The following is a 40,424-nucleotide window of genomic DNA, read 5'->3' as shown; positions in this document are numbered from 1 at the left end:
GAGCTGCTCGGGGCGCTGGAGGAGATGTTCTACGAGGTGCGGCGCATCGCGCTCGACGCGGGGGCGGTGGCGGATGACGACACGGACGGGCGCTTCCACGTGCTGAATGTGGTGGAGGGGGAGGGCGTGGTGATCGAGACGGCGGCGGGGGACCGGCACGCGCTTTCTTACGCGGAGACTTTGACGGTGCCGGCGGCCGTGGGGGCGTATACGCTGCGGGCGGTCGGTGGCGGGCCGGTCAAGGTCGTGAAGGCGCTGGTCCGCTGAGACCGGTGCGCGGGGAAGCGCACCCGGACCGTTCCGGGAAGGGACAGCGCATGCCGGACAACCGGGGGACCAGGCCGGCGCAGCCGACACTCCGCGACGTCGCCGAGCGTGCAGCCGTCAGCGCCATGACGGTGAGCCGCGCCCTCCGCGACGACCCCCGCGTCCTCCCCGCCACGCGCGACCGGGTACGGGCAGCCGCCACCGAACTCGGCTACCGCCCCAACGAGGTCGCCCGCAGCCTCCGGCTGGGCAAGGGCTCCGGCCTGGTCGGCCTCATCGTCACCAACCTCGCCAACCCCTTCTACTCCCGCCTGGCCCTCGGCGTGGACTCCGTCCTCAGGACCCAGGGCCTGAAGACCGTCATCGGCAACACCGCCCAGGACCCGGCCGCCGAGCGCAGCCTCGTCGAAGATCTCGTCGCCCGCCGCGTGGACGGCATCATCGCCGTCCCCGCGGGTCCCGACCAGCGCCACCTCGCCACCGCTGCAGCCGAGGGCGTCCCCGTCGTCCTCGCCAGCCGCCCGCCCGAGGGCTTCGACGCCGACTGCGTCCTCGTCGACGACTTCGGCGGCGCCAAGGACGCCACCGAAAAGCTCATCGCCCGCGGCCACCACCGCATCGGCTTTCTCGGCTCCCCGACCGCCGTCTACACCGGCACCGAGCGGCTGCGCGGCTACCGCGCCGCGCTCACCGGCGCCGGGATCACCCCCGACGACGCATACGTCCGCCAGGGCCAGCAGCAGACCGCAGAAGCCGCCCGCGCCGCCGCCGGACTCCTCAGCCTCCCCGCCCCGCCCACCGCCCTGTTCTGCTCCAACAACCGCAACACCATCGGCGCCTTCCGCGCCATCAGCGCCGCGGGCACCCGCACCGCCCTCGCCGGATTCGACGACTTCGAGCTCGCCGACGCGCTCGGCCTGCCGCTCACCCTCGTCGACTACGACATCGACGAACTGGGGCGGCAGGCCGGCCGGATGCTGGTCGACCGCACGCGCGAGCGCGGGGGAGCGCCCCGGCGCACGGTCGTGCCCACGCATCTCGTGGAGTACGGGACGACGACTACGCCGGACTGACGTTGTCCAGCGCCCCGTGCGGGTTCAGCACGTACTTGCGGCTGGCGCCCTGGTCGAACTCGGCGTAGCCGCGGGGCGCGTCCTCGAGGCGGATCGGGGTGGCGTTGACCGCCCTCGCGATCTGGACCTTGTCGTGCAGGATCGCGCGCATCAGGTGGAAGTTGTACTTCATCACCGGGCACTGCCCCGTAACGAACGAGTGGCTCTTCGCCCAGCCGAGGCCGAGGCGCAGCTTCAGCGCTCCGATCTTGGCGTCGGCGTCGATGCCGCCCGGGTCCCCGGTGACGTACAGGCCGGGGATGCCGAGGCCGCCGCCGGCCCGGGCCAGCTCCATCAGGGAGTTGAGGACCGTGGCGGGGGCTTCCTCGGAGTTCTCGCCGTGCGCCCGCGCCTCGAAGCCGACCGCGTCGACGGCGCAGTCCACCTCCGGCTCGCCCAGCAGCTGCTCGATCTGCTCGGCGGGGGAGCCGCGGGTCAGGTCGACCGTCTCGCAGCCGAAGCTGCGTGCCTGGTCGAGCCGGTCGGCGTTGAGGTCACCGACGATCACGACCGCGCACCCCAGCAGCTGCGCACCCGCCGCCGCGGCGAGACCAACCGGCCCGGCGCCCGCGATATAGACGGTCGAGCCGACCTGCGCGCCCGAGCTCACCACACCGTGGAAACCCGTGGGGAAGATGTCCGAGAGCATGGTGAGGTCGAGCAGCTTCTCCTTCGCCTGGTCGGCGTCGGGGAAGCGGAGCAGGTTGAAGTCCGCGTACGGGACCATGACGTACTCGGCCTGGCCACCGACCCAGCCGCCCATGTCGACGTAGCCGTAAGCGGCGCCGGGGCGGGCGGGGTTGACGTTCAGGCAGATACCGGTCTTGCGCTCCTTGCAGTTGCGGCACCGGCCGCAGGCGATGTTGAACGGGACGGAGACGACGTCTCCGACCTTGATGAATTCGACGTCCTGGCCCTTCTCGATCACCTCGCCGGTGATCTCGTGGCCGAGGACCAGATTCTCGGGGGCGGTGGTGCGGCCCCGCACCATGTGCTGGTCGCTGCCGCAGATGTTGCTGGCGAGGACCTTCAGAATGACGCCGTGGGGGCACTTGCGGCCGACGTTCGCCGCCGCGACCCCGGGTCCGTCCTGCAGCTCCAGGCTCGGGAAGTCGATGTCCTGGACTTCCACGGCTCCGGGCTTGAGATAGGCGACTGCCCTGTTAGTGCTCATACTGTGCCGTCCCTCCGGATTCGTCTCACTGGGCTCCGGATGAGTCCGTGCCGCGGAGTCTGCTACCGGGATCGGGATTCGGCCATACGTACGGCGCCGCCTCCCTCTCGACTGGAGGAAGGCGGCGCCGCCGATCACATGACTACTACTGGAAGTCCATCGTGTCCGGGTCCGAGCCGAGCCGGGTGCCGTTGTCGAGCCCGGCGACGGCCGCCATGTCGTCGGCGTCCAGCTCGAAGCCGAAAACGTCGATGTTCTCCTTGATACGGGACGGGGTCACCGACTTCGGGATGACCACGTTCCCGAGCTGGAGGTGCCAGCGGAGGATCGCCTGGGCGGGCGTCACGCCGTGCTTCTCGGCGATCGAGGCGATCACCGGGTCGGTCAGGATGCCCTTGCCCTGGCCCAGCGGGGACCAGGCCTCGGTGGCGATCCGGTGCTCGGCGTCAAAGGCGCGGGTCTCGGCCTGCTGCAGGTTCGGGTGCAGCTCGATCTGGTTCACGGCCGGGACGACGCCGGTCTCGTCGATGACCCGCCGCAGGTGCGGGGGCTTGAAGTTCGAGACGCCGACGGCCTTGGCGCGGCCGCTCGTGTGCAGCTCGCCGAAGGCGCGCAGGATGGTGAGGTAGTCGTCGCGGACCGCGCGCGGCCAGTGGATCAGGTAGAGGTCCACGTAGTCGAGGCCGAGGCGGTCGAGCGACTCGTCGAAGGCGCGGAACACCTCGTCGCGGGTCCACTGGATCTTCTGCGTGTTCCACAGCTTCGTGGTGACGAAGAGCTCCTCGCGGGGGAGGCCGGAGGAGGCCAGCGCCTTGCCGGTGCCCTTCTCGTTCTCGTAGACCGCGGCCGTGTCGATACTGCGGTAGCCGGCCTCCAGGGCATGGCTGACGGCGGCGGTCGCCTCGTCGTCGGGCACCTGCCAGACACCGAAGCCGAGCTGAGGCATGGAGACGCCGTTGTTGAGGGTGATGGACGGAACGTTGCTCACGAGCGATGGTTTCCCTGAGTCTCGTCGGCTGCAAAGTGGTACGTGCTGCTAACCACCATCCAACGATGACGCATTCCCCGCCAGCGACGTGCCCAGGTATGCCGCTTTTACGGCGAAATCGTCCCGTATCTCGGTCGGTGTCCCTTCGGCGAGGACGCGGCCGAGGTCGAGGACCACGACGCGGGAGCACAGCTCCATGACGAAGCCGACGTCGTGCTCTACGACGACGACGGCGCAGTCGCCGCTCTGTGCCGTCTCGCGGACGACGTCGGCGAGCCGGGCCCGCTCGGTCTTCGTCATGCCGGACGCCGGCTCGTCGAGCAGCAGGACGCTGGGTGGGTCGGCGAGGGCGCGGGCGAGCTCGACCATGCGGGCCTGGCCGACCGGGAGGGTGCCGGCGTAGCGCTCGCGGAGTGGCTGCAGGCCGGTGCGGGCGAGGACGTCGTCGGCGCGGGCCGCGCGGCGGGCGCGGGCGGCGGCGAGATGGTTGCCGCGCCACTCCTGGGCGACGAGGAGGTTGTCGGCGACGGTGAGCTGGCCGAAGAGCTGCTGCCGCTGGAAGGTGCGGCGGAGTCCGTTGCGGGCCCGCCAGACGGGGGCGCGGCGGGTGACGTCGGCGCCACCGAGGAGCACGCGGCCCGCGTCGGGGCGGCGGAGGCCGGAGAGGGCGTCGAAGAGCGTGGTCTTGCCCGCGCCATTGGGCCCGATGAGCCCGACGATCTCGCCGGGGGCGGCGGCGACGGACACCCGGTCGAGAGCGGTGACACCGCCGAAGCGGACGACGATGTCGGTGGCGGCGAGGGCGGGCGGCGCCTGGGCCTGGGCCTGGTCGACGGTCATGGCCGGATGACCTCCTCATCCGTACGGTCTTCGCCGCTCCGCTCCTGGCGCGGCAGCGGCGCACCGTCCGGCAGGACCTCGGCGGGCGGGTCCTGGACCGGCTCGCTGTCCCCGTCGGCCGCGAGGCCCAGATACGCGGTCGTCAGCTGGTCCGTGTCCACTTCGGAGCGGGGGCCGTGCCAGGCGACCCGGCCCGCGGCCAGGTAGGCCACCGAGTCGGCGAGGCCGAGGACTTCGACGGCCTTCTCCTCTACGAGCAGGAGCGCCGTCCCCGCGTCGCGGAGGGCGGCGAGCAGTGCGAAGGCCTCGTCTGCTGCCTTCGGGGCGAGGCCGAGGGAGGGCTCGTCCGCGATGAGTACGGCGGGTGGGCGCTCCAGCAGGGCGGCCAGCGCGAGCATCTGCTGTTCGCCGCCGGAGAGCGAGCCGGCGAGGACGCGGCGGCGGGCGGCGAGGGAGGGGAAGCGGTCGAGGACGGCGGTGCGGGCTGCCGGGTCCGGCAGGTGCAGGGCGAGGTTCTCGTCGATGGACAGGGACGGGAAGATGCCGCGTCCCTCGGGTACGAGGACGACGCCGTCGCGGGAGCGCTTGACCGGCCCCTCGCGCGTGGCGTCGCGCCCACCCACGAGCACCTCACCCGTGGTGGGCCGCAGCAGCCCGGCGGCGGCCTTGCAGAGCGTGGACTTCCCTGCCCCATTGGCCCCGAGCAGCGCCAGCACCTCCCCGGCCCGCAGCTCGAGACTGACACCGTGCAGCACGGCGGCACCGTCGTAACCGGCGCTGACCCCGCGCAGCGAGAGCGCGGCGGTGGTGTCGGGCTTCTGCGGAGTGTCCGGCACTGGCTTCGCCTCCGCCGCCGGTGCCGCGTCGGCGGGAGGCCCGGCAGCCGTCGCCCGGCGCCGATGCAGGCGCGTCGGCACCGCCGCGCAGTACCCGTCCGGGTCGTTGGCCAGCGCCAGCCCCGCCAGGCCGAAGAGGATCACCGGCAAGTGCGTCGACTCCGTCGCGTATTCCTCCATCACATGCGGGACCAGCGCGAAGACCAGCCCCGCCACCACCGCGAACTGCGGCCTCCGCAACCCCGCCGCGACCACCACCGCGAGCCAGATCAGGCCCGTCATCGCGGTGAAGTCGGTCGCCGTGATGCGGGTGTTGTACGACGCGTACATCACCCCGCCGAAGCCCGCCAGGCCCGCCGACAGCGCGAAGAGCAGCAGCTTCGTACGGGCCACCGACACCCCCACCGCCGTGGCCGCCGACGGTGCCGAGCGGACCGCGAGCATCGCGCGGCCCAGCGCCGAGCCGCGCAGCCACGCGAGGCCGGCGACGCACAGCGCCGCCAGCACCAGCATCGCCACGCCGAAGGCGCGGTCGTCCGAGAGGTCCACCGGGCCGAAGACCGGGCGCGGGATCTCCCACCCGGTGTCGCCGTTGCGCAGCCAGCCCATCTGGAAGAGCACCTGGTCCGCCAGGAAGGCAAGGGCCAGCGTGGCCAGAGCCAGGCTGCGGCCGCCGATCCGCAGTGCGGGCAGCGCCGTTACGGTGCCGAGCAGCGCCGCGACCGCGGTCCCGGCCAAAGCCGCCGCGAAGAACGGCACGCCGTGGCTCATCAGCAGCCCGGCCGTCAGCGCGGCCGCCGTCACGAAGGCCGCCTGCGCCAGCGACACCATCGCCCCGATCCCGGTGACGATGGTGAAGGACAGGAACACCAGCGAGATCGCCAGCCCTTGGGCCAGCAGCCCGCTCCAGAACGGCGTCGTCACCGTGTAGAAGGCGATCCCGAGCAGCAGCCCCGCTACCGCCCACGGACCCCATCGCCGGCCCCACGACATCCCCGCCAGATAGTCCGGCGGTGGCGCGTCGACCGCCGCCGTGCCCGCGGTCCGCTGCCGCCGCGTGAGCAGCAGCAGCCCCGCGAAGAGCAGCACGAACGGCACCGCGGTACGGAACCCCGTGATGTCGTCCGCGAAGGACGCGTACTCCGCCGCCAGGTTCTGCAGCACGCCGAGGCCGAGCCCGCCCGCGAAGGCCAGCGGGATGGACGCGAAGCGGCCCAGCACCGCCGCCGTCGCCGACACGAACAGGAACAGCGTGTAGTCGTGCGCCGAAAGCCCCAGCAGCGGCGTCGCCAGCACCCCGGCGAGCCCCGCGAGCATCGACGACAGCGCCCACGCCACCGACGACAGCCGGTCCGCGCTGATCCCGCGCAGCTCGGTCAGCTCGCGGTTGTCGACGGCGGCGCGGAGCCGTAGCCCCAGCGCGGTGTGCCGCAGCAGCACCCACAGCGCGACCGCCACCACCGCCGTGGCCACCCACGTGATCAGCTGGTTGGAGTCGATGCCGACGCCCGGCAGCAGCTGCCAGGTCACCGCCGGGTCGGGGCCGACGCCGGGCAGCCCGAACTGGTTCTCCGCCGGCTTCAGCGGCGCGCCCGCGTCCGTCAGCAGCTCCACCATCCACAGCCCGAGCGCGGGCAGCGCGACCAGCAGCCCGATGGTGGCGACGATCTGCGCCGACTGGCCGACCTTGGCCAGCTTTCTGAACATCAGCACGTCCAGGCCCCACCCCAGCGCGGGCGCGACGACGAGCACCAGCAGCAGCGCCGTCGGTACGGCCGGCCAGCCGAGCCCGGAGTGCAGCTCGTAGAAGGTCAGCGCGGTGAGGAACGCAGTCGCGCCGTGTGCGAAGTTGAAGAGCCCGGACGCCGAGTACGAGAGCACCAGCCCGGTCGCCAGCAGCGCGTACAGCGCACCCGAGACCAGGCCGCTCAGGATGAGGTCGAGCACGTGATCAGCCCCCGCCCCGCCGCTACTTGAACGGAACGGTGCCGGAGCAGCGGAACTTGGAGGCGACCTCGTACGTGCCGTCCTTCAGCCGCACCAGCGCGCCGCAGTTGAACGACTCCTCGTGCCCCTTGGGGAACTCCCGCTCCCCGGCCATCGTCCCGGTGTCCTTGAAGCCGTCCGCCGCCTGCTGGAAGCTCTTCGTCGTCAGGTCCTTGCCCGCCTTCTCGGCGATGGCGAGGAAGAGATCGGCGGAGAGATAGCCGGTCATCATGTGCATATTGAGCGGCTTGTCCTCGCCCGCCGCCTTCTTGATGTCGGCCTTGAACTGCTTCATCGCCGGCTTGGTGGACTGGAAGGGCTCGTTCTGGATGAAGACGTAGACCCCGTCCAGCGCCTTGCGGGTGGTCTTCTTGGCGAGCAGCCCGGGGTCGTAGTCCGTCGGGTCGGTCAGCGTGCCCTTGTACCCGGCCCGCTTGAGCGCCGTGAACAGGCCGATGTTGTGCGGCGTCTGCATGACCGAGACGACCGCGTCCGGCGCCTTCCCGCCGTCGCTCTTCATGATCTCGCCGATATAGCCGGACCAGTCGCTGGGCGCGGCCGCCGCGGGCACCGTGGATTTGGCATACGTGACCTTGAAGCCGGCCGCCGCGAAGCCCTGCTTGTAGGTGCGGATGCCGAACTTGCCGGCGTCGCTGTCGTTCGCGACCAGCGCCACCGACTTGCCCTTGGCGCCGCCCATGACGTGCTTCAGGCCGTCCTGCCAGCTGAGCCCGATGTTGTGCCCGGGCCGCGGCACGAGGCAGCCGTTGTAGCCGTAGGCGTACTCCTGGTCGCAGAAGGACGGGATGGTGCCCCAGCCGAAGACCGGCACCTGCTGGTCCTTGAGGAAGCCGGCGGCGGAGAAGGTCACCGAGCTCATCGGCGCGATGGCGAAGACCTTCTCGCGCTGGACGAGGGTGCGGGCGGCGGCGAGGTTCTTGGCCGGGTCCTGGCCGTCGTCCTCGGCGCCCAGATAGTCGATCTTACGGCCGTTGACGCCGCCTTCCGCGTTGGCGCGGTCGAAGCGGGCCTTGGCGCCGAGGTCGGTGTCGGCCTTGCTGTAGCCGCTGGTGGTGGTCTTGGAGACGATTCCGCCGACCTTGATGGAGTCGTCGGTGACCCCGCGCACGGATGCGGCGCCCCCGTCCGAGGAGCCGCTCTTCCCGGCGGTGGAGGCGGAGTTGCAGCTGACGACGAGAGTGAGGGGGATGAGGGTGAGCATGGCGGCGCGGAGCAGGCGAGGCATACGAAGATCCTTCCCACCGATGCAGGTTGCTGCATTCTGCGGGCGGATCTGACGGTCCGTCAATAACTGACGCTCAATCAGGAACAGGTTCTACCGGGCAGCTCAGCCGCCGTACAGCGCCTCGACCTCGTTCGCGTACGCCTTCTCTATCGCCTTGCGCTTCAGCTTCAGCGACGGCGTCAGCAGGCCCTGGTCCTCGGTGAACTGGGTCGCCATGATGCGGAAGGTCCTGATCGACTCCGACTGCGAGACATGCGTGTTCGCCGCCACCACCGCCCGCCGGATCTCCGCCTCCAGCTCTTCGTCGCGGACCAGTTCGGCGCCGGTGAGCTCGGGCTTGTCGCGCATCTTCAGCCAGTGCGAGACGCCTTCCGGCTCCAGCGTGATGAGCGCGGCGATGTACGGGCGGTCGTTGCCGACCACCAGGCACTGCGCGACCAGCGGATGGTTGCGGACGCCGTCCTCCAGGCCGACCGGCGAGACGGTCTTGCCGTTGGAGGTGACCAGCATTTCCTTCTTGCGGCCGGTGATCGTCAGATAGCCGTCGTCGTCCAGCTCGCCGACGTCGCCGGTCGCCAGCCAGCCGTCGCGCAGCACCGCCGTCGTGGCCTGCGGCTCGCCCGTATAGCCGGAGAAGATCTGGCCGCCGCGCAGCCAGATCTCGCCGTCCTGGGCGATGTGCACGGTCATGCCGGGGATCGGGACGCCGACGGTGCCGTAGCGGGGGCGCTCCCACGGGTTGGCGGCGGCCGCGGCGGTGGACTCCGTCAGGCCGTAACCCTCGATCACCGACAGGCCCGCGCCGGCGAAGAAGAGGCCGAGCCGGCGCTGCATGGCGGAGCCGCCGGACATCGCGTACCGGCAGCGGCCGCCGAGCGAGGCGCGGATCTTGGCGTAGACGAGCTTGTCGAAGACCTGGTGCTGCATCCGCAGCGCCGCGGACGGGCCCGGGCCCGTATCGAAGGCGCGCTGCTCCTGCGCCGCCGCGTACCGGATGGCGACGTCGGCGGCCTTGTCGAAGGCGTCGGCCTTCCCCTGCGCCTCGGCCTTGCGGCGGGCGGCGGCGAAGACCTTCTCGAAGATGTGCGGCACCGCGAGGATGAAGCTCGGGCGGAAGGCCGCGAGGTCGGGCAGCAGCGTCTCGGGGCGGACGTCCGGGGTGTGGCCGAGCTTGATTTTGCCGCGGATGGCCGTGACCTCGATCATCCGGCCGAAGACGTGCGAGAGCGGCAGGAACATCAGCGTCGCCGGGCGGTTGCCGGGGCGGTTCTCGAAGAGCGGCGGATAGCGCTCGATGATGTTGTCCGACTGCGACATGAAGTTGGCGTGGGTGATGGTGCAGCCGCGCGGCCGACCGGTGGTACCCGACGTGTAGATGACCGTGGCGACGGAGTCCGGGGTGACCGCGAGGCGGTGCCGCTCCACCACGTCGTCGTCCAAGTGCGCGCCTGCCGCGACGAGGTCGGCGGCGGCGTCGGCGTCCAGCTGCCACAGCCGGGTGAGCTTGGGGAGCTTGTCGATGACGGAGCCGACCGTCATCGCGTGGTCCTCGTGCTCGACGATGCAGGCGACCGCGGCGGAGTCATTGAGGATGTGCAGCACCTGGTCGGCCGACGACGTCGGATAGACCGGCACCGGCTGGGCGCCTATGGACCACAGGGCGAAGTCGAAGAGCGTCCATTCGTAGCGGGTACGGGACATCAGCCCCACCCGGTCGCCGAAACGGACGCCTTGGGCGAGCAGGCCCTTTGCGACCGCCACCACCTCGTCACGGAAGGTGCCGATGGTCACATTCCGCCAGTGCCCGGCGACCTTCCGGCCGAATGCCGGACGATCCGGTTCCGCGGCCGCCTGTTCGAAAACCGCGTCCGCAAGTCCACCGACCTGGGGCGCCGTCGCAAGCGACGGGACGGTGTACTCGCGCAATTCCGGTCTCCTAGCGGCTTGGGGGGTCATACGCCCGCGCAGACGGTACAGCAGACACCGATTGACGTGCGCAAATGTGAAGACCTTGCACTGAATCTCCGCCGTGGAGTCACAAGCAGCCTCCCCCATTAAGGCCCCCGGAAGGAGAGTGCAGCACGGGTCGCCGCGAGCCACCAGACCCCTGAGGGCAGAATGTGAGGCAGCCCTCGAAGACTCGCTGGAGACGGAGCGTAAAAGGAAGTCATGCGCCGCATCGCCCTACCGTCCTGGCTGCCGCTGGACCCCTTCGTGCTCACCCTGCTGGCGGTGGTGGGCCTGGCCGCCCTGCTGCCGGCCAGCGGTACGGCAGAGACGGTGGTCTCCGATGCGTCCAAGGTCGCCATCGGGCTGCTGTTCTTCCTCTACGGCGCGCGGCTGTCCACCCGCGAGGCGCTGGACGGGCTGCGGGCGTGGAGGCTGCACCTCTTCGTGATCGCGTCGACCTTCGTGCTCTTTCCGCTGCTGGGGCTGGCGGCGCGGGGACTGGTGCCGTGGCTGCTGACCGAGCAGCTGTACACCGGCTTCCTCTTCCTGTGCCTGGTCCCGTCGACGATCCAGTCGTCGATCGCCTTCACGTCGATCGCCCGCGGCAACGTCCCGGCGGCGATCTGCGCCGGCACGTACTCCGCGCTGCTCGGGATGGTGCTGACGCCGCTGCTGGTGGCGTGGTTCATCGGCTCGAAGGCGGACTTCTCGACGGACGGTCTGCTGGGCATCGGCACCCAGCTGCTGCTGCCGTTCATCGCCGGGCAGGTGCTGCGCCGGTGGATCGGCGGGTTCGTGAAGCGGAACCGGCGGGTGCTGGGGTATGTGGACCGCTCGTCGATCCTGCTCGTCGTCTATACGGCCTTCAGCGAAGGCATGAACCAGGGCATCTGGAGCCAGGTCACCCCGCTGCGGCTGCTGGCGCTGGCCGGGGTGCTGGGGGTGCTGCTCGCGGTGGTGCTGCTGATCACGTCGACGCTGTCGCGGCGGATGGGGTTCAGCCGGGAGGACCGGGTGGCGATCGTCTTCGCGGGGTCGAAGAAGAGTCTGGCGAATGGGCTGCCGATGGCTGCGGTGCTCTTCGGCTCCGCCGCGAGTATCACGATTTTGCCGTTGATGTTGTTCCATCAGCTGCAGTTGATTGTGTGTGCGGTGATCGCTAAGCGATGGGCGCGGACGGCGCCAGATGTTGGAGCTGTCGCTCGGGGGGATCGCGCTTCGCGCTCGTCCTCAAGCGCCGGACGGGCTTGATTTCGCGTGCTTTGCGCCGATGAGTGACTGTCCGGTATTCGGGCACGTCTGTTCGGGGAGCGGGCTCGGCGGCTAGCCTGTGGATCTTTCCTGCCCCACCGCACCTCCTGGACCGTCCCCCATGAAGACCACCGCTCCCCCCGAGAGCCAAGCGCAGGCGCTTCCGCATCGGCTGAAGCAGCGCCACCTGACCATGCTCGCCCTGGGCGGCGCCCTCGGCTCCGGGCTCTTCCTCGGCTCCGGTGCCGCGCTGCAGGCCGCCGGGCCGGCGATCATCCTCTCCTATCTGCTGGCCGGCGGGCTGGTGCTGCTGGTCATGCGCATGATGGGCGAGATGTCCGCCGCGTACCCGTCCAGCGGCTCCTTCTCCACCCATGCCGAGCGGGCGCTGGGCCGCTGGGCCGGGTTCACCGTCGGGTGGCTGTACTGGATCCTGCTGGTGGTCGTGCTCGCGATCGAGGCCACCGCGGCCGCCGGGTTCGTGCACGCGTGGTTCCCGGACGCCCCGCAGTGGGCGCTGGTGCTGCTGTTCGTCGTCGTCTTCACCGCGCTCAATCTGCGCGGGGTGCGGTTCTTCGGTGAGTCCGAGTTCTGGTTCGCCGCGATCAAGGTCGCGGCCGTGATCGGCTTCCTGATCCTCGGCGTCCTGGCCATCTGCGGCGTGTTCTCGGACGTGCCGGGCGGGCTGTCGAACCTCACCGACAACGGCGGCTTCACCCCCAAGGGCTGGGACGGCGTGTCCGCCGGCCTGCTGATGGTGATCTTCTCCTTCGGCGGCCTGGAGGCGGCCACCATCGCCGCCGGCGAGGCCGAGGACCCGGAGCGGTCGATCGCGAAGGCGGTACGGAGCGCGGTGCTGCGCATCCTGCTCTTCTACGTCGGCTCCATGATCGTCATCGCCGCGCTGCTGCCCTGGGACAAGGTGAACCCGGCGGCCAGCCCGTACGCCACCGTCCTCGACATGATCGGTATCCCGGGTACCGGCCGCCTCATCGAGGTCATCGCCGTCATCGCGCTGCTCTCCGCGCTGAACGCCAACATCTACGGCGCCTCCCGCATGATCTACTCGCTCGCCGACCGCGGCCAGGCCCCGAAGGCCCTGCTGAAGGTATCCGGCGAGGGTGTCCCGCAGGCCGCGGTGCTCGCGTCGGTGGCCTTCTGCTACGTCGCGGTGCTGCTGAACGTGTACTGGCCGGACACCATCTTCAAGTTCCTCGCCAACGCCGTCGGCGCGCTGCTGCTGATCGTCTGGTTCATGGTGGCCGTCTCGCAGCTGCGGCTGCGCCGGAAGCTGGAGCGCGAGGACCCGGCCCGGCTCGCGGTGAAGATGTGGGGCTTCCCGTATCTGACCTGGATCGCGATGGCGGGGATGGTGGCGCTGACGGCGCTGATGCTGACCGATTCGGCGAACCGGAACAACCTGATGTGCGCGGGGATCGTGACGGTCGTGGTGGCGGGCGCGTCGGTGGTCGTGGACAAGCGGCGGGCGGAAGCCGCACGCTGACGCGATCCGGAGGCCGGTGGCGGATCGCGTCCGCCGCGGCCTCCGGCCGATCGCGCTTCGCGCTCGTCCTCAAACGCCGGACGGGCTTGACAGTCAGAGCGCGCCCGCGTCCCTCGCCGTCCATACCGTCGGGTACAGCGGGCGGAAGCCCAGCTCGTCCCGGAGGCGGCGGTTGGACATGACCTGCCACCACGGGTCGGCGAGCCCCCGGTCCGCCATGCCGTCCGGCAGCGCGGTGCCGTTCAGCTCCAGGATCTCCGCCGCGGACAGCGGTGCGTCGTCGACCACGTTGTACGTGCCGCCGGCGGCGTCGGCCGACCGCAGGATCCGCCACAGCGCCCGCGCCACGTCCGCGTGGTGCACGCAGTGCAGGCCCTGGTGGGCCGGCCAGTCCATGGCCTGCCGCGCCGCCTCCGGCAGGTGCGGGTCGCCGTCGCCGTAGACGAAGCCGAGGCGGGCGATGCGCAGGTCGAGGCCGTCGGCGGCGGCCAGCTCCCGCAGCTCCCGCTCCGCGTCCCGCTTCGACTGCGGATACGCGCCGTCCAGCACCCCGCCGGCCCGCGGCTCGTCCGCCTCGGTGGCCGGACGGCCGCGGCCTGGCCCGTAGACCAGCGTGGTGCTCGTGAAGAGGAAGCGGCCGACGCCCTCGGCCACCGCGTCCCGCGCGAGTCCCAGGGTCGCGTCGCGGTTGACCGCGTACGCCTCCTCGTCCGGCACCCCGCGGAACGCCACCGCGGTGTGCACCACCGCGTCCACCCCGGCAAGCGCCTTGCGCCGGGCCTCGGCGTCGCGCAGGTCGCCCACCACCGGGACCGCGCCGAGCGCGGCCGCCGGTTCGCCTTTCTCGGCGGTCCGGACCAGCACCCGAACCTCGTCGTCTGGGCCGTTCGCCCACTGCAGCAGCCGCGGCACCGCGCGGCTGCCCACTCTGCCGGTAGCGCCTGTGACCAGCATCTTCATGGTCGTGCTCCTCATCATTGCGGTTACGGACCCAGGCTGCGGCCGCCGGCGCCGGGGCGGGAGAGACCCGCTTATCCGGGGATCGGCAGTCCCTGGATGCGCCGCGGGATCCGGGTGATGCTGGGGGAGTGGACCGCACCGAGCTCGCCGACTTCCTCCGCCGCTGCCGCACCCGCCTCGCGCCGGCGGCCGTAGGGCTGCCCGAGGGCCCGCGGCGCCGCACGCCCGGACTGCGCCGGGAGGAGGTGGCCCAGCTGGCAGGCATGTCCGTCGACTACTACACCCGGCTCGAGCAGGCCCGCGGCCCGCGCCCCTCGCGGCAGATGCTGGGCGCGCTGGCGCGGGCGCTGCGGCTGACGGACGACGAACGCGACCACCTCTTCCGGCTGGCGGGGGAGGAGCCGCCGCCGCAGCACGAGGCGACCGACCACGTACGCCCCGGGCTGCTGCTGATCCTCGACCGGCTGACGGAGAACCCGGCCATGGTCGTGAGCGACCGCGGCGACGTGCTCGCGCAGAACGCCATGGCGAAGGCGATGCACGGCGACTACGCCTCCCGTCCCGCGGCCGAACGCAACATCCCCTGGCGCTTCTTCACCGACCCCGCCACCATCGCGGGCTTCCCGCCCGAGGACCGCCCGGAGCTGGCCCGCGCCCAGGCCGCCGACCTCCGCGCGACGCTCGCCAAGCGCCCGGACGACGCCCGGCTGGCGGCGCTGGTACGGCGGTTGCGGGAGGTGAGCACGGAGTTCGCGGAGCTGTGGGAGCAACATGAGGTCGGCGTCCGACGCTCCTCCGCGAAGCGATTCGTGCATCCCGTGGTGGGGCTGCTGGAGGTGGACTGCGAGGTACTCCTCAGCCCGGCACACGACCAGCGTCTGGTGCTCTACACGGCCCCTCCGGGCAGCGATACGGCCCAGCGGCTGGAGCTGCTGCGGGTGATCGGGTTGCAGGACATGGGCGTGGACGGCGGCGCTAACCCGATACCAGATCGCTCTGCCTGACCGGCGGCAGATACTCGCCGACCAGTTCGCGGTGCCACCAGTTGCCGGTGGCGCGGAGCTCCTGCCAGTCGGAGTACGTGTAGTGGTACAGCCGGGCCCGGATGTACGTCGGCGGCGGGCCGGTCGCGAAGGGGTTGTGGCGGAGCAGCTTGGTGAGGTGGCGGTCGTTGTCGAGGAGCTTGGCGATCAGCGACGGGAACCAGCGCACCGCGTACGACGGTGACATCGCCGCGAACCACATCAGCCAGTCGAGGCGCAGGTGGTACGGCGCGTACTGGCGCGGGAGGCGGTGGGGGTCGCCGGGCTTGCCCTTGAACTCGTATTCCTGCCAGCGCGTCGACGGTGTCAGGACGGGTTCGTCCGTGCCCTCGATGACGATCTCCTGGCGGACGCGGGTGATGGAGCCGAAGGCGCCGTAAGTGTTCACCAGGTGCAGGGAGTTGAAGGAGGCGTTCATCTTCTGCTGCCGGGAGAGGAGGTTGCGGGCCGGCCGGTAGCTGAGGACGAGCACGAGGGCGGTGGCGGCGCAGACGAGGGTCGTGAACCAGAGCGGGGCGTCGGGGAGGTCGCGGTCCGGGAGCGGCAGTTGGACGGCGGAGAGCGCCAGCAGGATCGTGATCCAGTTCAGCCAGGAGAAGTTGCCGGAGATCACCAGCCACAGCTGGGTGACGGCGATGGCGAGGGCGGCGGCGGTGGCGACCGGCTGCGGGAGGAAGAGGAGGACCGGCAGGCCCAGCTGGGCGACGTGGTTCGCGGCGGTCTCGACCTTGTGCAGCGGCTTCGGCAGATGGTGGAAGAACCAGCTCAGCGGGCCCGGCATCGGCTGCGTCTCGTGGTGGTAGTACAGGCAGGTCAGATCGCGCCAGCAGCGGTCGCCGCGCATCTTGATCAACCCGGCCCCGAACTCCACCCGGAACAGCAGCCAGCGGAGCAGGAAGAGGATGAGGATCGGCGGGGCGGTCTCATCGTTGCCGAGGAAGACGGCGAGGAATCCGGTCTCCAGCAGCAGCGACTCCCACCCGAAGCCGTACCAGGTCTGGCCGACGTTGACGATCGACATGTACAGCGCCCAGAGCACGAGCCAGATCACCATCGCCGCCCACAGCGGTACGGCATCCGCCGCCCCGAGCACGACGGCCGCCGCCAGCGCCGCCCCTGTCCAGGCGACGGCGGCGAACAGCCGGTCGGAGTAGCGGAGCTGGAAGAGGCTGGGCGCGGCCTTGAACGGCACCTGGGCGGTGAAGCGCGGCACCGGCGTGATGCCGCGCTCGCCGATCAGCACCCGGAACTGATTCGCGGCGGCGAGGAACGCCACGCAGTAGAGCGCGGCGAGCCCGCGCTGGAAGACCAGCCGGGCCCAGTAGTAGCCGTCGTCGGTGAACCACTCCACGAGGGCATGGGTACCACCGGGGGCGCGCGGGTAATACCCGGCGCGCCGTCCCCGGTCTCGGGGTTCAGGTCGTACGCACCCGCGCCAGCTGCCGCGACTGGGCGACCAGCCGGTCCGTCGAGTCCCAGATCTCCGCGTCCTCCTCCAGATAACCGTCGGCGAAGTTGCGGGTGGAGTGCACCACACGCAGCCAGCCCGGCGCGGGGTGCGCGCGGACGTGGGCGGTCAGTTCCAGGGTCGGCGCCCAGTCGATGATGCCCAGGTCGAAGGTGACCGGCGGCAGCACGTCCGCGACCAGCAGGAGCAGCAGCGGGTCGGGCTCGCGGCCCTCCGGCAGCCGGAACCAGCCGCGGATCTCGCCACGGTGCGATGGCTCGCCCACCGCCCAGCCGACGGTGTCGGGGTCGAGCCGGACGTCGATGCGCTTCAGCAGCGGCGCGGCGTGGGTGAACTCCTTCGGCGCCTGGTCCGAGGTCACGCACTGCTCCGGCGGCGGCAGCTGCGGCGGCTTGGCGGTGGTGCGGACGTCGCCGTTGTCGTGCCCGTTGAGGTCGCCGAAGGTGGCCAGCGCGCGCAGCCGTTCGACCGGCTCGCCGTCCTCGCCGGGCTGAGTGAGCGTGGCCGCGCCGGTGGAGACCGTACGGCCCCGGCGCAGCGTCTCGGTGCGCACGGTGGCCGGGCCGGCGGCCGACGTGGTCAGGTAGTAGGCGCTGATCGAGAACGGGTCCCGGTGCGCGTCCTCGCCCTGCCCCAGCTCGGCCTGCAGCGCGCGGGCGGCGACGGACAGCAGCAGCCCGCCGTTGATGCCCATGCCGATGCGGAAGCTGCCGGGCAGGTCGGTGTCGTACGCGCCGGGCTCACCGGCTCGCGGAGTGACGGCGGTCTCGCGGTCGAAGTCGGGCTGGGTGGTCAAGTCGGTTGTCCTTCCGTGCTGGTGAGATCGAAGGCCCGGCACAGTCCGTCGAGGGCGTCCTCGACGGTGGCGGCCTTCGTGGCCAGGGGCAGCGCGCCCCACGACCAGAGCTGGGCGAGCCCGTGCATGGCGGACCAGAGGGCTCCGGTGAGCAGCCGGGTATCGGCGTCCGCGCGCCAGCCGGCCGCCTGGTGGTCCTGTACGAGGGTCATCAGCTCCTCGAAGCCGCCGAGGCTGGCCTTGCCGAGCTCGCGGTCCTCGTCGTCGAGCAGGTCGCGCCGGAACATCAGCGCGAACATCTGCGGCCGGGCTTCTGCGAACGCCACGTAAGCGCGGGTGCCGGCGCGCAGCCGGCTCGCGGTGCAGGCGGTCTCGGGGAGCTCCTCGATCGCCCGCCGCGCCCATGCCTGCAGTTCGCCGAATCCCTGGGTGGCCACGGCGGACAGCAGTGCGGCGCGGTGCGGGAAGTGCTTGAGCGGGGCGCCGTGCGAGACGCCGGTGCGGCGGGCGATGGCGCGGAGGGTGAGGGCCTCGACGCCTTCGCCTTCGAGGAGCTCGAGCGCGGCTTGGAGGAGGCGGCCGCGGGTGTCGGTGGTCACGGTAGACAGTGTCTACCAGGGGGGTGGACACTGTCTACCTGCGGCCGTGCATGGACTCTTGTAGCGCCCCTCCGTACCGTCCGCCCATGCTGCCCAACGGCCGGCGCTACGCCTGCACCTTCTCGATGCTGGCCTTGCTCGCCGCGATGCTGGTCGCCCGGCACACCCCAGGACACGCGGACCCGATCCCGCAGGATCTCGGCCGCCACCTCGTCCCCGCATACGAGGGCGCCCCGGCGAAGCCGCGCCCGCTGCCGGACGCTGCCCAACCGCAGCACCCGTACCTCGCACCGAACGGCCGCAGCGGCATGCACGCCGACGCGGCGAGCAGCGATACGCACCCGACCGCCGGGCCGCTAGGTCGAGACCCCGAGGTGACCAGCGAATCGATGGCGGTGCTGGGCGGCGAGTGCGCGACTCTGACCTTCGACCGGGCCGGCCGAATCATCGCGGTGTGCGGCACCTTCTCCGGCTTCCTGGTGAAGCTGCTGCACCCGCGGAGTCTGAAGACACTCGCCGAACACCAACTCCCACAACGCCCGTCGAGCGTGGACGCGGTGACATCGCTCGACACGTCGAAGATCTTCAAGGACACCTCGGGCGGTGCGTACGCCTACCTGGACCACCGCGACCGCCTGGTGCTGGCCGACTCACGCCAGCACCTGCTCCGGATCGCCCACTCCCGCGGCCCGGACGGCGACTGGCGCTTCACGATCGAGGACGACTGGAACCTCCGCCGCTACGTCCCGCACGACTGCAAGAGCTGGCGCAACCTCTCCCCGGACGGGGCGTGCGACCCGGTCACATCGGTCGTACCCGACTGGGACGGCCGGATCTGGTGGGTGACGCGGCAAGGCCGAATCGGGACGGTGGACCCGGAGTCGGGCACGGTGAAGTCCATCCGCCTGGAGGGCGAGGAGATCCAGAACTCCTTCTCAGCCGGCCCCGACGGCATGTCGATCGTCTCCGACCACGCCCTGTATCGCATGGAGGCGGCGGCCGACGGGACACCGCGGGTGACGTGGCGACGCGCGTACGACCGGGGCACGGGCGCCAAGCCCGGCTCAGTGAACCAGGGCTCGGGGACGACACCAACCCTGCTCGGCGACTATGTCGCGATCACCGACAACGCGAAGTCCCGGATGAACGTCCTCGTATACGACTGGGCAAAGGGCAACCTGATCTGCAAGCTCCCGGTCTTCGAAGCCGGCACCTCCACCACCGACAACTCCCTCATCGGCTGGAACCACAGCCTGATCGTGGAGAACAACTACGGCTACGAGAACGTCACTTCCCTGACCGGCGGCCGCTCGGTGGTAGGCGGCGCTTCACGCATCGACATCCGCCGCGGCGGCACCGGCTGCGACCCGGTATGGGAAAGCAGAGAACGCTCCCCATCGACAGTGGCAAAGCTCTCGACAGCCAACGGCCTCCTGTACCTCTACACCAAGCGCCCGAGCCGCCTCGGCGCAGACGCCTGGTACCTGACAGCGATCGACTTCCGCACAGGAGAAACACGCTGGCGCCGCCTGACCGGCACAGGCCTCCTGTACGACAACAACTGGGCCCCAGTAACGATCGGTCCGAACGGCACGGCGTACGTCGGCGTCTTCAACGGCCTGGTGGCGGTACGCGATCGCAGGTGAGAGCGGGTCTTTGTGCGCGTAAGGAGCCGCACCAAGCTCCGGAGCCGTGGGCGCAGGTAGGCCCCTACCCTCCTTAGGCTGCAGGCAGTCGAGAGCAGGATCGTGATCAAGCGTCAACTTCGGTTCTGCCGCCGAAGGGTCGCGAACCGTTGCCGTACTCGCGCGGCTGAGCTTTGATCTCCCTCATGGAACGTGTCGAGGTTGAGCTGTTCACCGATAGAAGCAACAACGCCGTCGCTCGCATGCCAGGCCGACGCTTCCCGGGTGTCTTGATCCAGGGCGACTCACTGTCCATTCTTCGCGCGGATGCCGCGGAGGTAGCTGCCCTATGCGCTGATGGAGAGTTGGAGGATGCGCGCGAGACGGCGGAACTCCTGGTCGCGGAGATCGACGGGATACTGCTGCGCTACACGGATGCCCTGGAAACGCATGGGATCGCCCGTCCCTTCTGACCTGCACGCTTTCCAAGCCTGATGACTGGTTTCGAAGAGCGATGCAAGGCGCTTCACCTGCGCACATGCTAGTCAGCACTCACTGCTTGCGGTCCGCTCTGGACCCAGCCGGGCCCTCTGAATGAGGCGGCTACTGAGACGGCAGCACGCCCGTCAACCTGGGTAGTCCGTGTTCCACGGGTAGTCGAAGGCGTCGTAGCCGCAGAGCCGTTCCAGCGTGTCCCAGAGCTGCTCTTCGCCGACAGAGGTCAGGTGTTGGAGAGTGTGCATGCCGTCGTCCTCTGCCCAGCAGAGGTCCTTCTCCACGTACTCCGGGTCCCACTCGCGCGCGAGCCAGATGAGCTTCAGGTCGGGGTTCCGGATGCCGGGGTGATCTTCGAGGTGGACGGCAGACCAGACAGCGACCCAAGCGCGCCAACCAGGCTTGGCGGCCGGCCAGACAGCGACCAGTTCGGTCCCTCGCCTGAGCGCGGCCAGGAACTCAGAACGCTCCATGATGGGCTCCAAGAGTCGTGGCTCCGCAATGAGATCACGTTGCCATGGAAGACGCTGGATGGTCCGCCGGTTACGGCGTCACTCTGCTGCAACTCGCACGGGCGGAGCGTTCAATCGCCGTATCTTCAACGTGAAGGTGTGGCGCCCAGTCCTGCGCCTGATGGCGGCCAGCGAGACCTGCAGGTGACAGCGAGTTCGCCTACGGTGTCGATTGCAGGCCGAGCAGGCCCCCCGTGATGAAGGCGACCAGTCGTTCGCGGTTGGTGTCGTCGTCCGCTTTCTCGGGCGGTTGGCCGTGCAGCGTTGTGAGTGTGCCGGACTGGTAGGAGCTCAGGAGGCCGATTACGCCGGCGTAGGCGAATCGGGCGCCGTCCTCGTCGAGTTCGGGGAGGGCGCGGCCGAATGCGGTCAGGTAGCGGCCTTCGATCGGGTCGACCTGTTCGGCGAAGATCTGGCGGATGCGTGGGTCCGGCTCGTTCATCACCCTGCCGATGAAGCGTGCGACCTCGGGGGCGCGGTGGCCGTGGCCCTCCGTCAGGCCGACGCCCGGTTCGACGAAGGCGCGGACCAGGTCGGGCAGTGTCAGCGGCTGGCCGGATGCTTCGAGTGTGTCCAGGCGGCGCCGGCGCTCTTCGTTCACTGCGTGCATCGTCTGGTCGATGACGGCGCGGAGGAGTCCTTCCTTGGATCCGAAGTGGTAGTTGACCGCGGCGATGTTGCTTCCTGCCGCTTCGGTCAGCGCCCGTAGCGACGTCGCGCCGATTCCGCGTTCGCCGAAGAGGCGCACCGCCGCCTCGATCAGTCGCTCCCGCGTGGACGTGGGCGTCTGCTCGGATCCGGTCACCGCACCTCCTCGTAGGTCTGACCAGCCCTCACGTCAGAGGCTATAACAATCGATTAAAATGACCGTTTGAAACGAGCGCTTTAGTGGCTGAGGAGCGGCGACCATGGGCACCAACAAGGCGATCATCGTCGGCGCGGGCATCGGCGGGCTGGCAGCCGCCCAGGCCCTGCGGCGTATCGGATGGGAGGTGGCGCTCTTCGAGCAGGCGCCGGTCATCGGGCCGGTCGGGGCAGGCCTCGCCATCGCCCCCAATGCCGTCAAGGCCCTCGAGCACCTCGGCCTGGGTGCGGGCCTACGCGATCGCGGTCTGCGCCAGGAAGCGCTGGAGATCCGCCTGCGGTCGGGCCGGCGCGTGGCGCGCATCCCGGCGGCCGGCATCGAGCGGCGCTACGGCGCCCCCTTCTACGCCCTGCACCGCGCCGAGGCGCACCGGCTGCTGATGACCGGACTCGACCCGTCCGCGCTGCACACCGGCTATCGCGCCACGGGGGTCGAGACCATCTCCGACAAGGCAATGGCAACGCCCACGGCAACAGTCACCTTCGACACCCCGCACGGCCCGGTCTCGGATACGGCTGACCTCGTCGTAGCAGCCGACGGCGTAGGCAGCGGTCTGCGCACCGCTCTGCTTCCGAGCTACCCCGGCCCCGATTACGCCGGCTACACGGTCTGGCGCGGCATCGTCCCCGCCGAGCGCGCCGCCCCGCTCCGCGTATCTCCGATCCTCACCGAGACCTGGGGGCCGGCCGCCCGCTTCGGTGTCGCCGCGATCAATGACGGGCAGATCTACTGGTTCGCCTGCGAGAGTCTTCCCGAGCACGCCAACCCGGCCCACGATCTGTCCCAACTGGCCGACCGCTTCCGGGACTGGCACGCCCCCATCCCCGACCTGCTGGCGGCGACCGAGCCGGACGCCGTCCTCCGGCACGACGTGTACTACCTCCACGCCAAGCTGCCGTCGTTCGTCCACGGCCGCGTAGCCCTGCTCGGTGACGCCGCCCACGCGGTCACCCCTGACATCGGCCAGGGCGCCTGCCTCGCCATCGAAGACGCCGTAACCCTGGCCGCAGCGCTCGAACGCTCCCCGGCCGCCGCCGCCTTGACCGCCTACGACACCAGCCGCCGCCCCCGCACCCAACGCATGGCCCGAGCCTCCGGCCGCCTCGGCCACCTTCTCCAGACCGCCAGCCGCCCGGCATCCGCCCTCCGCGACACCGTCGCCTCCCTCATCCCAACCCCCTTGCTCACGCGGGCCACCGGAGCAGCCTTCGCCTGGGACCCGCCCTGGGGGTGATCCGCGTCGACGACCGTCAGGGGGTCGTGGGGTTCGTGAGGTGTGCTTCGGTGAGGCGAAGGGTGAGGGCGTAGGGGTCGGTCTCTTGGTTGTTCGCCAGCACGATGACGTAGGCGGACAGGTCCGGGAACCAGGCATTGAACGCTTTGAATCCGGCGTTGTCGCCGCTGTGACAGCGCACGGCGTGCCCGGCGATCCGGCCGAGCTGCCAGCCGTAGCCGTACGCATCCAGCTGACCTTCGAAGCCGGTCGGTGCGTGTGACGTGAACAGCAGCCGCCGGGACTCGCTGCCGAGGAGGCCGTCCGTGGCCAGGGCCTGGTCCCAGCGGAGCAGGTCGCCGGTGGTGGACCAGATGTCGCCGGCGCCCATGCCGACCGCGTCCAACTCGAATGACGGTGCCACGGTGGTCCCGGCGTAGCCGGTGGCTAGCTCGGACCGGTCGGACCGGTCGGACCGGCCGGACCGGTCGCCGGGCGAGCCGGCGAACGTGTCGCGCAGGTCGAGCGGTTCGAAGATGTGTCGACCGAGGAAGCGGCGGTACGGCTCGCCGCCGGCCTGTTCGACGATGTGGGCGAGCAGTACGTACGCGGGGCTGCTGTAGTACCAGTCGGCACCGGCCGGGAATTTCGGCGCGGACTGGTGGAATGTCTTCAGCACCTCGTCGGGCGGCAGCCACGCGGTCAGGTCCAGCGCGGGGAAGTCTTCCCAGTGCCCCAGGCCTGAGGTGTGCGTGAGCAGGTGATGCACGGTGATCCCGCGCCAGGTCGGCGGGCAGCCGCGGATCCAGCGGCTCACTTCGTGGTCCAGCGCGACGGCGCCCCGTTCGACCAGCAGCATGATCGCCGCAGCCGTGAACTGCTTGCTCACCGAGGCGATTTGAAAGCGGGTGGCGGCGGTGCATTGCGTGCCGGTCCGGGCGTCCGCATGGCCCTGGCTTACCTCGTACAGCACCGAGTGGCCATGTACCACCAGGGCGTTGCCTCGGAAGTCCGGCGGGAGCGTCATGGTTGGGACCCCTTGGCGAAGCGCTGGAATTGGCCCTCGTGGATGTCGTTCACCCATTCCCAGCCGGGCTTGGCCGTCGGGCCGATTCGCGGGTCGGTGGGGGTGCGGGCGTCGCGCAGGGCGTGTACGTAGGCTCGGTCCAGGTCGATCCGGGCGCGTACCTGATCGGCGATGGCGACGGACCCGTGGCCGGGGATGACGGTATCGACGTCGTCCGCTACGGCCTCGAGCAGGCGCAGCCCGACGAGGTACTCCTCGATCGGGTCGTTGGTGTCGTTCACGTCGTCGAGCATCGGAACGAAGACATCGGAGAGCATGTCGCCGGCGACGAGGACCCGGCGTTCTTCGATCAACAGCGCCGCGTGGCCCGGCGAGTGCGCCGGATGCTCGATGATCCGGACCTCGGGGCCGTCCCAGGGAAGCCGGGCCGTCCCAGGGGGCAGCGGCGTGATGCGACCGAAGAGGTCCAGCGGAGTCTCCTCGGCGATTTCCGGCGGTAGCCCCTCGGCGGCGCGGGCCTTCCAGTCCGAGTTCGACAGCAGCTCTTGCATGTGGGCCGCGCAGCGGGCTGTGCCGTAACGGGGCGCGTCGCCGAGGTCGGCATGCCAGAGGACGTGATCCCAGTCGGGGTGTGTCGAGAAGCCCGCGATGACGGGCTGCCCCAACTCGCGAAGGTCGTTCGCCAGACAGGCCATTTCACCGCCGGTGATCCCGGCGTCCACGAGCAGCACGCCACTGCTGCCCTGCACGACGGCGGTGTTGTTCTGGAGTAGCTCGCTCTGGTGGACCAGCACACCTTCCGCGACCTGCTTCAGCATAGGGGCTCCTCCAGCTTGTGGTCTGCAACGGCTTGGCGGGACGGCCGGGAGTGCGTCCACGAAGCGCTCCCGGCCACGGGCGGGCTCAGCCGACTTTGATGCGATCAGTCGTCGTCGTGGTCGTCGCCGTCGTCGTCCGCGTCGTCATCATCCCGGTCGTCGCCATAGCGGTCATCGTCGTCATCGTCATCGTCATCGACTCGGTACGAGCGGGAGTCGTCCGCGTCGTCGTGGTCTGCGGTCACCGCTCCGGTCGTCAGGTTGACGTCCCAGTCGCGGCCGTCCGCCGTCTCCACGTCCCAGCTCGCCACGCGGTCGTCGTCGCGGTCGTCCAGGTCGACGGAGGTGACGACGCCCTTGGCGGCGGCGGCCCTGGCGGCCTCGGCGGCGGTGATCTGCGCGCCGCGCAGTGCGGTGCGGTCGTCCCGGTGGTCGTCGTCCCGCTCCGCCTCGCGAGTCAGGATCTTGCCGGTTACGGGATCCACGTGGACCGTGTGCGCGGTCGCACCGGAGCCCAGGATCTCGACCTCCCAGCCGCGATCGTCGTCGTCGCTGTGACTGGTCACCGAGACCGCCGTACCCGGCTGCGCCTTCAGTGCCGCGACGACGGCCTGCTCGGCGGAGAGCCGCGGACCGGACGCCTCAGCGGGGCCGGCCTTGGCCTGGGCGGCTCGCGCGGCCCGGTCCTCGCCGTCGCTCCATGCGAGGGCGGTCGTGGCACCGCCGCCGACGAGGGCTGCGGTGATGACGGCAATGATCATCTTGCGATTCATGGGGCTCCCATCAGGCGCTTTGTCCTGTTAAGTACGACAGGTACTAATCTTTCGCAAAGAACCTGAAGGGAACCTGAAGCCAGTCGAAGATCATTTCAGGTGTGCGTGAGAGGAGGCCGGGGCGCATGCGTCTGCTGATCGTGGAGGACGAGAAACGGCTCGCCGCTTCCCTGGCCAAGGGTCTGAAGGCGCAGGGCTTCGCCGTGGACGTCGTCCACGACGGCATCGCGGGGCTGCACCGGGCCGCCATGGCGCCGTACGACCTGATCGTGCTCGGCGTCCTGCTGCCCGGGCTGAACGGATACCGGGTCTGCGCCAGGCTGCGGGCCGCGGGCGATGACGTACCGATCCTGATGCTCACCCGCAAGGACGGCGAGTACGACGAGGCCGAAGGGCTGGACACGGGGGCGGACGACTACCTCACCAGGCCGTTCTCATTTGTGGTGCTCGTGGCCCGGATCAAGGCTCTGCTGCGCTACCGCGCCGGCCGCACGCGGGCTGCGCTTGCCCTGGGTGACCTGCGGGTGGACGCGGTGGCCCGGCGCGTGCTGCGCGCGGGCGCCGAAATACCGCTCACCAAGAAGGAGTTCTCGGTGCTCGAGCAGCTTGCGCTGCATCCGGGCGAGGTGGTGTCCAAGGCCGAAATCCTCGACTACGCCTGGGACTTCGCGTACGAGAGCGGCGACCCGAACATCGTCGAGGTGTACGTGAGTGCCCTGCGCCGCAAGCTGGGCCCCGGGCTGATCCACACGGTCCGCGGCGCCGGCTATCGCCTGGAGGCGCGGTGAGGCCGCCACCCGCTCGCGTCGGTCCGACCGCGGGGGCTGCGCTCAGAGGCGGGGCTGGTCGCGGCGGTCGAGTACCTCGTAGTGCGCGGACTGCTTGTCGAAGTGGGTGAGCACCGCTTGGGCGGCGGCGGGCACGTGTGCCGTCTCGTAGTCCTCACCCATGAAGGCCTTGACGGAGGCGAGAGCGTCGAACCACATCAGGGTCATGAACTCTACGTCGTCCTCGCTGTCGCGCTCGCGCCGGGCCAGGTCGATCGAGAGGAAACCTGGTATGCGCATCGCCTCGATGCCGGGGATGACTTGTCCCCGGACGATGTGCTCGTAGGCGTCGGCGTTGTCCTTGGTGGTCCAGCCACGCCACTGACGACAGATCATGGGGCGACTCTATGGCGGGACGTTACGGGCCGAACAGGGTCTTACCCGGGACTTCGCCGGCGTCGGCGGTTGCGTGACCGTTCGCCCAAGGCTCCACTGACGATGGCGACGAGGGCGAAGCAGGCGGCGGTCGGCCATCCCATGGCTTGGTCGCTGAGCTTGCTCAGCAGCCAGAATCCGGCGGTGGCTGCAGCCCACCAGATGGCGCAGAAACCGACCGTTGAGACGCGGATTCGTTTTCTGTGCACTTGCTGAGCCTATCCCCGGCCGTAGGCCGTCGCGTGGGGCGAGGTCGGCGCGGGTGAGTTGGCAGCGGGTGAGTTGGTAGCGGATGGTGACGGCCGCGTTGCCGTCGTGAGTTCCGGGCGGTGCCGGTGGGTTGGCTGGCTACGGGAGGAGTGGGGCGGCGGAGGGCGTTGATCTGCCGGGCAGCGGTTTGTTTCCGGGCGGAACGCGGCAGGGCGGAGGAGCCCGGGGGCCCGGGGAAGTGGAGGCCGGGGCGTCCGGGCGCGGGACTGTGGTGGCCTGCGGGGCGGGGCTTGGCCCGGGCAGGGCGAGGCGCGAAGGCACGAGCGCGGGGCGCACGAGGGTAGGCGCGCGCTCTTTTTCCTGGGGGTGTGTCGGGGGAAGGGCAGGCATCCTCCCGCAGTCCTGACGGGCAGGCGAGGCGCACCGCCACCCGGCACCCCAAGCCGTCCAGCCCGCTACTGGGACCGCCGACCACGAGCGCCGCCCGGCAGACCAACGCCCCACCCCTCCCGTAGCCAGCCAACTCACCGGCGCCGGGACCAGCGGGAAGCCGGCCGCGCGGCCGTCACCATCCGATGCCAACTCCCCCGTGGCAGCGGCGCGAGACCGCCCTCAGCCAGCGGGACCAGCGGGCGGGCGCGGCATAGGGCACAACGTCAGAAGCCCGCCGGCTCCGTATAGACCCCCCACTCGTCCCGCAGGACATTGCAGATCTCCCCCAGCGTGGCCTCGGCGCGCACCGCCGTCAGCATCGGCTCGATCATGTTCGAGCCATCGCGGGCCGCCGCCAGCATCCCGTCCAGCGCCGCCCGTACCGCCGCATCATCCCGGGCCGACTTACGGCCGCTGAGCACCCGCACCTGCTCGCGCTCCACCTCATGGCTGACCCGGAGGATCTCCAGATCGCCGGTCACCGACCCGTGGTGGGCGTTCACGCCGACGACCCTCTTGTCGCCCTTCTCCAGGGACTGCTGGTACTGGAAGGCCGACTCCGCGATCTCGCCCGTGAACCAGCCGTCCTCGATGCCGCGCAGGATGCCCGACGTGATCGGGCCGATCGGGTGCTGACCGTCCGGGTGCGCGCGCACCCCCCGCTCCTTGATCTGCTCGAAGATCTTCTCCGCGTCGGCCTCGATGCGGTCCGTGAGCTGCTCGAGGTACCAGGAACCGCCCAGCGGGTCGGCCACGTTGGCGACGCCGGTCTCCTCCATCAGCACCTGCTGGGTGCGCAGCGCGATCTCCGCCGCCTGCTCGGACGGGAGCGCCAAGGTCTCGTCCAGCGCGTTCGTGTGCAGCGAGTTCGTGCCGCCGAGCACCGCCGCCAGCGCCTCGACTGCCGTCCGGACCACGTTGTTGTACGGCTGCTGCGCCGTCAGCGAGACGCCCGCCGTCTGCGTGTGGAAGCGCAGCCACTGCGCCTTCTCGCTCGTCGCCCCGTACACATCGCGCATCCAGCGCGCCCAGATCCGGCGCGCCGCGCGGAACTTGGCGATCTCCTCGAAGAAGTCGACGTGGGCGTCGAAGAAGAAGCTCAGCCCTGGGGCGAAACGATTCACGTCGAGGCCCCGCGACAGCCCCAGCTCCACGTAACCGAAGCCGTCGGCGAGGGTGTACGCCAGCTCCTGCGCGGCTGTCGCACCCGCCTCACGGATGTGGTAGCCGGACACCGACAGTGGCTTGTACGCGGGGATGCCCTGCGCGCAGTGCTCCATCAGGTCGCCGATGAGGCGCAGGTGCGGCTCGGGGGTGAAGAGCCACTCCTTCTGCGCGATGTACTCCTTGAAGATGTCGGTCTGGAGCGTGCCGTTGAGCACCGCCGGGTCCACGCCCTGGCGCTCCGCCGCGACCAGGTACATACAGAAGACCGGGACCGCCGGGCCCGAGATCGTCATCGATGTCGTGACGTCGCCCAGCGGGATGTCCTTGAACAGGACCTCCATGTCCGCCGCCGAGTCGATCGCCACCCCGCAGTGCCCGACCTCGCCGAGCGAGCGCGGGTCGTCGGAGTCGCGACCCATCAGCGTCGGCATGTCGAAGGCGACGGACAGGCCGCCGCCGCCCGCCTTCAGGATCATCTTGTAGCGCTCGTTGGTCTGCTCGGCATTGCCGAAGCCCGCGAACTGCCGGATGGTCCAGGTGCGGCCGCGGTAGCCGGTGGCGTACAGGCCGCGGGTGAACGGGTACTCCCCCGGCCAGCCGATGCGCTCGAAGCCCTCGTACGCGTCACCTGGGCGGGGTCCGTAGACCGGCTCGACCGCGTCGCCGGAGAGCGTCGTGAAGTCGGCGTCGCGCTTACGGGCGGCGTCGTACCGCTCCTGCCAGCGCTTGCGACCTGCCCCGATCTGCTCGGCGTCCATGCCGTTACCGCCTCTCCGAGCCCGGGTTCGCCGGGCAGTTACTAGGACGTCCTAGTAATTGTCCCGGGTTAGCGGCCGTTCACGCAAGGAGCCAGGTCAGAGAGGTGCCCCTCAGGCCTCAGGACTCAGACCTCAGGCCTTCGCCAGGTCCCCGTCATCCGACGTGACCTTCGCCTCCACCTCGCGGCTGACCTTCCGCTCGACGAAGAACGCCGCCGTCGGAATCGTGCCCGCGAGCAGCACCCACAGCTGCTTGCCGACCGGCCACTTCGCCTTGGAGCCCAGGTCGAAGGCGAAGACCAGGTAGAGGATGTACAGCCAGCCGTGGGCGATGCCGACGACCTTGGTGAAGCCGTCCGCACCCGAGAGGTCCAGGACGTACTTGCCGATCATTCCGAGGCACAGCAGGACCAGCAGCACACCGGTGACGTAGGCCATCGTCCGGTACCGGGTCAGAACGCTCTTCTTCATGCCCACGAGGGTAGCTGCCCCCGTCAGCGCTCCTCGAAGTCCCCCGCGCTCACCCGCAGCGGGCGCAGCATCGCGAAGATCTCCGCGCATTCCTCGGCGTCGTACGCGCCCAGGCCGAAGTCCATGTCCATCAGGTCCTGGGTGGCCGACTCCACCACCTCGCGGCCCTTGTCGGTGATGGAGGCGAGGGTGCCGCGGCCGTCGTTGGGGTTGGGGCGCTTGTCGACGTAGCCGGACGTCACCAGGCGGTCGATGGTGTTGGTGACCGAGGTGGGGTGGACCATCAGGCGTTCGCCGATCTTGGACATCGGCAGCTCGCCGGCCTTGGAGAAGGTGAGCAGCACCAGGGCCTCGTAGCGCGCGAAGGTCAGTCCGTAGGGCTTCACGACCGCGTCGACCTGCGAGAGCAGGATCTGGTGGGCGCGCATCACCGACGTGATCGCACCCATCGAGGGCACGGCGCCCCAGCGCTGCTCCCACAGATCGGAGGCGCGTGCGATCGGGTCGAACGACAGACTGAGCGGCTTCGGCACGAGGCCGACCCTACCGGCTGGTCATATCGTGGTCAGCCCCGTCTCGCCCTTCGGTCGGCCCTTCGGCCGGGTGCGTACGACCGCGACCGCCGCGAGCGCCGAGCACACCGTCCCCGTAATGCCGATCGCGGCGATCGCCACATGCACCGGCAGCCACTCCGCCACCGCCCCCGCGCCCGCCATGCCCAATCCCTGGAAGGTCATCAGGCCTGCCGTCTGCAGCGTCATCGCCCGGCCGCGCAGCTCGGTCGGGACGGCGGCGATGAACCACTGGTCGAGGCCGAGCGAGTACGAGATGCCGAAGCCGGTCAGGACCAGGAGCGGGAGCGCCCAGGCGAAGGACGGATGGGCGGCGTAGCCGATCGCGGGGACCGTCGCCAGCACCCCGACCGGCAGCACGATCCGGGCGCGGCCGCGCGGGCCCAGCAGGGAGCCCGCGAGAGCCTCGCTCACCAGCGCACCCACCGGCATTCCGCAGAGCATCAGCCCGAGGCCTACGGCGCTGAGGCCGAGCTCGTCGGCGTACGCGGCGGCGAGCGCCTCCGGAGCGACCACGAAGGTGGGCGGGACCCAGAGGAAGACCATCAGCGCGCGGATGCGGCGGTCGGCGAGCAGGCCGCGGGCGGCGGCCAGCGAGGCGACGACCGCGCCGGACCCGGCCCGCGAGCCGTCCGCCGCCGAGCGCGCCGGGCGGCGCCGGGTGCCCAGGCGCAGCACCAGCGCCGAGCCGAGCAGCCCCGCCACCGTGAACAGCAGCGTGCCGCGCGGCGAGAAGGCGGCCAGCACGCCGCCGAGCGCGAAGCCGACGAGCTGCGCGCTCTGCGCCGTCAGCCGGATCACCGAGCGGCCGAGGACGAAGCGGTCGCCCTCGCCGAGGATGTCGCTCAGCGTCGCCGCCCGGGTCCCGGCGAAGACCGGCGAGACGACGCCGGCCAGGAAGCGGAGCAGCAGCAGCGCGACCACCGGCATCCCGGGCAGCACCATCGCCGCGATGCAGACGGCGGCGAAGAGGTCGCAGGTCACCAGCACCCGGCGGGCCGGGTAGCGGTCGGCGACCTCGGAGAGCAGCACGCCGCCGAGGACGTACGGCAGCAGGCCGACGCCGAAGCTGAGGGCGGACAGCAGCGGGGAGGCGGTCTGCTCGTAGACCAGCACCGTCAGGGCGATGGCGGCCACGACCTCGCCGAGGATGGACAGCACGTGCGCGGCGAAGACGTAGCGGAACTCGCGGACGGCGAAGACGGCGCGGTAGCCGACGGACTTCGGGGCGGCGGCGGTGGTCGTGGTCATGGAGGAAACGGTGTGCCCGGCCGCCGGGGCGATCTAGTCTTTCGGCTGGAGCCGAATCTCTGGAGGTGGCCATGCCGGTGCTGATGCGCGTCGGCGCCGATGACCTGCTGCGGTGTCGCTTCGCGATCTCGCCGGTCTTCGAGACGCACGAGGCCGTGCGTACGCTGCGGCGCGCGGACCGGCACGGCTATCACCTGCCGTGGCTGCGGCAGCTGAGCGGGGCGGCGGCCGGGCTCGATCTGGAGCCGCTGTGGATCTTCATGCCGGCCGACCGGCCCGCGTACACGCCGGACTTCCTCGGCGGGCCGCCGCAGTCCGCGTACACCTCACCCGAGGAGGGCATCGCCCGGCTGCGGGCGACCGACCCGCAGCTGGCGCGCGCGGAGATGGAGCTGTCGTTCGCCACCATCCCGGGCGCCCGGGACTCGGCGCTCGGGCAGGAGCTGCTCACCGATCCGGCGGCCGCGGTGCGCCGGCTGGCGGATCTTACGGAGCGGGCCTGGCACACGCTCGTCGAGCCGTACTGGCCGCGGCTGCGCGAGCTGCTGGACGCGGAGATCGCTTACCGGGCGCGGCAGTTGGCGGCGCACGGCCTCGCCGGCCTGTTCGCGGGGCTGCACGAGCGGGTGTCGTACGAGGACGGCGTGGTGACCGTGCAGACCCGGGACCGCGAGGTCTACGAGCGGGCCCTGGAGGGGGACGGGCTGCTCCTGATGCCGAGCGCGTTCGTGTGGCCCGATGTGGTGAGCGGCTTCCGGCCGCCGTGGCAGGCGACCGTGATCTATCCGGCCCGCGGCGTCGGCGGGCTGTGGCTGCGGCATGCCGCGCCGGAGGCGGCGCAGGCCCTCGAGCAGCTGCTGGGGACGGGCCGGGCCCGGGTGCTGGCCGCGCTGGACGAGCCGGCGTCGACCAGCGCGCTCGCCGCGCGGGTGGGCCTCGCGCCCTCGTCCGTATCGGCGCACCTGAAGGTGCTCAGGGCGGCAGGGCTGCTGTCCGCGCGGCGGGCGCGGCACGAGGTGCTGTACGAGCGCACGCCGCTGGGGATCGCGCTGGTGGGCGGCGCGGTGGCGTAAGGCCTGGAGCCTGTCCTACGACCTGAGCTCCCGCAGCCGGCCGGCCACCGGACTCAGGGCCTTGTGCACGGTCTCCAGCTGGTCGGGCGTCAGCAGGTCGATGAAGTGCTTGCGGACCGACGCGACATGGTGCGGGGACACCCGCTGTATCGTCTGCCAACCCTGGTCGGTCAGGCAGGCGAAGAGACCGCGGCGGTCCGACTCGCAGTGCTCGCGCCGTACCAGACCGGTGCTCTCCATCCGGGTGATCTGGTGCGAGAGCCGGCTCTTGGACTGCAGCGTGGCGGCCGCCAGATCGCTCATGCGCATCCGGCGGCCGTCCGCCTCCGAGAGGTTGACCAGGATCTCGTAGTCGTTGTTCGTCAGGCCGTAGGGCTGCAGGTCCCGTTCCAGCTGATACATCAGCATGCGGCTCACCTCGAGATGGGTGCGCCAGGCACGCTGTTCCGAATCACTCAGCCATCGAGTCTTCATCTGGACGGGCACCTACGCAGCGGGTCTTGGGGGACGGGGCGCCGCAGAGTATGGCTCACATATCGAGCAGGCCTCCGACGCCGCCGCGCTGCCGTGGAACGCCTTGTTGACCCGGCGTGGCGCCCGTCGGGCGCGCCGCCATCACCTGCTCCGAGGACTGCAGCAGCACCGTCCCGGCGCCGACGAACTCGTACTGGTGCTCCTCCCCCGACGCCCCGCCCAGGCCAGTGAGCCTGCGCACGCCGCCGAGGACGCCGCGCAGGTACTGGTGGTCGTAGTGATGGCAGGGCGACGGGCAGTCGGCCCAGCCGACCAGCGCCTCCGGGTCGACCCGGATCGGCGGCTCGGCGAAGATCACCGGTCCGTTGGACGCGGCGACGAACTTCCCCGTACCGATCAGGGTGAGGAAGCCCGGGATGATTGACTGCTTCAGCGCCAGGCCGGGCTCGTAGGCGAGCAGATTCCCGGAGCGGATGGTGAGGTTGCCGTCGTCGAGGTCGTAGGAGTTGATGTCGAACGACCGGTCCGCGAGCAGCATCTTTCCGCTGCCCTCGGCCACCACCCAGTCCGCCGCGTGCATCGGCGAATGGAAGGATCCGGCGAGCAGCCGGTCGAAGCGGCCGTGGCCGACGCCGTCGAAGGAGAGCTGCCCGTAATAGGCGATCATCTTCCCCTTCTGCAGGAACCACTGGCCCTGCACGTCCACGCTAAAGGCGTACGGGTTGACGTTGTCCCCGGAGGGCAGCGTGTTGACGTCGTGGATCACAGGAGCTGATACGGGGGGTGTCACAGCTTTTCCTCCGAGGCTTGTACGTACACCGTGCCGCTGCCGGTCAGCTCCAGCTGGAAGCCCTCTCCTGAGCCGCGGCCGACCATCTCGCGCCAGCCGAGCGCGGTGGTCAGCTTGTTCTGCAGCTCGCCGCGGTGCGCGACGTAGGCCTGCGGGTCCACATGGACCGGCGACTGCGGCGTTACGGGCAGGGCCAGCACCCCGCCGTGCGCCATCACGGCCGCCGCGCCGTTGCCCGCGAGGGTGGTGGTGAAGAGGCCCTGGCCGGTGACCTGGCCGCGGACCATGCCCATGACGCCGCCCTGCTGGCCCATGAACATCGTGCCCTGGCGCAGCTGCCCGTCGAAGGCAAGCAGCCGGTCGGCCTCGACGTAGAGGGTCTCGCCGGACAGCTCGATGACCTCGATGTGGTGGCCGCCGTGGCCGAACATCACCGTGCCGTCGCCCTCGACCGTCATCAGCGGCGTGGCCTCGTTCGCCACCCGGCGGCCGATCATGCCGCCGATGCCGCCCTGGCCGCCTGCCAGGTCCGGAGTGAAAGAGACCGCGCCGGAGTAGGCGAGCATCGCGCCGCGCTGGCTGTACAGCCGCTGCCCGGCCTGGATCTTCGCCTGCACGACCTTGCTGTTGACCTGGGTGAACGGCATCAGACGTCGCCCCCGATCGTGTTGCGCTCGCTGGGCTGCACGTACACGAGCCCGTCCCCCTCGAACCGGATCTGGAACGCCTCGCCGCCGCCCTCACCGATGACGGTGCGGAAGTTCACGCCCGACTGGAACTGCTGGGTGAGATTGCCGGTGTGCGCCACGTACGCACCCGGGTCCACCGTCAGCGGCATGCCGGGCGCCACCCGCAGCACCACCGCGGGGCCGTCGGACATGATCGCGGCCGTGCCCGCGCCCTCCAGCGTGGTGGTGAAGAGGCCGTTGCCCTGGCTGGCGCCGCGCAGGCCGGTGAAGGCGGTGCCGGTGCGCAGGCCGCCGTCGGTGCAGAGCAGATTGCTGGCCTCTACCCAAAGCTTCTCGCCGCCCAGCTGGACGAGGTTGATCTCACTCGCCCGGTCCGCGAAATAGCAGGTCCCCGTCCCCTTGACCTCCATCATCGTCATGGACTCGCCGGCCAGCCGCCGGGTCACCATCCCCCGTATCCCCTCGCCGCCGCCACTGAGCCGCTTGAAGGCCATCTGACCGTCGTACGCGACCATGGCGCCGTTCTTCGCTTTTACGGAGTCGCCGCCCATCCGGACGGCGAGCACCTTGCTCCCCTGGAGTGTGAAGTCCGCCACGGATGCGACGGTATCCGGCGCGGATGCCCCCGGAGAAGGGCGTACGGAAAGGCTTGGCACAATGGCAAGGAGCTTGTGAACCCCTGCACAAGCCGAAGCCCCCGGACCGAAGGTTCTCCATGGACATCAAGACCGCCGCCGCCCAGCGCCGCCTCCGCCTGGTCTCCGGACCCGAGGCCGTGTCCTTCCTGCTGCTGCTCGTCTGCTCGGTGCTCAAGCGGACCACCGACTTCAATGCCGTGCCGGTGATGGGCGCGATCCACGGCGTCCTCTTCATCGCGTACGTCCTCTTCCTCGCGGACGCCTGGAACCGCTCGAAGTGGGACTTCAAGAAGGGCGCGATCTACTTCATCCTCTCCGTCCTCCCGACCGGCGGCTTCTTCGCCGACCGCATGCTCCGCCGGGAGAGCGAGGCGTCGGTGATCGCCGCGCAGGCACGCCAGGCTGCTTGATCGCTGAATCGTTCGGCCCCCTCCGGCTCGACACACCCTCATGTCCCTATTTGGGTAGGACTGTCGGCTTCGTCGATCAGCCGGAGGGATTGTGCAGCCGAGGGGCTACGACTACGAGAAATTCAGCCGTCTCGCGGGACCGCTGACCGAACCGGCCCCGGACGGAACGTATCGCGTTCAGTACCGGAGCCTGCTCTCCCAGGAGCCGCACCGGATACGCGCGATAGCCCTGATGGCGCTCGCCCCGGTGCTGTCGCTGGTGCTGCTGCTGTACCTGGTCTGGCCGTCGCACTGGACCGAGCGCCACGGCGCCCCGTTCTGGCTGATAGCCGCGGACGCCGTCATGCTGCTCTCGATCTTCCTGATCGAGGCGTTCCGGCTCATCAACGTCGTCTCGATCGCGCACGCGACCATGGTCGCCCGCGACCCGATACCCGTCCCGCCCGCGAAGGGCACCAAGGTCGCCTTCCTCACCACCTACGTGCCGGGCAAGGAGCCCATAGCGATGGTGCGGGCGACCCTGACGGGCGCGGTGAACATGCACCACCCGGGCACCCTGCACGTCTGGCTGCTGGACGAGGGCAATGACCCCGAGGCCCGGGCGCTCTGCGAAGAGCTGGGCGTCAGGCACTTCTCCCGCAAGGGCGTCGAAAAGTGGAACCAGCCCGAGGGCCGTAACAAGGCCAAGACCAAGCACGGCAACTACAACGCCTGGCTCGAGGCGCACGGCGACGCCTATGACTTCTTCGCCTCGGTCGACACCGACCACGTCCCGCAGCCGAACTTCCTGGAGCGGATGCTCGGCTACTTCCGCGACGAGGACATCGCCTTCGTCGTCGGCCCGCAGGTCTACGGGAACTACGACGCCACCGTCACCAAATTCGCGGAGTCGCAGCAGTTCCTCTTCCACGCGCTGATCCAGCGGGCGGGCAACCGCTACGGCGCCCCGATGTTCGTCGGCACCAACAACGCCGTACGGATATCCGCGGTCAAGGGCATCGGCGGCCTCTACGACTCGATCACCGAGGACATGGCCACCGGCTTCGAGCTGCACCGCACCCGCAACCCGGAGACCGGGCAGCGCTGGCGCTCCGTCTACACCCCCGACGTGCTCGCCGTCGGCGAGGGCCCGGAGTCCTGGACGGACTTCTTCACCCAGCAGATGCGCTGGTCGCGGGGCACGTACGAGACGCTCATCAATCAGTACGGGCGCGGGGAAGAGCGCTTCCCCGTCGGGCGGCTCGCCAGCTACTCGCTGATGCTCGCCTACTACCCGATGACGGCGGTCAACTGGCTGCTCGGCGCGCTCAGTTGCGTGCTCTTCCTGTGGCTCGGCGCCTCCGGCACCCAGGTGCCCAGCGAGGTCTGGCTGATGCTCTACGCCGATGCCGCCGCGCTGCAGATCGGGCTCTACATGTGGAACCGGCGGCACAACGTCTCCCCGCACGAGCCGGAGGGCTCCGGCGGCGTGGCGGGCATGGCGATGTCGGCGATGTCGGCGCCGATCTACTTCAAGTCCTTCGTGGACGCGGTGCTGCGGCGGCCGAGCAAGTTCGTGGTGACGCCGAAGGGCGCCACGGCCAGTCCGGACCGGCTGGCGACCTTCCGTATCCACCTGTCCTGGGCGGCGCTGCTGGCGGTTTCGTTCCTCGCCTCGATCGTCTTCAACAACACGCATGTGGCGATGCGGACCTGGACGGTGCTCGGCACCGGCATCGCCATCGCGCCGGCGGCGATCTGGGGCTGGTGCCTGCTGCGGGACAGGCGGGCGACCCGGGCCGCCGAGGCGCCGGAGCTCGCCGATGTGCAGCGGCCGCGCCGCGGGGTGTCCCTCGCCAAGGAAATCAAGGAACCGGCGGGGGAGCCGGACCCCGCACTGACGACGAGTGGGGAGCTGATCGCAGATGCCTGATCACGGGGACAGCAAGCGCAAGCGCCTGAACCTGAAGAAGACCGCCGTCGGCGGCGGCGTGATCGTGCTGCTCGCGGCGATGAACGCGCCCGCGACGTACGGCTTCGCCAAGGAGCAGTACCACGACTACGTGATCTCGCAGCCGAAGTACAAGGCCCAGTACGGCAGCTGGGGGCTGATGGACGTCCCCGACGGCTACCGGCTGAACTCCATCCACGCCGCCCTGCTGCACACCGGCAAAGTGCTGCTGGTCGCGGGCTCCGGGAACAAGCAGGAGCAGTTCGACGCGGGCGAGTTCAAGACCGTCCTGTGGGACCCGGAGAAGAACACGTACAAGAAGATCCCCACCCCCGCCGACATGTTCTGCGCCGGCCACGCGCAGCTGCCCAGCGGGAATCTGCTGGTCGCCGGCGGCACCGCCCGCTACGAGAAGCTGCACGGCGACGTGGAGAAGGCCGGCGGCCGGATGGTGGTCAAGAACGAGGACCCGGAGAAGAAGCACCGGCTGCCCAAGGGCACCCGCTTCATATCCGCGGCCGGCATCGAGTACCGCACCGCCTTCCCCGTCGACCTGCCGAAGGCGAAGAAGAAGTCGAACGGCAAGAAGGGCAAGGTCACCGTCAAGGCCAGCGAGGCGAAGGTCTTCGTCGAGGCGGTGGACAAGGGCCGGGAGGCGGTCAACAACCGCCCCTCGCAGTACACGGTGGAGGGTCTGCAGGGCAAGGACCTCGACAATGTCTACGGCCTCGCCCAGCGCATGACCCTGGAGAAGCAGGACTTCCAGGGCATCCGCGACGCCTTCGAGTTCAACCCGGAGACGGAGAAGTACGAGCGCGTCGAGGCCATGGACGCCGCCCGCTGGTACCCGACGCTGGTGACCCTCGCCAACGGCAAGGTGATGGCGGTCTCGGGCCTCGACGACATCGGCGAGATCCTGCAGGGCGACAACGAGATCTACGACCCGAAGACCAGGAAGTGGACCAAGGGCCCCAAGCGCTACTTCCCGACCTACCCGGCGCTCTTCCTCACCAAGGGCGGCAAGCTCTTCTACTCCGGCTCCAACGCCGGCTACGGCGCCGCCGACCGCGGCCGCCAGCCCGGCACCTGGGACGTGAAGAAGAACAAGTTCACCCCGGTCCCGGGCCTCACCGACAAGGACGAGACCGAGACCTCCAGCTCGCTGCTGCTGCCCCCGGCCCAGGACCAGAAGGTGATGATCCTCGGCGGCGGCGGGGTCGGCGAGTCCAAGAAGGCCACGCCGCGCACCGCGGTGGTGGACCTGATGAAGGAGACCCCTTCCTTCAAGAAGGGCCCGGACCTCCCGCAAGGGACCCGCTATCTCAACAGCGTGATCATGCCGGACGACTCGGTCTTCACCACCGGCGGCTCGAAGGACTACCGCGGCCGCTCCAACAGCGACGTCTTCAAGTCGCAGATCTACGACCCGGAGAAGAACCGCTTCACGAAGGCGGCCTCACCGACGGTCGGCCGCAACTACCACTCCGAGGCGATGCTGCTCCCCGACGGCCGGGTGGCGACCTTCGGCTCCGACCCGCTGTACGGCAACAAGGCGAACACGGTCCTCGGCGAGTTCGAGAAGCGCATCGAGGTCTACGAGCCGCCGTATCTGCACACCGCCGACGGCAAGGCCGAGCGGCTCACCATCGGCAAGGGCCCGAAGAAGCTGGAGCGCGGCGCCAAGGCGACCTTCACCGTGGAGGACGCGAAGAAGGTCAAGAACGCCCGCCTGATGCGCCCGAGCGCGGTCACCCACGTCACGGACGTCGAGCAGCGCTCGATCGCCCTTGACCTTACGAAGAAGGGCGACTCGGTCACCTTCAAGACGCCGGAGGACACGTCGCTGGCGCCGCCCGGCTGGTACATGCTCTTCGTCACGGACGCCAAGGGCGTGCCGTCGAAGGCGAAGTGGGTGAAGGTGCCCTAGACGCTCTAGCGGTCGTTCGCCGCGGCGGCCCGCGCCAGACCCAGCGCGTAGTCCGGCCACCACTCGCCGGCCTTCGGGCCGCCGCGGCACTCACCGTCCGAGTCGCCCGGGTGCTTGATCCACAGGTACGCGTCGACGAGCTTGTCGCCGGTCTTGGTGGTCGGCGGCTCGCCGAGCGCCCGGCCCGGCGGGTTGCACCAGGGGTTCTTGCGGTTGCCGGGGAGCGGCCCGTTGCCGTTGCGGCTGGTGTCGATGACGAAGTGGGCCTTGCCGAGCCGCCTGGAGACCAGCTTCCCGTAGGCCTGGACCTCGTCCGTCGGCTGGAAGTTGGAGACGTTCAGCGCGAAGCCGTCGGCCTGCGCGACGCCGGAGTCGAACATCGGCTTGGCGAGCTTGCCGTAGTCCGTGACCCACCCGGAGGTGCCGGCGTCGAGGTAGACCTTGACGTTCGGCTTCTTCTTCAGCCGCTCGACCGCCCCGGAGAGCAGCTGGGTGCGCTCCTTGTACTCGCTCTTGGGCGTGCAGCCGGTGATCAGGTGCGCGACCGCGTCCGGCTCGAGGATCACGATCGCCTTGTTGTCCTCGATGTTGTCGGCGAACGCGCCGATCCACTTCTGGTACGCCTTGGCGTCCTTGGCGCCGCCCGCGGAGTGCTGCCCGCAGTCGCGGTGCGGGATGTTGTACGCGACGAGCACCGGCACGGCCTTGTTCCTGGCCGCCGTCTCCACCGCCTGCTTGACGTCGGGCCCCGGGTCCTCGCCCCCGGTCGGCCACACCGCCTGCGGCTGCTCCGAGATCCGCTCCAGCAGCTTGGCGTCCTTGTCCCGCCCGGCCTTCTGCCAGGAGGCGACCTGCTTGGCGGCGTCGCTGCGCGGGTCGGCCCAGAAGGGCGACACATTCTGCACCGCCTGCTGCGCCTGGGCCCCGCCCCCGGCGGTGTCCTCACCCCCGCCTGGCTGGGCGCACCCCGCCAGGAGGAAGCTCGCTGCAAGCGCGGACCCGAGGGCCGCCGTCCGGACCGGGGCAGTGAAAGACATGGGGCGATCGTGCGCGATGTGGTCGTACGCCATGGAGGCCAGGTC

37 protein-coding genes and 1 pseudogene are annotated in these 40,424 nt (G+C 70.2%); 13 read left to right on the top strand and 25 right to left on the bottom strand.

Annotation, left to right across the window (positions count from 1 at the left end; all coding sequences use genetic code 11):
* Window positions 1–267, top strand: a pseudogene (locus tag G5C51_RS13695) (class I mannose-6-phosphate isomerase); the annotation flags it as partial.
* A gap of 50 nt (window positions 268–317) precedes the next feature.
* Window positions 318–1,340, top strand: coding sequence for a LacI family DNA-binding transcriptional regulator (locus G5C51_RS13690; RefSeq protein ID WP_165236912.1), 1,023 nt, complete (start codon window positions 318–320; stop codon window positions 1,338–1,340).
* Here the strand turns inward: G5C51_RS13690 and fdhA are convergent.
* From fdhA to G5C51_RS13660, 6 genes are all read right to left on the bottom strand, one after another.
* The gene (fdhA, locus tag G5C51_RS13685) at window positions 1,327–2,553 is read right to left on the bottom strand and encodes a formaldehyde dehydrogenase, glutathione-independent (RefSeq protein ID WP_165236911.1); all 1,227 of its coding nucleotides are present in this window, start codon (window positions 2,551–2,553) and stop codon (window positions 1,327–1,329) included. The two genes, G5C51_RS13690 and fdhA, sit on opposite strands and share 14 nt — an antisense overlap.
* A gap of 145 nt (window positions 2,554–2,698) precedes the next feature.
* Window positions 2,699–3,541, bottom strand: coding sequence for an aldo/keto reductase (locus tag G5C51_RS13680; protein WP_165236909.1), 843 nt, complete (start codon window positions 3,539–3,541; stop codon window positions 2,699–2,701).
* A 48-nt stretch (window positions 3,542–3,589) separates the two neighbouring features.
* Complete coding sequence (locus tag G5C51_RS13675; protein ID WP_165236908.1) at window positions 3,590–4,381, bottom strand: ABC transporter ATP-binding protein; 792 nt, start codon at window positions 4,379–4,381, stop codon at window positions 3,590–3,592.
* Entirely contained in the window at window positions 4,378–7,164 is a 2,787-nt protein-coding gene (locus G5C51_RS13670; RefSeq protein ID WP_165236907.1) for an ABC transporter permease subunit, read from the bottom strand. The genes G5C51_RS13675 and G5C51_RS13670 overlap by 4 nt, the downstream gene beginning before the upstream one ends.
* Window positions 7,165–7,186: 22 nt before the next feature.
* Window positions 7,187–8,449: an ABC transporter substrate-binding protein gene (locus G5C51_RS13665; RefSeq protein WP_165236906.1), complete on the bottom strand. Its 1,263-nt coding sequence runs from the start codon at window positions 8,447–8,449 to the stop codon at window positions 7,187–7,189.
* A 102-nt stretch (window positions 8,450–8,551) separates the two neighbouring features.
* Entirely contained in the window at window positions 8,552–10,375 is a 1,824-nt protein-coding gene (locus tag G5C51_RS13660; protein WP_165236905.1) for an AMP-dependent synthetase/ligase, read from the bottom strand.
* A 243-nt stretch (window positions 10,376–10,618) separates the two neighbouring features.
* Here G5C51_RS13660 and G5C51_RS13655 point away from each other — a divergent pair, with 243 nt between their 5' ends.
* A complete protein-coding gene (locus G5C51_RS13655; RefSeq protein ID WP_165236904.1) occupies window positions 10,619–11,650 on the top strand; it encodes a bile acid:sodium symporter family protein in 1,032 nt (343 codons plus the stop codon).
* A 121-nt stretch (window positions 11,651–11,771) separates the two neighbouring features.
* Complete coding sequence (locus tag G5C51_RS13650) at window positions 11,772–13,154, top strand: amino acid permease (RefSeq protein ID WP_165236903.1); 1,383 nt, start codon at window positions 11,772–11,774, stop codon at window positions 13,152–13,154.
* Window positions 13,155–13,247: 93 nt separating this feature from the next.
* Here the strand turns inward: G5C51_RS13650 and G5C51_RS13645 are convergent, their stop codons facing one another.
* Window positions 13,248–14,114 carry an NAD-dependent epimerase/dehydratase family protein gene (locus G5C51_RS13645; RefSeq protein WP_165236902.1) on the bottom strand — a complete coding sequence of 289 codons (867 nt, stop codon included), beginning with the start codon at window positions 14,112–14,114 and terminating at the stop codon, window positions 13,248–13,250.
* A 128-nt stretch (window positions 14,115–14,242) separates the two neighbouring features.
* Here G5C51_RS13645 and G5C51_RS13640 point away from each other — a divergent pair, with 128 nt between their 5' ends.
* A complete protein-coding gene (locus G5C51_RS13640) occupies window positions 14,243–15,118 on the top strand; it encodes an MmyB family transcriptional regulator (RefSeq protein WP_165236900.1) in 876 nt (291 codons plus the stop codon).
* Here G5C51_RS13640 and G5C51_RS13635 read toward each other — a convergent pair.
* From G5C51_RS13635 to G5C51_RS43010, 3 genes are all read right to left on the bottom strand, one after another.
* Window positions 15,090–16,508, bottom strand: a complete 1,419-nt coding sequence (locus tag G5C51_RS13635) for a lipase maturation factor family protein (RefSeq protein ID WP_165236898.1) — start codon at window positions 16,506–16,508, stop codon at window positions 15,090–15,092. The genes G5C51_RS13640 and G5C51_RS13635 overlap by 29 nt on opposite strands.
* A 64-nt stretch (window positions 16,509–16,572) precedes the next feature.
* Window positions 16,573–17,421 carry a thioesterase family protein gene (locus G5C51_RS13630; protein WP_165236896.1) on the bottom strand — a complete coding sequence of 283 codons (849 nt, stop codon included), beginning with the start codon at window positions 17,419–17,421 and terminating at the stop codon, window positions 16,573–16,575.
* Window positions 17,418–18,020: a WHG domain-containing protein gene (locus tag G5C51_RS43010; protein ID WP_165236894.1), complete on the bottom strand. Its 603-nt coding sequence runs from the start codon at window positions 18,018–18,020 to the stop codon at window positions 17,418–17,420. The genes G5C51_RS13630 and G5C51_RS43010 overlap by 4 nt, the downstream gene beginning before the upstream one ends.
* Before the next feature lie 86 nt (window positions 18,021–18,106).
* On the opposite strand from G5C51_RS43010, the gene G5C51_RS13620 reads away from it, so the two are divergent.
* Window positions 18,107–19,666: an NHL repeat-containing protein gene (locus G5C51_RS13620; protein WP_420824804.1), complete on the top strand. Its 1,560-nt coding sequence runs from the start codon at window positions 18,107–18,109 to the stop codon at window positions 19,664–19,666.
* A gap of 185 nt (window positions 19,667–19,851) precedes the next feature.
* A complete protein-coding gene (locus G5C51_RS13615; RefSeq protein WP_165236892.1) occupies window positions 19,852–20,118 on the top strand; it encodes a DUF6959 family protein in 267 nt (88 codons plus the stop codon).
* Between the two features lie 153 nt (window positions 20,119–20,271).
* On the opposite strand, the gene G5C51_RS13610 is transcribed toward G5C51_RS13615, so the two are convergent.
* Entirely contained in the window at window positions 20,272–20,613 is a 342-nt protein-coding gene (locus G5C51_RS13610; protein WP_165236890.1) for a hypothetical protein, read from the bottom strand.
* A gap of 199 nt (window positions 20,614–20,812) precedes the next feature.
* On the bottom strand, window positions 20,813–21,457 hold the full coding sequence (locus G5C51_RS13605) for a TetR family transcriptional regulator (RefSeq protein ID WP_165236889.1): 645 nt from the start codon (window positions 21,455–21,457) through the stop codon (window positions 20,813–20,815).
* Window positions 21,458–21,560: 103 nt separating this feature from the next.
* Between G5C51_RS13605 and G5C51_RS13600 the strand changes: the two genes are divergently transcribed.
* A complete protein-coding gene (locus G5C51_RS13600) occupies window positions 21,561–22,751 on the top strand; it encodes an FAD-dependent monooxygenase (protein ID WP_165236888.1) in 1,191 nt (396 codons plus the stop codon).
* A gap of 16 nt (window positions 22,752–22,767) precedes the next feature.
* Here G5C51_RS13600 and G5C51_RS13595 read toward each other — a convergent pair whose 3' ends face one another.
* The 3 genes from G5C51_RS13595 to G5C51_RS13585 form a co-directional block, all read right to left on the bottom strand.
* Window positions 22,768–23,757, bottom strand: a complete 990-nt coding sequence (locus tag G5C51_RS13595; RefSeq protein WP_165236887.1) for a serine hydrolase domain-containing protein — start codon at window positions 23,755–23,757, stop codon at window positions 22,768–22,770.
* Window positions 23,754–24,575 (bottom strand): MBL fold metallo-hydrolase, encoded by an 822-nt coding sequence (locus G5C51_RS13590; protein ID WP_165236886.1) that lies wholly within the window; start codon window positions 24,573–24,575, stop codon window positions 23,754–23,756. Before G5C51_RS13590 ends, G5C51_RS13595 begins: the two co-directional genes overlap by 4 nt.
* A 104-nt stretch (window positions 24,576–24,679) precedes the next feature.
* Window positions 24,680–25,348, bottom strand: coding sequence for a PepSY domain-containing protein (locus G5C51_RS13585; RefSeq protein ID WP_165236885.1), 669 nt, complete (start codon window positions 25,346–25,348; stop codon window positions 24,680–24,682).
* 125 nt (window positions 25,349–25,473) lie between these two features.
* Here G5C51_RS13585 and G5C51_RS13580 point away from each other — a divergent pair, with 125 nt between their 5' ends.
* Window positions 25,474–26,136 (top strand): response regulator transcription factor, encoded by a 663-nt coding sequence (locus G5C51_RS13580; RefSeq protein WP_165236884.1) that lies wholly within the window; start codon window positions 25,474–25,476, stop codon window positions 26,134–26,136.
* Between the two features lie 42 nt (window positions 26,137–26,178).
* On the opposite strand, the gene G5C51_RS13575 is transcribed toward G5C51_RS13580, so the two are convergent.
* The 5 genes from G5C51_RS13575 to G5C51_RS13555 form a co-directional block, all read right to left on the bottom strand.
* On the bottom strand, window positions 26,179–26,511 hold the full coding sequence (locus tag G5C51_RS13575; RefSeq protein WP_165236883.1) for an antibiotic biosynthesis monooxygenase: 333 nt from the start codon (window positions 26,509–26,511) through the stop codon (window positions 26,179–26,181).
* A gap of 905 nt (window positions 26,512–27,416) precedes the next feature.
* The gene (locus G5C51_RS13570) at window positions 27,417–29,117 is read right to left on the bottom strand and encodes a coenzyme B12-dependent isobutyryl-CoA mutase large subunit (protein WP_165236882.1); all 1,701 of its coding nucleotides are present in this window, start codon (window positions 29,115–29,117) and stop codon (window positions 27,417–27,419) included.
* Between the two features lie 132 nt (window positions 29,118–29,249).
* Entirely contained in the window at window positions 29,250–29,588 is a 339-nt protein-coding gene (locus G5C51_RS13565) for a DUF3817 domain-containing protein (protein ID WP_165236877.1), read from the bottom strand.
* A 23-nt stretch (window positions 29,589–29,611) separates the two neighbouring features.
* Window positions 29,612–30,121: a MarR family transcriptional regulator gene (locus tag G5C51_RS13560; RefSeq protein WP_165236875.1), complete on the bottom strand. Its 510-nt coding sequence runs from the start codon at window positions 30,119–30,121 to the stop codon at window positions 29,612–29,614.
* Between the two features lie 21 nt (window positions 30,122–30,142).
* Window positions 30,143–31,411: an MFS transporter gene (locus G5C51_RS13555; RefSeq protein WP_165236873.1), complete on the bottom strand. Its 1,269-nt coding sequence runs from the start codon at window positions 31,409–31,411 to the stop codon at window positions 30,143–30,145.
* Window positions 31,412–31,482: 71 nt separating this feature from the next.
* On the opposite strand from G5C51_RS13555, the gene G5C51_RS13550 reads away from it, so the two are divergent.
* Window positions 31,483–32,484, top strand: coding sequence for an ArsR/SmtB family transcription factor (locus tag G5C51_RS13550; RefSeq protein ID WP_165236871.1), 1,002 nt, complete (start codon window positions 31,483–31,485; stop codon window positions 32,482–32,484).
* A gap of 15 nt (window positions 32,485–32,499) precedes the next feature.
* Here G5C51_RS13550 and G5C51_RS13545 read toward each other — a convergent pair whose 3' ends face one another.
* The 4 genes from G5C51_RS13545 to G5C51_RS13530 are packed head-to-tail and all read right to left on the bottom strand — an operon-like array spanning window position 32,500 to window position 35,033.
* The gene (locus G5C51_RS13545) at window positions 32,500–32,958 is read right to left on the bottom strand and encodes a MarR family winged helix-turn-helix transcriptional regulator (protein WP_165236869.1); all 459 of its coding nucleotides are present in this window, start codon (window positions 32,956–32,958) and stop codon (window positions 32,500–32,502) included.
* A 55-nt stretch (window positions 32,959–33,013) separates the two neighbouring features.
* A complete protein-coding gene (locus G5C51_RS13540; protein ID WP_165236867.1) occupies window positions 33,014–33,748 on the bottom strand; it encodes an AIM24 family protein in 735 nt (244 codons plus the stop codon).
* Window positions 33,745–34,395, bottom strand: coding sequence for an AIM24 family protein (locus G5C51_RS13535; RefSeq protein ID WP_165236865.1), 651 nt, complete (start codon window positions 34,393–34,395; stop codon window positions 33,745–33,747). The genes G5C51_RS13540 and G5C51_RS13535 overlap by 4 nt, the downstream gene beginning before the upstream one ends.
* Window positions 34,395–35,033: an AIM24 family protein gene (locus G5C51_RS13530; protein WP_165236863.1), complete on the bottom strand. Its 639-nt coding sequence runs from the start codon at window positions 35,031–35,033 to the stop codon at window positions 34,395–34,397. The genes G5C51_RS13535 and G5C51_RS13530 overlap by 1 nt, the downstream gene beginning before the upstream one ends.
* Before the next feature lie 119 nt (window positions 35,034–35,152).
* Between G5C51_RS13530 and G5C51_RS13525 the strand changes: the two genes are divergently transcribed.
* The 3 genes from G5C51_RS13525 (at window position 35,153) to glxA (ending at window position 39,342) form a co-directional block, all read left to right on the top strand.
* Window positions 35,153–35,485: a DUF3817 domain-containing protein gene (locus G5C51_RS13525; protein ID WP_165236861.1), complete on the top strand. Its 333-nt coding sequence runs from the start codon at window positions 35,153–35,155 to the stop codon at window positions 35,483–35,485.
* Between the two features lie 91 nt (window positions 35,486–35,576).
* The gene (locus G5C51_RS13520) at window positions 35,577–37,397 is read left to right on the top strand and encodes a glycosyltransferase (protein ID WP_165236859.1); all 1,821 of its coding nucleotides are present in this window, start codon (window positions 35,577–35,579) and stop codon (window positions 37,395–37,397) included.
* On the top strand, window positions 37,390–39,342 hold the full coding sequence (gene glxA, locus G5C51_RS13515) for a radical copper oxidase GlxA (RefSeq protein ID WP_165236857.1): 1,953 nt from the start codon (window positions 37,390–37,392) through the stop codon (window positions 39,340–39,342). The genes G5C51_RS13520 and glxA overlap by 8 nt, the downstream gene beginning before the upstream one ends.
* A 5-nt stretch (window positions 39,343–39,347) precedes the next feature.
* Here the strand turns inward: glxA and G5C51_RS13510 are convergent, their stop codons facing one another.
* Entirely contained in the window at window positions 39,348–40,379 is a 1,032-nt protein-coding gene (locus G5C51_RS13510; protein ID WP_165236855.1) for a glycoside hydrolase family 6 protein, read from the bottom strand.
* Window positions 40,380–40,424: the final 45 nt, after the last annotated feature.

This window comes from Streptomyces coryli (genome assembly GCF_011044975.1).
GTDB lineage: Bacteria > Actinomycetota > Actinomycetes > Streptomycetales > Streptomycetaceae > Streptomyces > Streptomyces coryli.
The sequence above is the reverse complement of the archived record's forward strand: the minus strand, read 5'-3'. Positions and strand labels throughout refer to the sequence as shown.

Coding starts and splice junctions, on each gene's coding strand:
- G5C51_RS13645 (WP_165236902.1), bottom strand. CDS start 14,114: ATGAAGATGCTGGTCACAGGCGCTACCGGCAGAGTGGGCAGCCGCGCG.
- G5C51_RS13655 (WP_165236904.1), top strand. CDS start 10,619: ATGCGCCGCATCGCCCTACCGTCCTGGCTGCCGCTGGACCCCTTCGTG.
- G5C51_RS13510 (WP_165236855.1), bottom strand. CDS start 40,379: ATGTCTTTCACTGCCCCGGTCCGGACGGCGGCCCTCGGGTCCGCGCTT.
- G5C51_RS13650 (WP_165236903.1), top strand. CDS start 11,772: ATGAAGACCACCGCTCCCCCCGAGAGCCAAGCGCAGGCGCTTCCGCAT.
- G5C51_RS13600 (WP_165236888.1), top strand. CDS start 21,561: ATGGGCACCAACAAGGCGATCATCGTCGGCGCGGGCATCGGCGGGCTG.
- G5C51_RS13675 (WP_165236908.1), bottom strand. CDS start 4,381: ATGACCGTCGACCAGGCCCAGGCCCAGGCGCCGCCCGCCCTCGCCGCC.
- G5C51_RS13595 (WP_165236887.1), bottom strand. CDS start 23,757: ATGACGCTCCCGCCGGACTTCCGAGGCAACGCCCTGGTGGTACATGGC.
- fdhA (WP_165236911.1), bottom strand. CDS start 2,553: ATGAGCACTAACAGGGCAGTCGCCTATCTCAAGCCCGGAGCCGTGGAA.
- glxA (WP_165236857.1), top strand. CDS start 37,390: ATGCCTGATCACGGGGACAGCAAGCGCAAGCGCCTGAACCTGAAGAAG.
- G5C51_RS13590 (WP_165236886.1), bottom strand. CDS start 24,575: ATGCTGAAGCAGGTCGCGGAAGGTGTGCTGGTCCACCAGAGCGAGCTA.
- G5C51_RS13570 (WP_165236882.1), bottom strand. CDS start 29,117: ATGGACGCCGAGCAGATCGGGGCAGGTCGCAAGCGCTGGCAGGAGCGG.
- G5C51_RS13550 (WP_165236871.1), top strand. CDS start 31,483: ATGCCGGTGCTGATGCGCGTCGGCGCCGATGACCTGCTGCGGTGTCGC.
- G5C51_RS13565 (WP_165236877.1), bottom strand. CDS start 29,588: ATGAAGAAGAGCGTTCTGACCCGGTACCGGACGATGGCCTACGTCACC.
- G5C51_RS13620 (WP_420824804.1), top strand. CDS start 18,107: ATGCTGCCCAACGGCCGGCGCTACGCCTGCACCTTCTCGATGCTGGCC.
- G5C51_RS13575 (WP_165236883.1), bottom strand. CDS start 26,511: ATGATCTGTCGTCAGTGGCGTGGCTGGACCACCAAGGACAACGCCGAC.
- G5C51_RS13525 (WP_165236861.1), top strand. CDS start 35,153: ATGGACATCAAGACCGCCGCCGCCCAGCGCCGCCTCCGCCTGGTCTCC.
- G5C51_RS13615 (WP_165236892.1), top strand. CDS start 19,852: ATGGAACGTGTCGAGGTTGAGCTGTTCACCGATAGAAGCAACAACGCC.
- G5C51_RS13535 (WP_165236865.1), bottom strand. CDS start 34,395: ATGCCGTTCACCCAGGTCAACAGCAAGGTCGTGCAGGCGAAGATCCAG.
- G5C51_RS13690 (WP_165236912.1), top strand. CDS start 318: ATGCCGGACAACCGGGGGACCAGGCCGGCGCAGCCGACACTCCGCGAC.
- G5C51_RS13555 (WP_165236873.1), bottom strand. CDS start 31,411: ATGACCACGACCACCGCCGCCGCCCCGAAGTCCGTCGGCTACCGCGCC.
- G5C51_RS13585 (WP_165236885.1), bottom strand. CDS start 25,348: ATGAATCGCAAGATGATCATTGCCGTCATCACCGCAGCCCTCGTCGGC.
- G5C51_RS13665 (WP_165236906.1), bottom strand. CDS start 8,449: ATGCCTCGCCTGCTCCGCGCCGCCATGCTCACCCTCATCCCCCTCACT.
- G5C51_RS13610 (WP_165236890.1), bottom strand. CDS start 20,613: ATGGAGCGTTCTGAGTTCCTGGCCGCGCTCAGGCGAGGGACCGAACTG.
- G5C51_RS13580 (WP_165236884.1), top strand. CDS start 25,474: ATGCGTCTGCTGATCGTGGAGGACGAGAAACGGCTCGCCGCTTCCCTG.
- G5C51_RS13545 (WP_165236869.1), bottom strand. CDS start 32,958: ATGAAGACTCGATGGCTGAGTGATTCGGAACAGCGTGCCTGGCGCACC.